This is a genomic window from Pseudomonas sp. BE134, from assembly GCF_031456105.1.
Taxonomy (GTDB): Bacteria; Pseudomonadota; Gammaproteobacteria; order Pseudomonadales; family Pseudomonadaceae; genus Aquipseudomonas.
The window spans coordinates 115,344-173,014 of the sequence record NZ_JAVDUA010000011.1; the positions used below are offsets into that span (position 1 = coordinate 115,344).

Consider the following 57,671-nt stretch of genomic DNA (forward strand, 5'->3'; position numbering starts at 1 on the left):
GACGCTCAAGGCCAACCAACTGAAACCGGTGGTCAGCGATGCGCTGAACAAATGTCGCCAGAGTCTGGCGATGGTCGATCCGGCGGCCCATCAGTACGACGGTCGCGCAGTGTCGGTGGGGATGTCGGATGATTTCGAGATCGCTTATGGCCGCCGACTGATCGAGGAAATCGCCCGAACAGCACCGAAGCTGAGGCTGATCTTCCGGCAAACCCACAGCCAGATCGTCGCCGATGCACTGATGGAGCGAAGCATTGATCTGGCGATCACCGCCGGTGGATTTGCCGAGCGGTTACTCAGCCGTCAGGTGTTGGGAGAAGGCGGGTATTTATGTCTGGTGGATCGCAGCAGCCTGACCGAAGGGCAACACGTCATCAGCCTCGACGAGTTCGTCGCGCGCGAGCACATTTTGGTATCGTCCGGCGGTTTTATCGGCATCACCGACGAAGGGCTGGCAGCGCTGGGGCTGAGTCGCCGGGTGTGTGCGTCGACCACGCACTTTGCCGCGTTACCGCACTTGCTCAAGGGCAGTCAGGCGGTGGCGACCATTCCGGCGCATGCCGCGCAAAGCATCGCTGCGCTCAGTGGGCTGGCGCTGCTGCCCTGCCCTTTGGCCTTGCCGCGCTACCCGATCGAACTGGGCTGGCGCACCAGCACACAGCTCGATCCGGTGGTACTGAAAGTGCGCGAAGCGATTGTCGCGTGTTTTGCCTGAGGCCCGGCCTTACTTGTTGGCCGCCATCAGGCGATTGACTTCACTGCGCACCATGTTGGCGAACTCCGGCGGCGACATCGCGTCGAGCTCGGCACGGACCCATTCAGCCCATTTGCCTTTGCGCTTGGCGCGCTCACCGAACAAGCGCGCCGCCTCGCCCTTGGATTTGCCCAGGTTGCTTTGCCAGAGGTCGAACAGACGGGATTTTTCATCTTCAAGCGCAGCGCGCTCGGCGAGAGGTTTGTCGGCCAGATTGAAGCTCATGGGAAATTCCTGCTGCGTAAAATAGGCAACATCTTACACTGTAGGACGAAACGTCTGACTCAGGAATTTTCTACCCAACGGGGTCAACGCGAAAATTCGCTGCAACTTTTTCGTCGGGGCTAGACTCCATTGTTCACTGCCTGATTACCTGCAAGGAGTACCACCATGGCTCGGAAAACCGCTGCACAAATCGCCGAAGACCAATCCAAGGAACTGGCGTTCAGCGAGCTGGCAACGCTGATCGAAGAGTCGGAAAAACTGCTGACCCGCAGCGCCGCGCTGGTCGGTGAGGAAGCAGAGACCCTGCGCGAGCAAATCGCCCTGAAACTCCAGCAGGCTCGGGATTCGGTCAACCGTGTGCGTGACCGTACCCATCCTGTCTTCGATGCCACCGAAACCTACATTGGTGGGCATCCATGGCAAACCGTGGCCATTTCCGCCGGATTTGGTCTGGTGGTCGGGTTGTTGCTCGGTCGGCGTTAAACAGCACCGCATTACACAGCAAAAAGAAGGCGAGCCATGGGCTCGCCTTTCTCTTGCCTGCGTCACACGGATTTGTAGCAGCTGGCGAAGCCTGCGTCCGGCTGCGTAGCAGTCGTCAATCCCGTACACGCGGATTTTCTGAAACACCGCATCGCCTGACTTTACGACTGCTTCGCAGCCGGACGCAGGCTTCGCCAGCTGCTACAAAGTCCGCGTCGGCTCTACTGACCTGCATTGAGCCTCAGAGCCCCGCCAGTTCCCGCAGGTTCGCCAGCGTCTCGGCGTCGAGCGCAATACCTTGCGAACGGGACTTGGCCCGTTCTTTATGACGTCGATCACCCGGCAGGCGCTTGAGCCCCACGCCGTGCATCTGCCGAACCAGTTCCTGACTGCGCTCGGCAAAATTCTGCCCGGCAGCCTTGCTCGGGTCGATCACGATCAACAGTTGACCGGTCCAGGGCGTCTTGGCACCCGGGTGGTTCGACCAGTCAAACTCGAAGGAAAAATTGCCGCCGGTCAGCGCGGCCGCCAACAGTTCCACCATCATCGACAAGGCGGAACCCTTGTGCCCGCCAAACGGCAGCAGTGCGCCGCCTTCCAGAATCGCTTTCGGGTCCTGCGTCGGCTGGCCAAGGCTGTCCACGCCCATGCCTGCCGGCAAACACTCGCCCTTGCGTGCCGCGATCTGTACGTCGCCATGGGCGATGGCGCTGGTAGCCAGGTCGAACACAAGCGGCTCGCCGCCGGCCCGCGGGGCAGCAAAGGCGATCGGGTTGGTGCCAAACAACGGGCGATCGGCGCCGTGGGGCACCACGCAGGTCATGCTGTTGACCACGCTCAACGCCACCAGGCCTTCATAGGCAAACGGTTCGACGTCCGGCCACAAAGCGGCGAAATGGTGTGAGTTGCGAATCGCCAGCACTGCAATGCCGGCGCTGCGAGCCTTTTCCACCAACAGGGCGCGTGCAGCCGCCAGGGCCGGCTGCGCGAAACCATTGCCGGCATCGACCCGGACAAAACCCGAGGCAACATCTTCAACCACCGGCACGGCCTGGCCATTGACCCAGCCGCTGTTCAGCGTCGAGACATAACCGGGAATACGGAAAACGCCGTGGCTGTGAGCACCATCACGCTCGGCGCCAGCACAGTTGAGGGCCAGCGTCCGGGCGACTTCGGCAGAGGTGCCATGACGCAGAAAAATCTTTTCGAGCAATTGAACGAGCCCGTCGAAATCGAGCGTTTGAGTATTCGACCTGGCGGCCATTTCGGGCGATACGGTCATCTGAAGCTCCAATTTTATTTTTGAGTACGGGCAACAGCGTGAAGCGAGGCTGCAGGGCAACCTGAAAAGTCGCCGATTAAGCGCTGTTGTACCGGCGTCCTGTCAAGCCTCAAGCGCCAGTTTGGTTCAAGCAATATGTACCGCACATGAGCCTTCCAGCGGCCGTACTGTTTTTCCTCGACTTAACGACTGCGGTCAATCGATCGCAACACATCGAGGACAACCATGACTGCTTCCCCACTGCCGTATTTTTTTGACGAAGCACAACGCGCCGCCGGTGCCCGAGAACCCGGTGACCGCGAAAAAGCGCTCGGCTTTACGCTTGATGACCTGAAATGGATGAAGAACGTTTATCTGGCGACAAACACAGCCCGCACCACGCAAAAAGACCCCATGCATGTTTCGCAGCTGTCGCTGAGCATGCCAGGCACAGACGATGTTCCACTGGCCGGCACGTTCGCCATGAGCCGCCCCCTGGATGGAGAAGTCACGCTCTACACGCCATGGAAAGGCCTGATCAAGTTCGTGGACATGGATGACCTCAAAAGCAGACTCAAGGAGTGGCTGGCATCGGATACCGGCAAACGTGAGCTGTTGCGTTTTCTCTCCATCGGACAACGCTGCGCATTAGCTGCCACACCTGACATTTCCACGAAAGCAATCACGGGCGCGGTGTTCCAGGACCAGCAGCTCACCCTTGAAAGCAATCAGACGCAGAACATCCAGTCGATGATGGCCGAACTGCTCAAGATGCCGACATTGCAATCGATGTTGAACGACACGCTGAAAAACGCCCTGCACAAGCCGTTTCCGGGCCTCGACCAGCGCCTTACGCGACTCAAGAGTTTTGTCAGGACTATTTCAGCCTTTGACGGCGACGACTACCAGCACACGATTTCCTCGCTTCCACTGGGGGATGCACTTCTCCACTTTTACCTGACCAACCAGTGGCCCGCAGGCGATTCCAGGGTCTTTTCCCATCCCGGGCACAGCGTCAGCAGCGATGCGGATAACCTGGCGTGGGAAGGTGCTGTAAAAGAGATCGCCCAAAGCTTCACGCCGCACTTGCACAATCAACTCGATGTGTTCTGGAACACCGCCATGAGCAATGGATTGTCGCGTCGGGCGTTTTTCACCGAGGGCTTACGCGATACGTTCCACCTGAAGCTTTTGATCCAGCGCCAGGAAGGCGTCTTATCAGCGCCAGAATATATGAGGCTGATGAATGTCAGCCTCGCGCCCTCCGACGTCGCGCTGCGCGTGGAAAAGGTGCGAGTCACTGCACCCTTCAAGCATTTTGCCGAGCTGGCCTCGGCCTTGATGATCGGAGGCGCCGACACGCTGGGCTTTTTGTACACCCCGTCCCGAGGCATCGAAGCGACTGACGACCTGTCAGCCGTCAAAAAAATCGTGCTGCAGATGATGAAAAGCGAAGGGCATGAAGACACGCTGCTCAACTTCATGTCGCTGGATGAGCGCGCTACCTTTCTGGCCTTGCCACCGGAGGAGCGCTTGATTGAAGGCCGCCCGGTCACAGGTCCGGTATTTGAAGCAGTGATGGCCGATATTCTTGACAAGCAACGGGACAACCTCAGCCATGCCTTGAGCCGTTACCGTGAAAGCGAAGGCACACTGTCCGTCCATGCCTTGCTTGATAATGCGCTGGATGTCCGTGGACTGCTCGACGATCGACTACTGTCCACCGATGCCGCTGGCCGCTGGAGTACAAGGGTCGACCAGCGCAAGAGTGGGCAACCGGCGACTGTACGAGCCGAGTCAGCCAAAAAGGAACTGGCACTGCTCGATTCGGTTGAACAGGCACTCGATCAACTGAAAACACAGTATCCGGCCATCCCCGCAGGCCTCAGCACCTTCGAGCAAATACAAAGCCTCGTCAGTTCATCCGTGGCTAACCTGCAATCGAGTTTTACCCATACCTTGTCAACCGCATTGCGCAGTGAATTGAAGCTACGCACGGTCACACGCACTCTGGATTCGACGGCGCAGGCGATCATCAAAACCGTGCTCGATAGCCCGGTACACTTACAGCGTGCCGCCTTGAACGGTTTTCTCCCGGACGTGTTTGCCCTCGCCTTGAAGGCCACTGATTTGGCAGACCCGTTGCAGTTGGCCAGTTGTTTTGTGTTGACTGAACGAGGCGGCCTGGACCCCCTGCACTCGGGCAAGACGATTTTGTGGACGCCTGCATCGGGATTTGAAGCCTTCGGGACACTGTCACGATTACTGGCCGTGCTCGATCATCGCCTCAAGCACGACGTTCTGCGTTTAACACTTATGGAGAACCTTGGCCGTAGCGAACGATTGCCGGGTAGAAGTTATGCGCTGGCGCCCCTGCAACGGATACACGGGAATTTTTTCGATCATCTTCAAAAACCCTATGTCCATCTTGACCAGACATGCATCACCCGTGCGCTGGCGACACCGGTCTCTCCCTCGCTGCTGGCGGACCTTCTGAATCTGGTGTCATTACGGGCCCCGCTGACGGGATTACGCACCGCAACGGACATTGCCCAGTCCCTGACGACTCAGGAAACATTGCCGGCATGGCTGACCAAGGCGTCCATCAAAGATCTGATACTGCATGGCGAACTGATTCAGCAATACCTCAACAACGTCAATGACGACCAGGATTACTTGACGGGCATACGGTCGTTGCAGCGTACGGCTCACGTCGAACTTGAAAAAAAACTCAAGGCAGACGACTTCAACATCGACCCGGACAAGGTTCTGATCCAGATCAGCGCACGCCCGACGTCGCCGGCCCGTACTGAAACCCTTACCGACTTTGCATTGACCCCTTTCAAGGATCTGGATCAGGCCCGGTTCACACTGCAATCACTTGATAACAACGCAATTCCCGAAGCTATGGACGAAGGCTACATCAAAGTCCTGATACGAAACCTGAAACCGGGCGAGCACCAGCAGAAAATACTGAGCGAAGCCCTTGCAGACACCCCCGCCAACGCAGCTCGAAGAACCCGGTTTTACCGACAATTGCCTTGGCAACTGATGCATTACGCCCACACGGAAAAGCTGCAGGAACGCCTGAGCGAAACGGGATTTGATCTGATCCGGCAAATCATGGACATGCCCGACGCTATCGCCCGTGCGGCAGTCGACGGCGCCCACGCCATGATTCGCCCGCTTGAGTTCCTGGGGGTCAAGAGCGCACAGACGATCACAGTTTCCGGTGTTTACTTGATCGGCTCAAACACTGATAGCGCAGGGCCGCAAGTCCTGCTTGCGCCACACAGCCCACGTCACGGGATCAAGGAATATGAAAACGAAGCGCAACTGTTGACGGAGTTGAAAGCGCGGGGACCGCTGCTCGACTGGGTACTCACAAACCTGCCCGAGGCCGACCGGCACCTGCTGAATCACCGAATGGCGAACACCAATAACCGCACGACCCGAGCAGCAACGGCGTCGTCCGACAAGCGGGTCAGCGAAGTCACACTAGCGTCCAATCCGATCAGAGGGCACCTGTTCGGTCAGTTGTTCAATGACAACGCCGCGCTATTGGTTCGATTGCTGGGTTGTCAGTCCGACGACAAAAAACACAGTGAATGGGAGATCATCAAACATGTGCTGGGCGAAGACCTCCACGAAGCCTGCTCATTTTTCATGGGTAAACTCGCCTACCCTATTACGGTCTGGCGCAGTTACCGCCACATCAAGCAATCCGCCGAGGACCTTCAGACGCGTAAATGGGGGGCCGCACTCAGAGAATTCATCAACGGCATTGCTCAACTCGCTACGTTACGACGATCTCTGGGCAATCAAACGCAGCTGACTTCGCCACAGGTCGATGTCCCGCAGACTCCCGCCCGCCGATTCAACTGGCATGACGTCGACGTCACCGCTCCCGAACGCACCCAGCTAAGCCGCCCTGAAAGCATCCACGTGGATCTGGGTTCACTGACATCAGACTCGACGCTCGGGCTCTACACCCACTCCACAACCAGGAAGCACTACGCAGCAGTTGAAGGAAAAGTGTTTCCGGTCGTCAAGCACGGCGCCCGCTGGCGCATTGCAGGCACCAAAAACCGTGGGCCTGTGCTGCGCCAAAACCAGGCGAAACAATGGGTCCTGAACCGGGGCGCCGCGGTACCCCACTTCAGCCTGGTCAATCGATTGGATACCGCACTAGCGGTGTGGGGAGGCATGAACATCGACGCCAGTGGCATGCCGAGGATCCGTCGACTGTTTCCGCAAAAGGCCCGTCTGATCGACGAGGCGCTAGACCAGGCCACCACCTATGCCTGGAACAGTTTCCGAAACCTGCAATTGCTCAAGACTTCCGACGACATGAACACCCCGGTGCATCAGCTCATCGCCGACTTCTTGGGTGTATCGCAAGTATTGCCCGCACATGTCGAGCAGCTTGAAAAAGTCGTGACAGAGATTTTTACAGCCTTGCTGGACCCAACGCTGAGAAAGTCCGATTCCGATCGTTTAGTGGTCGGCAGGGTGATTGCCGGCGCGGAGCATACTTTTGCCTTTATCATTCCCTCGGACACGAAGAAAAAAATTCACCTGGCCGAAAAATTCTTCGCGCCCAACTTCGAAAACTACCGTCAGCACCTGAGCGACGCGCAATTCCCTATTGGCGCCCATAGCCGAGCGATGACGATTCTTCACGAGCTTGCACACCTTGTTTGCAAAGCCGAAGACATTGCCTACCTCGACCCCGGCCGGCCATTCGCTGATCTGATTGGTACGTCCAGCCCGCTTGCCGAAACCCTCAAAAAAGAGTTAACGACGGTTCAAAGTACCGCACTGTCCCTCAAGACCCCCTATACCCAGCTGTTCATGGTTGAGGACCCTGATACCGGAGAATGGGAGGATTTGGGTAATACAACTCATGAGGATACGGAACGGGTGAAAGAGCATATCTTGACGTTGACCGGCGCAGAAAACCTGAGCGGCGCCCGCCACTCGTTCAAGAAAGACCCCATGATCAGGCTGAAGGTACAGCTCGGGAACGCCGATAGCATTGCCTGGTTGATCGGTCATCTGGGACGCCAACTGTACGTCAGCACCCCCTGATTGCAAAAATAACCAATGTTTGATGGTTAATTGCCATGACGGCAGTTCTCGCAGGCTTCCCCGCAAGGTTAGAATGCCGGAAATCAGGATGAGTCAATGACCGACAACTCTCTATCGCCAGCCGAATTTGACGCGATCACCGATGCCGCAGCGCATTGGTGCATGCGTCTGCATGCTGTCGACTGTACCGCCGAAGAACGTGTCGCCTTCGAACAATGGCGCGACGCTCATCCGCTGCATGCATTCGAATACGAGGCCATGCTGGAGATTTGGGAGGTCGCAGGGGCGCTGCCGCGTCCTGAAGCGGTCGAACCCATTGCGCGTTTCAAACCGGCTTCATCCTGGCGCAGTCTCGGCATTGCCGCCGCCGTTTGTGCGGTGGCATTGCCACTCGCGGCTTTCAGCGGTTGGAACATGGGCTGGCTGCCGAATTCGTATCAGCACTTTGAAGCCAGCGACACGGCCCGTCAGGTCACCCTGAGCGACGGCAGTCGGGTAGAACTGAACCTTGGCAGTGAGCTGACGTTCCGCAACTACAAGGATCAGCGGCGCGTAACGCTGAAAAAAGGCGAAGCGTTCTTCAGCGTCAGCCATGACATGGTTCACCCTTTTATAGTCAGGGCCGCAGACGGAAGGATTCGCGTCACCGGGACCCAATTCAATGTCTGGATGTACGAAGACCAGGTCCGCGTGAATCTGATCGAAGGCTCGGTACTGGTCACCAGCAATGACGACCTTCCCGGCGATGGCTTACGTCTCGGCCCTGCCATGCAGGCGCGTTTCAAACACGGCGACTTCACACCACAAATCAGTCAGACCTATGCCAATGACAATTCGCTGGCCTGGCGCAGTGGCAAACTGGTGCTCGATAACCTGTCACTGGCCGATGCCTTGCCGTTGATCAATCGTTATCTGAGCAAACCGGTGATGGTGGCCGATCACAGCACCGGCCAGATCCGCCTCGGCGGTATCTACAACATCAAGGAACTCAACAGCCTGGTGGCCTCCCTGCCCAAGGTGCTGCCGGTTTACCTGACCCGCAACAAGGACGGCAATCCGGTCCTCAATTCAATTCCGACCCAAACGCCTAAAAGCTGAAGGCCGCTCCCCTTGCAGGCAGCGGCCTTCATGTCGGCTTCAGGGGACTTTGCTGTTACTGCGCAGCCACCTTTCCTGCCTTTTTATCCTGCTCACGGATCGTCTGTGCCTGGTAGTGCGGGTCTGACGTGATCTGCTGCTCAGTGAAGGGCAGCACACTGAGTTGCTTGTTCGAAAACGCCTGTGTCTGGTCCCGCGAATACTTCGAACCCGGATCGCTGGACAACGAAAACGCCAGTAAACCCTGAGCTTGCGGCCCCTTGTCATCGAAAGTCACTATCTGCAAATAGCTGGTGCCACTGACCACCTCTCGCTTGCCGTCTGTTCTCGGTACGCTTTGAATGGCGTTGTACACGCCCAGTGTGCCCGGGCCACCATGAATCGGTGTTTGCTGGCCGCCGCTGCTGACCACCTGAATATCACCCCAGCGCGCGTCAGGTTTCAAACCCTGGGCGTTCACTTGCTCTGCTGAATCAAGCATCGCGTCGCGAAGGGCCTTGGCGACATCCGCTTGATCAATGGCCAGACCACGCGGGGTGTTTTGTGGATCGTTGGGATCAAAGGCCACACGCCAGATGTTGGAAATCTCCTGCAACGGCTCCATGACATTCTGGAAGTGCACAAACCCCAGACCGCTGTCCAGATTCGCCCGACGGTCCCACGCCTTGAGGCTGGCACACACGGGTTTCAACGCCACGGCATCGGCCCCCAGGTCACCGGCACAGAACTGCAACAGATCCGGCATGACCTGAGCGGCCAGATACACCTCGTCGTCCATCACCATCCGCTGCAAATCCACCGCCGTCAAAGGCCCGGCCTTGTTGAGTGTGCCCAATCGAGCCAGTGCAAAACGCGAGCGCAAGCCCAGCGGTTGGCCCTCTTGGCTGATCAGCGGCGAGAACCCGGTGAGCGGTTGCGTCGGGTTAGCCATCCAGGCGGAATCATTGGAGTGCTGCACAAAATCCTTGCGCAACAACTGCGGCAGCTTGTCGGCGGCATAGATACCTTTTTGTGCAGCCTGCGGGTCAATGTCCCAGGCACACGCACGGTTGGAACCGTCGAGCAGGATCATCTCGAAGCCGGCCCGTGGATCGCTGCACCTGGCCAGTTTCTCGGCGCTGACGTTGGGCACCACCGACAGGTTCATGTACAGCGTTTGCCCCTGATCATCCACGGCCAGGGTGTTAACCCACGGGATACCTTGAAGGGTGTGCACCGAGGCTTGCAAATCCTTGAGGCTGCTTGCCTGGTTCATCGCATACCACTGCTGCAAGACCCGGTCGTTGCCCAGGTTGGCATCGCGCAGGCTGTAGGCGTACCGATGGTCCCAATCCAGTTTTCCCGGCCATTGCACGATCGGACCAAATTCCGAGCTGTACGCCACATGCTCAACCTGAGTGATCCGACCATCGGCTTGCTTCACGTTTACCGTCAGGGTCTGTTTCTTCATCGGCAAGGACTGGCCGTCGAGTAGATAGCGGGTCGAGTCCTTGGGATCAAGTTGCAGTCGATACAGCGTGAAGTGTTTGGACGAATCCACGGTGTGGGTCCAGGCCAGGTGCTGGTTGAAGCCGATGTTGATCACCGGCAACCCGGGCAATGCGGCACCCATCACATCCAGCTTGCCGGGGATCGTCAGGTGCATCTGATAGAAGCGCATCCCGCCAACCCAGGGGAAATGCGGATTGGCCAGCAACATCCCGCGACCATTGAACGAACGCTCGCTGCCGATGGCCACCGCGTTACTGCCGCGATCCAGTGCAAACCGTTGCAGACGCGACGCGGCCAGCTGGAAGGACGGCGATTCATCGGTCACCTGCGTGACGGCATTGGGTGGTGTGGCCCCGGCCAGCGCTTCGGCAAACTGCCCTACTCCGCCTTCGACCAGCAGACGACGGGTCAACCGGACCAGGTCCTGGGCGCTGATCTCGCGCACCCACGCCCCCTGACACTGCGCTGGCAAACCCTGTTCGCGACGTTCCGCCAGCGAACGGTTGTAGCCGGCGACATAACCCTCCATCAGTTGCTGTACTTCAGGCGTTTGCGCCTGCCAGAAACCGGCGACGGCTTCGGGGGTATTCAGCCAGGTGAAAAACAGGTCGCTGACCAGGTTTTCGCGCGCTTCGACCGTCCGCTGATCCGGACCGAAATACCGTGAACGCTCGCCATTGACCGTGACAATTTCATTGGCCAGCAAACACAGGTTGTCCTGAGCGTAAACGTACCCGATGCCATAACCGAGCCCTCGCTCGTTGTCGGCACGAATGTGTGGCACGCCAAAACCGGTGCGGCGAATATCAGCGCTCGCCTGCTCCGGTTGACTGCGCGCATTGGCTGCAAGACTCAGCCCCACCAACAAACCCGCCAGGCTTAACCTGGTTAATTGCCTGGAAATAATCACGCTCGCTCCTGATCGAAAAGACAAACACCCTGCCCTCTCACTGAAACGAAACAAAAAAACAAAAATTTAGGCTCGCAAAGACAGTCCAGATGGCCTAAATGACATGACACTCACATGGAGTCGACAAATTTTCTACATCCTGGCCTTCATTATTTGACGCGCTCGTTCGTCTAAATGATTTGAGAGCACCCATCACATTTTCTGGCCGGCTCGGAAAAAGGAGTTATTGCATGTACAACTCGCAACTGCCAATGGACGGTAGCAACGCGCCAACGAGCCCTGCCGTGGGTTCCGTCATTTTCGAACAGCGCAGCGGTAATGAACGCATCCGATTGCTGCTCAAAAGCTTTGGCCTGCGCACCAGCCTGGTTCGCCTCAAAGTCATTGATGCCTTGCTGGCCGCCGCTGAAAGCGAACGCAGCCTTGGCGTGCGCGGCGTGCACAGCCAGTTGCTGGACCTGGGTATACCCCTGTCCTTTCTCAGTGTTCGGGAAGTGTTGAAACGTTTGTGCAGCGAAGGCGTGATCATGCTCAATCCAGACAAAAGCTACAGCCTGCATCCGCACGCTGTAGCCATGCTCCATCGCGAGTGATCAGCTCAACGGGGCGTCGCTCAAGGCTTGACCTTGCGACGCATCATGCCGTTGATCACCACTACCACGACCGCCACACCGATGGCGATGTACTGAAACAGCTTCTCGCTGATGACACCTTCGTTTTGCAGATACGAAAGGCCGAACATGATCCCCAGCACGACCAGGGAGATCAGAATCGAGTATTTCAAACGTTGCGATTGAGTCATTGCGAGTTCCTGAACCTGAAAAAATATCCGCTTTGTATCTGAATGCATGCCAGCCCCCCACCATTGCGTGGGGATGGCGCGCTGCAAACGGGGTGTCATGGTACAGCGGGTGAAGAGATTTGGCTTCATCGCGGCATTGACCATGAGGATTTTGAAGTGTTTCGTCGAATCACACCGCTGATTCTTCCGCACGCCTGAAAAACGCCCGCCCTGTGCGGGCATTTTTCGCACATCTCAATTAATTATTCCATTCCTGCCGCCACACCTCGAAACATAGGGCAATTTATTGAAGCTTTGAGTCTCAATCGTTCAATGGAGCTCTTGCTCTTCGATGAATACTCTTACCGCGCCACAACAACTTAATTAATAAACACGCGCAAAATACAGGGATGTCATGAATAAGCCATTAATCAACATAAGCCCACATCACTTGCTCGGCTTTTGCCTCGCAATAACATTATTCGAACTCCTGACTTACATGGCCAGCGACATGATCATGCCGGCGATGTTGACTGTCACTGATGAACTGAATGCCAGTGCGCGGCACGTTCCTTTTGCCTTCAACCTGTATTTGGCGGGGGGCATACTTTTACAATGGCTTATCGGTCCACTCTCCGATCACTTCGGCCGCCGCAAGATGTTACTCCTCGGTTGTGCGTTATTTGCCGTGGCCAGTAGCGCGGCCTTCAGTGCGAAAAACATTTATATGTTCAACGTATTACGTCTGATACAGGGCATGGGACTGGGGTTTGTTATTGCCGTCAGCTACCCGGCCTTGCAAGAAGTGTTCTGCGAAGCCGACGCGGTAAAAATCATGGCGCTGCTGGGGAACGTTGCCCTGCTTTCTCCCCTTCTTGGGCCATTGCTTGGCAGCCTGTTGCTGGAGTGGCTGAGCTGGCGGGAGCTGTTTTTACTGCTGGGTATCGGCGCCTTGATGGTCTGGGCAGGGCTTTACATGTTCATGCCGGAAACCGTGGGGACGTTGCGCCATGACGGTCAGCGCCTGATGGCGGTACCGTTTGAATGGCGCGGCACCGTATGCCGTTACACCGCGTTGATCACCAACCCGCGATTCCTGAGCGCCACCGTCGCGCTGGGGGTGATGAGCCTGCCATTGATTGCCTGGATCGGGCTGGCGCCGTTGTTACTGATGCAAAACCTGGGGTTTTCTGCGCTTGAGTACGGCCTGTGGCAAATCCCGGTGTTTGCCGCTGTCATTGTTGGCAACCTGATACTCAACCGACTGATTGCCAACACTGAGCTGCCACAACTGGTTCGATACGCGCTCTGGCCGTTATGCGGTGGGCTTATTGCGTTGGTCACCCTCAGTGTCTGCAGCATTTCGACACCTTTGCTGATCGCATGCCTTGGGCTTTACGCCGTCGGCCTTGGCATGAGCAATGCCGCGTTGTACCGCCTTGCGTTGTTTACAAGCGATGACAGCAAGGGGCTGGTCTCGGCCATGATCGGCATGATCTCGATCGTTGTCATGGGTGGCGGCGGTTCGATTCTCGCGGCTGCCGGTGCCGGCAACAGCCATGAATCCTTCTCCCTGATGACGGGTATTGCAGGGCTCTTGTGCCTGCTTCCCTTGCGCTTTTTTCTGCGACACAAGCCTGCCGCGCTTGCCGTCTGATCCCTGAGCAGAGGTCCTTTGATGATCCACTTACCCCACACTGATGCGCTTTGCGCGTTAGCGAAACCCTATTGCCTGGATTCGGTACCCGACGGCCTGTTCGATCGGGCGATGCGCGAAATCAGCCTGTTCCATTTGCAGCACACGCCGGGCTATGAACCCTGGCTGCACGCCAATGGGCTTGATGCCAAGGCGCTGGAGGCGATGGATGACTGGTCAAGACTGCCGCCGATTTTCGCCCATTATTTCAAGCGTCGTCTGTTGTCGAGTCCTTCGGGCGAAGGTGCTCTGGAGCTGACATCGTCTGGCACCAGCGGTCAGAAAAGTCGGATGCGCTATGACACGCGCAGCATGGCCGCCGCGCAAGGCATGGTCAGCCACATTTTCCGGCACTTCGGCTGGGACACCCCCAACAGCCCCTGCAACTACCTGCTGCTGAGCTATGAACCCGAAGCGGCCATTAGCCTGGGGACCGCCTACACCGATCAGTTTCTGTGCAGTTATGCGCCGGTGAATCGAGTCGCCTACGGGCTGCGCCTGACCGGCAAAGGCCACGCCTTCGACCTGTTTGGGGTTGTCCGCGCCTTGCAGGAATTCGCCGAAGAAGACTTGCCCGTGCGCATTCTCGGATTTCCAGCGTTTCTGTCCCAGGTGTTACAGCACATGGACGACACGAGCCTTGCAGACCTCAAGCTGCCGGCCGAGTCATTGGTGTTTCTCGGAGGCGGCTGGAAAACCCAGGCGGCACAAGAGATTCCGCTGTCGCAGTTGTATCAACGCATCCACCGTCAATTGGGGATCGCGCTGTCGCGCTGCCGGGATGGCTATGGTGCCGTGGAGCATGCCGTGCCTTACATCCAGTGTGCTCAACAGCACTTTCATGTGCCGATTTATTCGAAGATTTTCGTACGCAATCCCGCCGATTTCAGCGTCCAGCCCTATGGCCGGCGTGGCTTGCTGGAGTTCGTCTCCCCGTACATTTCTTCAAGCCCGGCGCATGCCGTGGTGATGGGTGACCTGGCGACACTGCACCCCGGCGCCACCTGCGGGTGCGGCCTGGCAACCGACTGGTTTGAACTGCATGGACGCGCCGGAACCACCGCCAGCCGAAGCTGCGCGATGGCCGCGTCCGAACTGATTGAAGGGGCATGACATGTACTTGATCAATGGCCAACTGCGCGACGATGTCACGCTTGAGGCAACCCTTGAAGGGCTGCATCAACAACTGCCACGGCTGCTGAATGCACCGATCGACAGCGATACCGTGATCGAAACCGCCGCGCGCTTTGCTGTGCAATTGCAGGCAAACAGACTCGATCTACCGCTCGATGATGAACAACGCCAGGGGCTGATCGACTTTTGCCAACGCAGCACACTCAGCACCAAGCTTGAGCGAGAGCTGGGCGTGCAACCCCGCTCGCTACGGCGTATCGACTACCAGCAAGCACGCTTTGAAAGCTGGCACCCGCTGGGACTGGTTGTGCATGTGACGCCCGGCAATGCGCCGTTGCTGGCGTTCTGCGCGGTCGTTGAAAGCCTGCTGGCCGGCAACGTCAACTGGCTTCGCCCCAGCTCCAGCGATGAAGGATTGACCGCGCGGTTACTCGCGGCCCTCGTGCAGTGCGACACCAGCGAGACGCTGGCCGATTTCATTGCAGTGCTGCCTGTCAGAACAGCACAGATCCCTCAACTCTGCGCTCACGCCGATGGCGTATCGGCCTGGGGCGGCGAACAGGCGCTTAAAGTCATTCGTCAGCACATCCCGGCCGGATGTCGGTGGATCGATTGGGGCCACCGAATCAGTTTCGCCTATCTGTCGCCGGAGGCGGCCACAATGTCAACGCTTGATGCGTTGGTGGATGAGGTCTGCAGTCTGGACCAACAAGCCTGCTCCAGCCCGCAATGGTTGCTGGTCGACAGTGACGATCCGGCGGTTTTGCAAGACCTGGGGGAGCGACTGGCCGAGTCGTTCAAACGCCGCGCCAACCAGTGGCCGGCGCTGGCCCCAAGCGATCAGGAAGCCTCGGAAATCACCACCCGCAGCGCCATGGCGCGACTGGATCAGTGCTTTGCGAACGAGGCCGGCCAGGTCTGGACCGGCGCCGGATGGCGAATTATCTGGGAGCACCATCAAACACTGGCGCCGTCTCCGCTATTTCGTACTCTGCTGCTCAAACCCGTACCACACCCCCTGATCGCCCAGACACTCCTGCCGTGGCGTAACGTGCTGCAAAGCTGCGCGTTGATCTGTTCGGCGACACAAACGCCGCAATTGGTGCGCACCCTGGTCAACGCGGGAGTCACGCGCATTGCGCCCTGCGGGTCAATTCATGACGGCTACGCCGGTGAGCCGCATGACGGTGTTTACGCATTGGCGCGCCTGAGTCGCCGCCTCTCGGTGAGTCTGGCGCCGAATGCGGTGGCTGGCCGGGCAACCCTCGACGCGCTACCCGCCGCGCCTGATACACGCCTGGCGCCGATCATGGATAAAACCGCCTTCATGACCCAGCCCATCAGGGCCGCGGCACAGCTGTATTTTCGTTCGGGTGGAAGCAGCGGCACGCCAGCGCTGGCGGGGTTCAGTTATCGCGACTTCCAACGGAAGATGCGCGCGGCGGCCGACGGCCTGTTCGCCGCCGGCCTCGACCCTGCGACAGACCGGGTGATGAACCTGTTTTACGGCGGCAGCTTGTACGGCGGGTTTTCCAGTTTTACCAAGGTACTTGAGCAGATGGGAATGACCCATTTCCCGATGGGGGCACCGCCCAATGACGACTTCAGCGAAATAGCCCAAATGATCGCGGACCACCGCGTCACTGTGCTGATCGGCATGCCGAGTACCCTGCACCGCCTGTTCTTCAACGAGCAGGAACGCCTTCGCACGTACGGCGGCATCGGCAAAGTGTTCCTCGGCGGCGAGCACCCGGCCCAGGCCAGCCTGCGCCTGATGGAAAGCTGTGGGGTATCGCAGATTCGCTCGGCGATCTATGGCTCGGTAGACGCCGGCCCTCTGGGGCATGCCTGCGCAGCGACGGCCAACGGGGAGTTTCATTTGATGTGCGATACCCAGCATCTGGAAATCGTACAAATGGACCAGGATGTGCCGGTTCAGGCTGATGAAGTCGGTCGTTTGCTGTTCACTTCCCGGGCACGGCAAGGCCAGGACGTGCGCCGGTATGACGTGGGCGATACCGGTCGCTGGGTTCCCGGCCCCTGCCCCTGTGGACTCGGCTCGCCGCGATTCGAATTGCTGCAACGCCACGGCAAGCTGCTGCGGGTAGGCACGGAATTCATTTCTCCATCAGCGCTACAGGAGAGTGTCGGCAGTCCGATTCAGCTGCTTCTGGACCATGCGCCGAACGGTTTGGAACGGCTGCGGGTTTTCGTCAGTTCAGACAGTGGCAACGTTCGCCAATCCCTGTTGACCGATAAAGCCTTGTCTAGCGCCGTGAACAATGGCTTTTTAACGGTGGAAGTTCACCCGTGCGCGGAATCCGATTTCAAAAGAAATGCACACAGCGGTAAAACCCCATTGGTTATCGATCACCGAGTACAAATAGTCCGCTAATCAGATACACCTCGTCTTTTAACCGCGACATGCCTGATAAAAAAGAGAATCCCGTGAGTACCCTTTATTCGCTTGAACAATTTTTGCCTTATATAAGGCAACACTCGAACTTCTATCGCAAACAGCTGCAACACTTTCCGGCACAAGGTACCACTTTAAAAGATCTACCCATCACCAGCGTGATTGATTATTGGACAGACAGTAACGACTTGAATCATTGGCCGGTACTGACGGGGCAAATCGATAACGGGTTGGTATTTAAAACCGGCGGATCGACCAGCCACGGAAAGCTCAGTGTTTATACGTGCAATGAATGGCTCACACTCGTGAGTACATTCGGCGACAGTGTTGCTTCTCAATTGGAGGATGGTGACCGTGTCGCCAATCTGTTTTTTTCCGGCGATCTTTACGCCAGCTTTGTGTTCATTCATGACTCACTGGCGCACGTCAAAAAGCCCATCTGTGAGTTCCCGTTCACCGGCAATGTCGACATGGACGTGTTGGCCGATGCGATTGATCAGCACCGGATCAACGTGCTGGTTGGCGTACCGGCGCAGTTGTTGCGATTCGCCGCCTACCTGCACCAGCATCAGCGCGTGCTGCTGGAAGTTGAAACGTTGCTGTACGGCGGCGAAAGCCTGTTTCCCGCGCAAATAGTCATTCTCCAGACGGTGTTTCCCAATGTGCGCATTGCCTCCATCGGCTACGCCAGTGTTGATGCCGGCCTGATCGGCGCCAGCAGTCGTGATTGCGCCCTGGGTGAGCACCGGGCGTTTGAACCCTACACGTTGCTGGAAATCGTCGATGAGCTCACCGGCGAAGTCATAGAAGACTGTGATCGCACGGGTTTGCTGGTCGTCACCAACCTGACTCGCCGGCTCATGCCGCTGCTGCGTTATCCAGTGGGCGACCGCGCTTGCTGGCGTGAACCGAGCACCGCACCGAAGCGCAAATTCGCGCTCAAGGGACGCGGCGCCCACAGCCAGCGGGTGCGGGTGGGTTCACTGTCGTTACTGATCGACGAAGTCCTGCCGATCGTGCAACGCATCGCTCACAGCGATCAATGGCAGTTGTTGATCGAGCAAGAGGGGCACAAAGACATTGTGAGCGTGAAGTGGGTGCCTGACACGCCATCAACCGCCACCGTCCACGTCTGCACTGCGCTGTATGAAGCGCTGGCCATGCACTATCCCGGCATTGGGCAACTGAATCGAGAGGGGCTGCTGGAGTTGCGCGTGTTGTCCTGCGCGGCCACCGATTTGCAACTTCACCCGCGATCCGGCAAGCAGATGCGCGTCCTGGACTTGCGTGTGTATGACACGCCTTCAATGGAGCGTGCGTGATGTCGAACCTAGTTTATCGTCGCTACCAGCCGGGTGATGCCCACGCTGTGAGCCAATTGTTTCGCGTGGTCTACGGGGATCATTACGTTCAACCGGATGTTTATCTGCCGAACATGATCAGCCAGCACAATGCCGATGGCCGCTGGACATCGATGCTGGCAGTAGACGGCCAACGCGTTCTTGGGCATGCCGCGTTGTGCAAGGACCCGCTGGCGGATACCCCGGAACTGGCCCTCAGCGTTGTCCATCCTGCCGCACAAAGGCAAAGTATCGCGACGAACCTGAGTCGGGAGTTGCTGATGCAGGCGGGTTCGCTGGGGTTCAACAGTGTCTTGATCAAACAGGTCACCCACCATCCCTACACACAACGCATGGCGCAAAGCATTGGCTTTCACAGCACGGGATTGCTCCCCGACTACGTACCGTCGCCTTTCTGCGAGTCGCTGCCGGAAACCATCGTGATCGGTTGTCAGGTGGCCCAAGGCACTTCGCGCGCGCTGCCTGACATTCAGTGGCCCGAGAGTTGCCGCAGCTTGATGCAGCGCTTGAGCACTGTGTTCGGGACTTCTCGGACCGAGTCATCGCCGCTCTCGATACCGGTACACATCCGGCAGCACCATCATCGTTATGCCATCGTCGTTCACCGCTTGAACGAGCGACTGCTGGACCAGCTCTCGGGGTTACCCGGTCGTTGGCTGATCTCGGTCAAACTCGCATTGTCGCGGCACTTTGCCGAAGACTTGCACCGTCTGACAGGGTGCGGCTTCACCTTCACCGGGTTGATGCCTGCGCACCGCAATTGTGGATGGTTCGCCCTGTTTCATCGGGGCGCGCAGCGGCGCAGCCTCAACCTGCATTGCCCTGACATGCAACAGTTGCACGATGACGTGCAGCGCAACATCAGGGCACTGGACAGCACTCGATCAGCCGCTTGAATCCTTTGTGAAGTCATGAAGTTGCTCGACCGCTAGCCACAGCGCCTGGCCCGTTCTCCGACCTGAATGGGCCAACGGACCCGCTATGGCAGAGCGCGTTGTGGCGAGGGGGCTTGTAAAATTTAGAAACAACCTCCTCCCTCGCCCTAAGCTAAACGGGTCAGAATGCCCATTTTTAATCGCCACCCGAATCGAGATCCCCCATGCGAACCCACCTGCGTCTGGCCGCCCTGAGCGCCCTTCTCATTTCCTCCCTGGCCCAGGCCGCCGACCTGATCCCCATCGAAGTCCACCGCGACGCCAACTGCGGTTGCTGCAAAAAATGGATCAGCCACCTCGAAGCCAATGGCTTCAAGGTAGACGACCGTGTCGAAACCAACATGAGCGAATTCAAGCAACAGCACGGCGTGCCGCCGCGTCTGGCTTCGTGCCATACCGCCGTGATCAACGGCAAGTTTGTCGAAGGTCATGTCCCGGCAGACCAGGTGTTGGCCCTGAGCAAACGTGACGACCTGCTCGGTGTTGCCGCGCCGGGCATGCCCATGGGCTCGCCTGGGATGGAAATGGACGGCATGAGCGATGCCTACCAAGTGATCGGCCTGAAAAAAGACGGCACTGATGTGGTAGTGGCGGACTACCCCGCCCATTGATGTTCGGTGCTTACTTCGGGCTGTTCTTCGCCGCGTTCGGTGCGGCGACGTTGTTGCCGTTGCAGTCCGAAGCGGTGCTGGTGGGGTTGTTGCTCAGCGACGAGTATTGGCTCTGGTCGCTGCTGGCCGTTGCCACGCTGGGCAACGTGCTCGGTTCGCTGGTGAACTGGTGGCTGGGACGCGGCCTCGAACGGTTTCGCGACCGGCGCTGGTTTCCGGTCAGCCCAAGTCATTTGGAACAAGCGCGAAAGCATTATCAGCGCTATGGCCATTGGTCTTTACTACTGAGTTGGGTGCCGATCATCGGCGACCCGCTGACGCTGGTGGCCGGCGTCATGCGCGAACCCTTGGGACGATTCCTGCTGATCGTGACCCTGGCCAAGGGTGCTCGTTATGGCGTGCTGGCCATGGTCACGCTGGGCTGGATGGGTTGAACGATCATGCACGGCGATTGCCTGTGTTTAATGCCGCCCTAATCATGCCGATCCAGCATCGGCCGGTTTCCTACGGAGTTCATCTATGCCCCTTGCCTTCTCCCGCTGGTTGCCCAGCCTTTTGCTGACCGCCGCTCTGCCCTTCGTCGCCCACGCCGAAGGGCCGGAATATGGCCCTGAACTACAGGGCTTCGAATACCCCTACACCGTCAAACACTTTGCCTTTGATTCCCAGGGTAAATCCCTGCAAATGGGTTACATGGACGTCGCCGCCCATGGCAAGGCCAACGGCCGCAGCGTCGTGCTGATGCATGGCAAGAATTTCTGCGCCGCGACCTGGGAAAGCTCGATCAAAGCCCTCAGCGAGGCCGGTTATCGAGTCATCGCCCCGGACCAAATCGGTTTCTGCACCTCCAGCAAGCCTGACCACTATCAGTACAGCTTCCAGCAACTGGCGACCAACACCCAGCAGCTGCTCAAGGCCCTCGGCATTCAGAAGGCCAGCATTCTCGGTCACTCCACCGGCGGCATGCTCGCCACCCGGTACGCGTTGCAATACCCCGAGCAAGTCGAACAACTGGCGCTGGTCAATCCCATTGGCCTGGAAGACTGGAAAGCCCTCGGCGTGCCCTACCGCACCGTCGATCAATGGTACGAGCGCGAACTCAAACTCAACGCCGACGGCATCCGCACCTATGAACGCAACACCTATTACGGTGGTCGCTGGAAGCCGGAATTCGAGCGTTGGGTCGACATGTTGGCCGGTCTGAACAAAGGCCCGGGGCATACGCAAGTCGCGTGGAACTCGGCGCTGATCTACGACATGATCTTCACCCAACCGGTGTATTACGAATTCAAAGACCTGAAGATGCCTACGCTGTTGCTGATCGGAACGTCCGATACCACAGCGATCGGCAGTGACATTGCCTCGCCCGAGGTCAAGGGCAAACTCGGTCATTACAACGTGCTGGGCAAGGACGTGGCAAAACTGATTCCGCAGTCGACCCTGGTCGAATTCCCCGGCATGGGCCACGCGCCGCAAATGGAAGAACCGGCGCAATTCCACAAGGCCTTGCTTGAATGGCTGAACAAAACCAACCCGGTTCATTGATGAGGTAAGGCTGATGGCGGTGCAGATTGCGGTGATCGATGACTGGCAGGACGTCGCGCGCGACGTGGTGGACTGGTCGGCGCTGGACAGCATTGGCGAGGTGAGTTTTGTGCACGACTACCCGGCCGACAATGAAACCCTGGCCAAGCGTCTGGGCAGCTTTGAGGTGATCTGCGTGATGCGTGAACGCACCCGGTTCGATGAGGACCTGTTGCGCCGGTTGCCAAACCTCAAGCTGCTGGTCACCGGCGGCATGCGCAACGCCGCGCTGGACTTCAAAGCGGCCGCTGCGTTGGGGATTCAAGTCTGCGGCACCGACAGCTACAAACACGCTGCGCCGGAACTGACCTGGGCGCTGATCATGGCCGCCACCCGCAACCTCGTCGTCGAAGCCAACGCCTTGCGCGCCGGCCAATGGCAGCAAGGCCTCGGTGGTGACTTGCAGGGCAAAACGTTGGCGATCCTCGGGCTGGGCAGCATCGGCAAGCGCGTCGCGCAATTCGGGCAAGTGTTCGGCATGCGGGTGATTGCCTGGAGCGAAAACCTCACCGCCGTAACGGCTGCCGAAGTCGGCGTGACCTACGTCAGCAAGCAGGAACTGTTCGAACAAGCCGACGTGCTGTCGGTGCATCTTGTGCTCAGTGAGCGCAGCCGTGGCTTGGTCGACGCCCAGGCGCTGGGCTGGATGAAACCCACCGCGCTGCTGGTCAATACCGCCCGTGGGCCGATTGTGGATGAGGCGGCGCTGATCAAGGCGTTGCAAAAGAATCGCTTGGCCGGGGCGGCCCTGGATGTGTTTGAAGTGGAGCCGTTGCCTGAACATCATCCGTTCAGGACGCTGGAGAATGTGCTCGCGACGCCGCATGTCGGGTACGTGAGCCAGCAGAACTACCAGCTGTTTTTTTCGCAGATGGTCGAGGATATTCAGGCGTGGTCAGCGGGAAAACCGATTCGGGTTCTGTCCTGATACCGAGTCATCGTTCTTCGCGGCGTTCCGACGAAGAGGCCCGACCAAACTCCACAAACCCTGCGGCCAACTGCACCCGCAGCTACAACCACAACTGTGGCGAGGGAGGCCCCGCACCGTCCCGCTGGGTTGCGCAGCAGCCCCAAAACTATTGAACGCGGTGTGCCTGACGAAACGAGTTGTCAGTGATCGGGGCCGCTTCGCGGCCCAGCGGGACGGTGCGGCGTTCCGACAAGCTCCCTCGCCACAGGTACTTCGTCAGGACTGCGGATCGACGTTATCCAGCATCCGGTTCACCGCCAGTTCCCCCAACATCACGGAGTGTTGAATCCCCAGCAGGGTGTGGCGCTGTGTACCATCCAACTGCCCCGCGAAATCGCTCAACATCACACTCGCTGACGCCAAAGTCTCACAGGCGTTGACCAGCAGGGTTTCGTTATCGGTGTCGGGTCCGACGAAGTAGATGGTGCTGGGTTTACGTGGGGTGTCTTTGGGAATAACCGGCTTGAGGTAGTAATCGAGGGCGCGGTCGGCGGCGTTGTTGAGTTTTTTGGACTCGGCGGTTTCGTAGGGGGAAACGTCGTCGGTTTCTGGTGGGTTGGGTGTGATTTTGAACATGGTGAAGCTCCTTATACCTGATGGAGCCACTAGAACCTGTCGCTAAACAAGTAAGGGTGGCGGCTGTACGCAGGTTAGCGAACCGAGAGGTATAAGACCCGGCAGACCCGAGGGTCTCCCGCGCACAGCCGCCATATCGACACTGCAGACGTTCGCCTGCAACAAGACTGAAGTGTTGCGCTTATACCTGGTCGGGTCGCTAAACCCGATCGCTGATTGGCAGCGATGCGGGAACGATAAAGATCAGGGTCTAAGCGCACAAGCCGGCGGATTCTGGCGCAGTCGTAGGCAACGACGCAAGGATGTGTAGCCTGAGAGAGTGTTTGGAGATGTATTTTAAACATCTCTGTTTAATTGCTCATTCAGCTGCCATTGACGAAAAACCGGGCCGGTAAATAAATGCGTCCCCTTTTTCCCGGTGTAAACCATCTCGACTCGGTCGCCGATATGGATGCGGCTGTCCTCGGTCTTGACGAACACCGACAGCGGCTTGCTGCCCAGTTTCTCCAGTTCGATGAGGCTTGAATCGTCACCGGGATAGTCATCGAGATTTTCCAGAAGAATCGGCGCTGGCAAGCGTTTTCCAGCCAGGTCAACGTCAACGATGTGCCGGGCTGACCAGGGCGCGTCGGTATCAGGGCCGTTTCCGACCTGGTCGGTAACGGTGAACGAAAATACAAACCGAGGATGGTCTTTGGCAGCCTCCAGGTCCGCTCGTGTGACCGTGAAGCACACCGTCACCGGGGTGTCCGAACCTTGCGCCGGAGCTTGACTTGGGGTCACGGTATGGAAGACGTCATAACCGTTGCAGTTCAGTCGAATGAGGTCGTAAGCCCGGCAATACGGATAACGCACGCATACCTGAACACCGGCCACGGGAAAGTCTGGGCCGACGCCGTTTTTGATCGCATCGGGCAGGAGCAATTCCAGACGGGAATGTTCATGCGGTGGCCCCCGGAGTCATGTCCTGATTGCCCGGCCGGATGTCGTTGTACAGGATTTCCAGCGGTGGTTTGGAGGTGCCTTTGTTTTCACTGTTACGAATCACGGTGTACGTCATCAGGTTAACGATTTTCGGATCCAGTCCATGACGTTTCGGAAGATATATCACTGTGTCGGAAGACTCGGTTTCAGTAGACGCCCAGGCATCGTTCAGTACTACTCCATTCACGTATATCCGGATGGTATCGTTCGGCGCCTGACCCAGGTACGCAGTCACCAATACCAATGCGCCCATTGGCGGCAGGTCCATCTAATGGTGGGGGCACCGCAGTGCGCGCCTACCACGGGTATTGTGCTGCCGAGCAACTTGGGCGGAAACAACTGCAGCACGGTGTTATCGGACGAAGTATCAACAGGCGGATGGTTGGATTCGGCGGTCATGCAAACGCTCCTGCATCGGACATGGCTGGCCTGGTTGCGGCGCAACGGTTGGAGCGATCACACACGGATTGGCAGTGGGCTGACTACTGTCAAATCTGACAGTAGCGACAAGCGGTCAAGCCCTTGAACGGTGGGAGGATCTGGAAAACGTGCTGGCGATACCCCATGTCGGGCATGTATGTCGGCAGAACTACCCGCTGTTCTTTTCGCAGAGGGTCGAAGATATTCAAGCGTGGTCGGCGGGAAAACCGATTCGGGTTTTCACTTAAGACCGAGTCAATTTCATCGCGAGCAGGCTCGCTCCCACAGGGTGTACACGAACCCGGAGCTGGCTTGCCAGCGAAGGGGCAATAAGAACCAACATAAAAAAATCAAAGTGAACGCACCGCAACAGTGCAACCCCAGCTCCTGACCCGCCCATTTTTGTGACTTACCAGTCCCGTTTTGACCTTCCTACAAAAATAAACCTGCACTTCGTCGGTGCGGTCACCCCTTCGTCACGTGGTTCTTTTACCCTGAAAACCGATTGTCGAACAATTTCACCACTTGACCCGCCCCGCTCTAGGATCTGGCCTAGACTCATTTTGCGAGGTAAAACCGGTTGGTCATCTGGCTGTAAAAAACTCGAAACTTTCGGTCCTGGCCATGGGTCAGGGTAAAGGTAGGGCCAACGCGACTGGTGCATTCCTTGCAACGGCCCTTCCACCCATCCGCTTTACCGCATTGGGCAGTGTTTGCTACCGATGCGTGCGCGTTTGCGCCCGGCCACAGGATTTGGCCACACCGTTTGTGCCGGACCTAAGCATTAGATCAACACCACGGGAGATTCACATGATAAGTGCGGCTTTAGATATTCAGGGGGAGCGTGCTCATCAGCAGGTCGGCGAATCGAGCGTCGTCAATGCACCGAGCACACAGTCGATCAGCGTCCCTGGCACCAAGACGCTGACACCGGCTGCCAGTCAGAATCCGAATCGAAAGAAAGTGTTGTTTGTCACCTCCGAGATTGCCGATCTGGTCAAGACCGGCGGTCTGGGCGACGTTTCCGCCGCGCTGCCACGGGCCATGTCACACCTGCACGATGTGCGGGTCCTCATCCCCGGTTACCCGCAAGTGCTGCACAGCGAAAACCCGATCCACATCATTGGTGAACTGGGTGGGCACGCCGCACTGCCGCCCTGCAAGATCGGGCGCATGGACATGCCGGACGGTCTGGTTATTTATGTGTTGATCTGCCCTGAACTCTACGAGCGCGAAGGTTCGCCTTACGGCGCCAACAATGGCCGCGACTGGCCAGACAACCACATTCGTTTCGCCCGCCTGGGTCTCGCCGCCGCGGATATCGCCGCTAATCTCGCACAAATTCACTGGTGCCCGGATCTGGTGCACGCCCATGACTGGCCCGCGGGCCTGGCGCCTGCCTACATGCACTGGCGTGGGCAGCGCACTCCGACCCTGTTCACCATCCATAACCTGGCCTACCAGGGCGTGACCAGCCTCGGCTCGTGCCCCGAGCTGGGGATTCCTACGCACGCCCTGCAACAGGAAGGCATGGAGTTCTACGGCAAGATGTCGTTTCTCAAGGCCGGCATGGCCTATTCGAGCCACATCACCACCGTCAGCGCCACCTACGCCCAGGAAATCACCACGCCAGCCTTCGGCTGTGGCCTCGACGGCTTTCTCGCCGCCAAGACCCAGCAAGGTCTGCTCAGCGGCATTCCCAACGGCATCGATGAAAGCTGGGACGCGGCCACGGATTCGCACCTGTTCTGCCCCTTCAGCATCGGTGACTGGGACGGTAAAGCCGTCAACGCCGCGCATGTACGCGAGCTGTTCGGCCTGGCTGATTCAGAAGGTCCGCTGTTTGCCGTGGTTTCACGTCTGGTCTATCAAAAGGGCCTGGACCTGACCGAAGCGGTCTCCGAATACATCGTCAAATCCGGCGGTCAGATTGCAATCATTGGCCGTGGCGAGCCGGAAGAAGAACAAGCCATGCGTGAACTGGCCCTGCGTTTTCCAGGGCAGATCGGCGTGCGCATCGGCTTCAACGAAACCGACGCCCGACGCATGTTCGCCGGTAGCGATTTCCTGCTGATGCCGTCTCGTTATGAACCCTGCGGCCTGAGCCAGATGTACGCCCAGCGCTTCGGTTCGCTCCCAGTGGCACGCAATACCGGTGGCCTGGCCGACACCATTGAAAACGGCGTGACCGGTTTCCTCTTCGATGAATCCACCGTCGATAGCTACCAGGAAGCACTGAGCCGGGCGTTCAAGGTGTTCGCCTTCCCCGACCTGCTCCATGCCATGCGGTGTCGGGCCATGGCCGCACCGTTCAACTGGTGCAAGGCGGTGGAACCCTACGCTGAACTCTATGAACAGCTTGTGGCCAAGGCCCTGGGTAAATCGGGCCGACAGTAAGAGGTTTTCAACGATGCCGTTACGGACCCTTGAGACCTGGCCCCACGGCGCAATCATGCTGGACGCAGAGCACACGCGTTTTGCCTTGTGGGCGCCTGATGCGTTTTACGTCAGTGTCGAACTGGAAAATGGACAATCCTTGCCGTTGCTGCCTCAGGCAGATGGCTGGTTCGTGATCAAGACCCGCTGCCCGGCGGGCACCCGTTACCGCTACAACATCGATGGCAAGCTGGAGGTGCCGGACCCGGCCTCCCGCGCGCAAGCCGGCGATATCGGCAGTCACAGTGTGGTGGTCGATCCGCTAGCCTTTCGATGGCAACACAACACCTGGCACGGTCGGCCATGGAACGAGGCGATCATCTACGAGCTGCACGTCGGTGTGCTCGGCGGTTTCAGTGCTGTCGAGCAACACCTGTCGCGCCTTGTCGAACTCGGCATCACCGCGATTGAGCTGATGCCGCTGGCGCAGTTCCCCGGTGAGCGCAATTGGGGTTACGACGGCGTCTTGCCGTATGCACCCCAGGCTTCCTATGGTTCGCCCGAACAACTCAAACACCTGATCGACACCGCCCATGGCCTGGGCCTGGCGGTGATTCTCGACGTGGTTTACAACCACTTCGGCCCGGATGGCAATTACCTGCACCACTACGCCAAGGGCTTTTTCCGCGAAGACAGACACACGCCGTGGGGGGCGGCCATCGACTTCCGGCAACGCGAGGTGCGGGATTTCTTCATCGACAATGCGTTGATGTGGCTGCTGGAATATCGCTTTGACGGTTTGCGCCTGGACGCGGTGCACGCCATTGAAAGCCCGGACTTCCTTGAAGAATTGGCCCAACGGATCCGCCAGCAAACCGAACCCGCACGCCATGTGTGGCTGATGGTGGAAAACGAACACAATGAAGCCAAGTTGCTGCAACAAGGCTTCGATGCGCAGTGGAACGATGATGGTCACAACGCCCTGCATGTGTTGCTGACTGGCGAAACCGACGCCTACTACGCCGATTACGCCGAACAGCCCACCGAACAACTCGCTCGCTGCCTGAGCCAGGGTTTTGTGTTTCAGGGCCATATCACTCGCCACGGCACACCGCGAGGTGAGCCCAGTGGTCATTTGCCGCCGACAGCGTTCGTGCTGTTTCTGCAAAACCATGACCAGATCGGCAACCGCGCACTGGGCGAACGCCTGCATCAACTGACCCACCCTGATGCGCTCTATGCGGCCACCGCATTACTGCTGATGTCGCCGATGATCCCGCTGATGTTCATGGGGGACGAATTCGCCGCGCAGGCTCCGTTTCTGTTTTTCACCAGCCACCACGGTGAACTCGCAGAATTGGTGCGCGAAGGTCGACGCAACGAGTTCGCGGCGTTCAGTGCCTTCGCCGATCCGCACAAGCGTGAACGGATTCCCGACCCGAATGCACCTCAGACCTTTGAAGCGTCGCAACCGAAGCGCAGCGCCAGCGCACTGCCGGCCATTCATGATCTGTATCGCCGCCTGTTACAGCTGCGCCACGAGCACCTCATCCCGCGTCTGCCCGGCACCCAGGCACTGGGCGCGGATGTGCTCGGGCACGGCGCGCTGAGCGCACGCTGGCGGTTGGGCGATGGCAGCGAACTGCGCATTGACCTGAACCTCAGCGACGTGCCCGTGGTCCACACCCCTGAGGCCGACACCCGCGTGCTGTTCGAACACCCGCCCCACTCAGCCGGCCTGTTGCGTCAGGGCAAACTTGCCCCGTATTGCGCGCTAGTCAGCCTCACCGCTGCAGCCCCTTTGCTACCCCCGCATGGAGAGCGCCCATGAGCGATGCGCAACTTGAAATACTGGCCAGCCGCGCAGGCTTGGCCGTCGACTGGATCGACGCCAATGGTCGCGCACAGAAAGTCGGCCCCTCGGTGTTACGCGCCGTGCTCACGGGCCTCGGCCACCCGGCCGGCAGTGCCCAGGAAATCGACGCGAGCCTGCTGGAGCTGCAAGCCGTCCAGCAGACTCACCGCCTGCCGCCGCTGATGACGGTCGACTTCGGTGCCGGTCTCGATCTGGCACGTTACTTCGAGCCTGAAACCCCTTGCGACATTCATCTCGAAGACGGCTCGCGGATCTACCTGAAGCTCGATGCCCAGGCGGTGCTGCCCGGGCTGATTCCGGTCGGCTACCAGCACGTCAGCATCAATGGCCAATCCTTCACCCTCGCGGTGGCGCCCGAGCGCTGCTACAGCGTGGGCGACGCCGTGGACAATCCGATTCCGCGTACTTGGGGCCTGAGCGTGCAGCTGTACGCTCTGCGACGTACCGGCGATGGTGGTTTCGGCGATACCCAGGCACTGGAAGACCTCGCGCGGGTGGCAGGCGAACGCGGCGCCGAAGCGCTGGCGATCAGTCCGTTGCACGCGATGTTTGGCAGCGATACGCAGCGCTACAGTCCTTACTCGCCCTCCAGCCGTTTGTTTCTCAACAGCCTGTACGCCGCGCCCGGCGCCATCCTCGGTGAGCGGGCGATGCGCACGGCGATTGACGCCACGGGGCTGGCCGCAGAACTGCAACAACTCGAAGAACGCCCGCTGATCGACTGGCCCGTGGCCGCGCACGCCAAACATCGCATTTTGCTGTCGTTGTACGAAGGCTTTGTCCAGGGCGAACACCCCTTGCACGAAGACTTCAGCAGCTTCCGCCATGCCTCGGGCGAAGCGCTGGAAAACCACTGCCGCTTCGAAGCCCTGCAGGAAGCCCGCGCCGCCCGGGGTGAAAGCCTCGACTGGCGCGAATGGCCCGAACAATGGCGCGACCCGCGCAGCGTCGCCCTGGCCGAATTCGCAGAAGAGAACGCTACACGCATCGGCTTTTTCGCCTTCTGCCAATGGTTGATCACCCGCTGCCTTGAGCGTGCGCAAACCGCCGCCCGCAGCGCCGGCATGAGCATCGGGCTGATCGCCGACCTCGCCGTCGGTGCCGACGGTGGCGGCAGTCAGGCCTGGAGCCGCCAGGACGAACTACTCGCCTCGCTGACGGTGGGTGCGCCGCCGGACATTCTCAACCGCACCGGCCAGGGCTGGGGCATTTCCGCGTTTTCGCCTGAAGGTCTGGTGCGCAACGGGTTTCGCGCGTTTATCGAAATGCTCCGCGCCAATTTCGCCCACGCCGGCGGCCTGCGGATCGACCACATCATGGGCCTGCAACGGCTGTGGGTGATTCCCAATGGCGCGTCTCCCCGGGATGGCGCCTACCTTTACTACCCGGTCGACGACTTGCTGCGTTTGCTGTCGCTCGAATCCCATCGGCATCAAGCGATAGTGCTCGGCGAAGACCTCGGTACCGTGCCTGATGGCCTGCGCGAAAAGCTCATCGCTCGTTCGATCCTCGGCATGCGTGTGCTGCTGTTTGAACAGGACAACGCCCACTTCAAGCCCATCCTCGACTGGCCAGACAACGCGCTGGCAACCACCAGCACCCATGACTTGCCGACGCTCAATGGCTGGTGGCATGGGCGCGACATCGACTGGAACGCCCGGCTCAGCCTGATAGACGCCAGCGGCGAAATCGAGTGGCGCCAACACCGCGAGCGCGAACGTGAAGGCCTGCGCCGGGTGTTGAGCGAAGACCCGCAGAACTTTCGCGAGGAGTCCCACGAAACCGATCAAGTGCTCGACGCCAGCATCCGGTTCCTCGGGCATACCCGCGCGCCCCTGGTCTTGCTGCCACTGGAAGATGCCTTGGGCATCGAACAGCAGGCCAACCTGCCCGGCACCATCGACACCCACCCCAACTGGTCACGACGCCTGCCCGGTGACAGCGAAGCCCTGCTCGATGACCCGGACGCGGCCCGACGCCTGGAACTGCTCGCCTGCGCGCGGCTTCAGGCGGGCGAGCGTGACCAATGACGGCGCCGTTTATTCAACCGCTGCGGGCGACCCTGCGGCTGCAATTTCATAAAGGCTTCACGCTGGATCAAGCAGTGCCATTGGTGCCGTATTTTGCCCGTCTGGGCATCAGCCACGTTTATGCCTCGCCGCTGCTGGCCGCCCGCGCCGGGTCCATGCATGGCTACGACGTGGTGGACCCGACCACGGTCAACCCCGAACTGGGTGGCGAAGCCGCGCTGCGACGTTTGGTCAGCGCCCTGCGCGAGCAGCGGATGGGGTTGATCCTCGACATCGTGTCCAACCACATGGCCGTCGGTGGTGCTGATAATCCCTGGTGGCTGGACTTGCTGGAATGGGGGCGATTGAGCCCGTTCGGCGAGTTTTTTGACATTCAGTGGCACTCGCCGGACCCCTTGATGGAAGGTCAGTTATTGCTGCCATTCCTGGGCAGCGACTACGGCATCGCCTTGCAGGACGGCACCTTGCCCTTGCGCTTCGATGCGCAGGGCGGCAGCTTTTACGTGCAGCATTACGATCACCGCTTCCCGATCTGCCCGATGAATTATGGCGAACTGCTGCCCACCGGTGGTGAACCGCTGAAATCGCTGGCGGAACGCTTCACGACCCTGAGCTACCAGACTGACGCCCACAGTCTGGCGCTGCCGCTGAAAGCCGAACTGCACGAACTGGCCAGCGATCCCGTGATACACCAGTCCATCGAGCAGCATCTGGGCACTTATGACTCGCTCACCCTCGACGGTTTCCAACGCTTGCATAATCTGCTTGAACGCCAGAGTTACCGGCTGGCGAGTTGGCGCACGGCAGCGGATGACATCAACTGGCGGCGCTTTTTCGATGTCAACGAACTGGGCGGTTTGCGCGTCGAACGACCGGCCGTGTTCGAGGCCACCCACGCGAAAATCTTCGAACTGGTCGAGCAAGGGCTGGTGGACGGTTTGCGCATCGATCATATCGACGGCCTCGCCGATCCCCGTGGCTACTGCCGCAAATTGCGACGCCGGGTCGATAGCCTGTCACCGGACCGACACCTGCCGATCTACGTCGAGAAGATCCTTGGCGAAGGCGAAACCCTGCACCGCGACTGGTCGGTGGATGGCACCACCGGATACGAATTCATGAACCAGGTGTCGCTGCTGCAACACGACCCGCAAGGCGCCCAGACCTTGGGCGAACGTTGGCAGCACTGCAGCGAACGTCCTGCCGATTTCCGCCAGGAAGCGCAACTGGCACGTCAGCAAATCCTCAACGGCTCCTTGGCCGGCGATTTCGAAAGCGTGGCCCAGGCCTTGCTGCAAGTGGCCCGGGACAACCTGATGAGCCGCGACCTGACGCTCGGTGCAATCCGCCGGGCGTTGCAGGAATTGATCGTGCACTTCCCCGTTTACCGCACGTACATCAGCCCTCGTGGCCGTTCGACTGAAGACGATGTGTTTTTCCAGCAGGCGTTGGACGGTGCGCGGCAAACACTGAGCGAAGCCGATTGGCCGGTGCTCGACTGTCTGGCCGGCTGGCTCGGCGGCGAGCCCTGGCGCAAACGTCCGGTGGGTCGCCAGCGCAAGATGCTCAAGCATGCCTGCGTGCGCTTTCAGCAACTGACCTCACCGGCCGCCGCCAAAGCGGTTGAAGACACCGCGTTCTATCGCTCGGCGGTGTTGCTGTCGCGCAATGACGTCGGCTTCAGCACCGAACAGTTCAGCGCCCCGCTGTCGGACTTCCATGCCGTCTGTGCCAAACGCCTGGCCGAATTCCCGGACAACCTGCTGGCCACCGCCACCCACGACCACAAACGCGGCGAAGACACCCGTGCCCGTTTGGCCGTATTGAGTGAACGCAGCGCCTGGTACGCCGAGCAAGTCCCGCTCTGGAGAACCCTCGCCGAACCGCTGAGGGACGACGACCACATGCCGACGGCGGGTGATGAGTTAATCCTGTACCAGGCGATTCTCGGCAGTTGGTCGCTGACCCTGCATGGCGACGATCAGCCTGCGCTTGAGGACTACGCCAAACGCCTCTGGCGGTGGCAACAAAAAGCCCTGCGCGAAGCCAAGCTGCAAAGCAGTTGGAGCGCACCGAACGAACCCTATGAACACGCCATGCAGGTGTTTATCGAACGTCTGTTTCTGGCCCCCGAAGGTGAGCCGTTACGCGCAGCCCTCGACCAAGCGGTTCAGGCCATCGCCGCACCCGGCGCCCTCAATGGATTGGCGCAAACCTTGCTGCGCATGACCGTGCCGGGGGTGCCGGACCTCTATCAGGGCAACGACTTCTGGGACTTCAGCCTGGTGGATCCGGACAACCGCCGGCCGGTGGATTACGCCAGTCGTCAACGGGCCCTTCAAGCCACACCGGACGTGCCCGAGCTGTTGGCGAACTGGCGTGACGGGCGCATCAAGCAGACGCTGATCGCCGAGGTACTGAACCTGCGGGCCGAGCATGCCGACCTGTTTTCGCGAGGGTCGTATCAAGCCCTTGAAGTGCTCGGCAGCCAGGCACATCGAGTGCTGGCTTTTGCTCGCTCGCTTGAAGGCAAGCGCGCCATCGTGATCGTGCCGATACGCTGCGCCGATCTGCTGAAAAACAGTGCTGAACCAAGGATGGATGCGCTGCAGTGGGGCGATACGCGGGTCAAATTGCCGTTCGCCGCCTCTGACGAAAATTTGAAGGGACTTTTTTCCAGCGTTGCAGTCACAAAACACAGGGAGCTGAACATCGGCGCCGCGCTGGAGGTTGTCCCGGTCAATCTCTTTATCCAACTCTTTACCCAAGCTTGAGTTCAGTTCAGGAGCATTGCGATGAGTACCGACGATAAACGCGTTCGCGAATTTGCCTATCAGATCTGGGAATCTGAAGGGAAGCCGGAGGGCCAGGAAGCCCGGCACTGGGAAATGGCTCGCAAGTTGGCCGAAGCAGAAGCCCTGGCACCGAAAAAATCAACGAAAGCGACCGCCGCGAAATCTGCGGCCGGCAAGGCCAATGGTGCACTGGACGGGAATGCCAGCGAAACCAAACCCAAGGTCAAAGCCAAGGCCAAGCCTGCTGCGGCGTCGAAAGTGATCCCACCGGGGGAAAAAGCCGTCGAGAAAAAGCCTCGCGCGGCGAAAAAGCCACCGATCACCTGACGTTCTAAACGATAGATATCGATCAATGACGTGGCGAGCCCGCTCGCCACTGGGGCCGCGTTCGTCCTCGAAAAAACCTTGATCCCCACATGCAGGAGCACGTATGACCACGCCAAAAAAAGCCGCGCCAGAGCCTCACGCCGAGGCATCGCGAATTCGTGAAGGCTTGCCCTTCCCGCTGGGCGCAACCAGGGATGGCCTTGGGGTCAACTTCGCCTTGTTTTCCGCCAACGCCACCAAGGTGGAACTGTGCATCTTCGATGACGCCGGCGAGGTGGAACTGGAGCGCATCGAACTGCCGGAATACACCGACGAGATCTACCACGGCTACTTGCCCGACGCCCATCCAGGCCTGATCTACGGCTATCGCGTCTATGGCCCGTACGACCCGGCCAACGGTCATCGCTTCAACCACAACAAATTGTTGATCGACCCCTACGCCAAGCAATTGGTCGGTGAGTTGAAATGGTCCGAAGCGCTGTTCGGCTACACCATCGGTCACCCCGATGCCGACCTCAGTTTCGATGAACGCGACAGCGCGCCCTTCGTGCCCAAATGCAAAGTCATCGACCCGGCGCACACCTGGGGCCACGACCATCGCGTCAGCGTGCCGTGGGACAAAACGATCATCTACGAGACCCACGTGCGCGGCATCAGCATGCGTCACCCTTCTGTGCCCGAGAATGTTCGCGGCACGTTCGCCGGGTTAATGGTGGACGACGTGCTGGAACACATCCGCAAACTCGGGGTGTCGTCGGTTGAATTGCTGCCGATCCACGCGTTCGTCAATGACCAGCACTTGTTGCACAAGGGCATGACCAATTATTGGGGCTACAACAGCATCGCGTTCTTTGCCCCGGACCCGCGCTACCTGGCCAGCGGCAAGATCGCCGAGTTCAAGGAAATGGTCGCGCACCTGCACGAAGCCAATCTGGAAGTGATCCTCGACGTGGTCTACAACCACACGGCCGAGGGCAATGAACAAGGACCGACCTTGTCCATGCGCGGCATCGACAACGTCTCGTACTACCGTTTGATGCCCGAGGACAAACGTTTCTACATCAACGATTCCGGGACCGGCAACACCCTGGATTTGAGCCACCCTTGCGTGTTGCAAATGGTCACCGACTCCTTGCGCTACTGGGCGTCGGAAATGCACGTCGACGGTTTCCGCTTCGACCTGGCGACCATTCTCGGTCGTTACCACGACGGCTTTGATGAGCGTCACAGCTTCCTCGTGGCTTGCCGCCAGGACCCGGTGCTGCGTCAGGTGAAGATGATTGCCGAACCGTGGGACTGCGGTCCCGGCGGTTATCAGGTCGGTAACTTCCCGCCAGGCTGGGTGGAGTGGAACGACAAATTCCGCGACACCGTGCGCGCGTTCTGGAAAGGTGACGACGGCCAACTTGCCGATTTCGCCAGCCGCATGACCGCCTCCGGCGAGATGTTCAACCAGCGTGGCCGACGCCCTTATGCGTCGTTGAATTTCATCACGGCTCACGACGGTTTCACCCTCAACGACCTAGTGTCGTACAACGACAAGCACAACGAAGCCAACGACGAGAACAATCAGGACGGCAGTAATAACAACCTGTCCTGGAACCACGGCGTCGAAGGCCCGACCGACGATCCCGAAATCAACGAGTTGCGCCAGCGACAAATGCGCAACTTCTTCGCCACGCTGCTGCTGTCCCAAGGCACGCCGATGCTGGTGGCCGGCGACGAATTCGCCCGCACTCAGGAAGGCAACAACAACGCCTATTGCCAGGACAGCGAGATCGGTTGGGTCAATTGGGACTTGAGCGAAGACGGCAAGGCCCTGCTCAAGTTCGTCAAACGCCTGATCAAGCTGCGTCTGACTTACCCGATCCTGCGTCGCGGGCGTTTCGTGGTGGGCAATTACAACGAGGACATCGGCGTCAAGGACGTGACCTGGCTCGCGCCGGACGGCACTGAAATGTCCCAGGAGCAATGGGGCGAGGGCCACGGTCGCTGCCTTGGCATCTTGCTCGACGGCCGCGCCCAGGAAACCGGCATCCGCCGTAAAGGCGCGGACGCAACGCTGTTGCTGGTGGTCAACGCGCACCACGACATCGTCAACTTCACCTTGCCGCAAGTGCCCGATGGCGGACACTGGACCTGCATGATCGACACCAATGAACCGTCGATTCGCGGCCAGGAACGCTTCGAATTCGATCACGAATATTCGGTGACCGGCCGATCATTGCTGCTGTTCGAATTACAGCATGAGGAAGACGAGTGAAATGGACCTTCAGGCGTTTCTCATTCACCAGCCAGCAGATTACCCAGACACCCAGGCGCTAGGGCGCTGCCTTCGAGCACTGGCGGAGGCCGGGCTGGATCAGCTTCCACAGCCGGGAAGTGGCCGAACACTGGAGCGCTTCCAGCGCCTGGCCGAGGTCGGCGGGCATGATTTGGGTCTGTGCAAATTGTACGAAGGCCACACCGATGCGCTGGCCATCATGGCGCAACTCGGCGGCTCACCCATGCTCGGTAGCACTTGGGGCATGTGGGCTGCCGAACCTGCGAATGCGCGGGTGCGGGTCACTCAGCAAGGGGCTCGGGTTACGCTGGACGGGCGCAAAGCCTGGTGTTCGGGCGCGGCGGTGTTGAGCCATGCGCTGCTCACCACGTGGGATGAACAGGATCGTCAGCAATTGGTTGCGGTGGTCCTGGATCAACCCGGTGTCAGGGTGACGAATCAAGGCTGGCAAGCGGTCGGCATGGGCGCCACTGGCAGCGTTGATGTCCTGTTCGACAGCGCTGAAGCTCAAGTCATTGGCCTTCCCGGCGATTACTTGCAACGACCGGGTTTCTGGCAAGGCGGAATCGGCATTGCCGCCTGCTGGTACGGCGCGGCTCGCAGCCTGGCCGAACGCCTGCGCAGTCACTGCGCGCAGCATGAAGAACCGCATGCCCTCGCCCACCTCGGCGCGGTCGACCGTGCGCTGCACGCTGCGGCGCAGGTGTTGCGTGCCAGCGCCGAGTCCATCGATGGTTCGCCGCAAGACAACGCCCAATTGCTCGCCCGTCGGGCCCGGGCGGTGGTTGAACAGGCCGCCGAACAGGTGATCCTGCACGTCGGCCACGCCCTCGGTGCCGGGCCTTATTGCAGGGATCGGCAGTTCGCTCGACTGATGGCCGACCTGCCGGTGTTCCTGCGCCAAAGCCATGCCGAACGGGATCTCGCCGCGCTCGGCAAACAGGTCATCAACGGGACATGGACATTATGAAAACCAACCCGATCGTGGGCCAGGGCACACCACTGCGCCTGTGGCAAACCTCCCGTCATCTGGCGCAACTGCCGCAGATCGATATCCTCAGTCTTGTGCCCGAAGGCGCGCGCGCGGTGATCATCGCCCCGCACCCGGATGACGAAGTGCTGGGCTGCGGTGGTTTCCTGCAATTGCTTGCAGCGGCAGGCCGGGCGTTGCAACTGATTTCAGTCACAGATGGCAGCGCCAGTCATCCCGGCTCAAAACGCTGGCCCGTGGAGCGTTTGAGCGCCGTGCGGCCACAAGAATCGGTGGAAGCCTTACGCCGGCTCGGTTTGCCGCTGCACCGTTTGAAATGGCTGCGCGGTGGTTTCAGTGATAGCAACGTCGCCGCGCGCGAAACCGAATTGTGCGCGCTCATCGAACATCACCTGCGCCCCACCGATGTGGTGTTTACAACGTGGCGCGAAGACGGTCATTGCGACCATGAAGCCGTGGGGCGAGCCAGCGCCGTTGCCGCGAAGCGCATCGGCGCGACTCTGCATGAACTGCCCGTGTGGACCTGGCATTGGGCAACACCGGAAGACACTATGGTGCCATGGCACCGGGCACGTAAAATCTGCCTGACCCCGCCGCTGATCGCACGCAAACGCCACGCGATCCACGCCTTCGCCAGCCAATTGGAAGGGGATCCGCAGATCGGCTTGCCACCCGTGCTGGCGCCCTATGTGCTGGACCGATTGCTGCAGCCGTTCGAGGTGATTTTTCTATGAGCGTCGAAGATCGCTACTTCGATGGGATGTTTGCCGGCACCGATGATCCGTGGGCGTTTCGTCAACGCTGGTACGAACAGCGAAAACGCGCAATCACCCTCGCCGCCCTGCCGCGCCCGCATTACAGGGCAATCTTTGAGCCCGGCTGCGCCAACGGTGAACTGAGCTTTGAACTGGCCAGCCGCTGCGACCGCCTGCTGTGTTGCGACACCGCCGCCGCAGCCGCTGCGTTGGCGCGCACCCGCCTCGGCCCCTTCGACCACGCCGAAATCCGTCACGCTCGCATGCCTGCCGATTGGCCGCAGGAAAAGTTCGATTTGATCGTGCTCAGCGAAATCGGCTATTACCTCGATGCCGATGACCTGAAACACCTGGTCCAACGGGCCGAACAATCACTCACCGCGGACGGCCAACTGCTGGCCTGCCACTGGCGCCCACCCATTGAAGGCTGTCCGTTGAACGCTCGGCAGGTGCACGACTTGCTCCACGAGCACTTGACGCTGGCGCGCCTGGCCCTTCACCAGGAAGCGGATTTCCTGCTGGAGGTCTGGAGTCGAGAACCTCGCTCTGTCGCGGCACTTGAGGGCCTGCGATGATTGGCATGCTGCACGCGGTGGTTTCAGCGTCTATTTACGGGATTTGGTACCAACTGGTTAAAAAAATGAAAGCGTCACGCGACGAATAGCGATACTTGAGCAATACTCTGTTCGCGACAATCCAAGGTACGGAGCGTTGGACTTTGCTATTAAACAAAACAAGGACGTAGGCCCGATGAAAACCGTCTCCCTCATCGAAAGCAGCCAGCCAGCCCAAATCTGGAACAGCGCGCTGCAACTGGACAACATCCCGGTCATCAACACCCAGTCCCTGATCCCCGCCGGCGCACGCGCCGTGGTGATCTCACCGCATCCCGGCGATGAAGTGGTCAGCTGTGGCGGCCTGCTGCAACTACTCTCCAGCCTCGGTCATCCGCTGCAATTGATCTCGGTCACCGATGGCAGTGCCAGCCAGCCAGGCTCACAACAATGGTCAGAGAAGCGTCTGAGCGTGTTTCGCGGCCAGGAAAGCGTCGAGGCCCTGCGTCGGCTTGGCTTGCCGATGCACAGCCTGAAATGGATTCGCGGTGGCTTCACTGACTTCGCCCTGGCCGAACATGAGACACAACTGACCCAATTCATCTCCCGTTACTTGCGCCCTGGTGATGTGGTGTTCAGCACCTGGCGCGAAGACGGCACGCCCGATCACGATACCGTCGGCCGTGCCAGCGCCCTGGCTGCGAGCAAGGTCGGTGCGGCGTTCCATGAAGTGCCTATCTGGGCCTGGCACTGGCCGGCTCGCGACCAGGGGCTGATGCCCTGGCACCGTGCACGCAAAGTGCGTCTCGACACCTGGACCGTCGCGCGCAAAAGCCACGCCACCCACGCTTACGCCAGCCAGCTCGACGGCGAACCGGCCCTCGGCATCGCCCCCCTGCTGCCCCGAGTGCTCCTGGATCGCATGCGATTGCCCTACGAAATAGTCTTCATCTGAGGGCATGGCTCTGTAGCAGCTGTCGAGCCTGCGAGGCCGCGTCCGGCCGCGCAGCGGTCGTAAAATCAGGCGACACGGTGTTTCAGGTAAACCGAGTGCACAGGGTTTACGACCGCTGCGCAGCCGGACGCAGCCTCGCAGGCTCGGCAGCTGCTACAAAATTGTGATGGCTGTGAACTGCACGCCGCAGCATCAGTCGCATGCATACGCAGTCCAGATTCAGAGGCGCACACGTGACCAACGATTCCGAGCAACAGGCCATGCTCGATCCGACCCCGAAGACACAGCGCCTGAAGGTGCTGACGGTCAACACTCACAAGGGTTTTACCGCCCTCAACCGGCGTTTCATCCTCCCGGAGCTGCGCGAGGCCGTGCGCAGTACGTCGGCGGATCTGGTGTTCCTCCAGGAAGTGGTGGGAGAACACGATCGGCATTCTTCCCGCTACTACAACTGGCCGCAGACCTCGCAATACGAATTTCTCGCCGACAGCATGTGGAGCGATTTCGCCTATGGGCGCAATGCGGTCTACCCCGATGGCCACCACGGCAATGCGCTGCTGTCGAAGTACCCGATCCGCGAGTTTCGTAACCTTGACGTGTCGATCACCGGCCCCGAACGCCGTGGGTTACTGCACTGCGTGCTGGAGGTGCCGGGGCACGCTGAAGTCCATGCGATTTGTGTGCACCTGAGCCTGCTCGAAAGTCATCGCCAGCTGCAGCTACAGTTGCTCTGCCAACTGCTCGAATCCCTGCCCGACGATGCCCCGGTGATCATCGCCGGCGATTTCAACGATTGGCAGTTGCAAGGCAACGCCGCCCTCGCCCGTCGCGATGACCTGCATGAAGCGTTCGAACGCCATAACGGGCGCCCGGCCAAAACCTATCCCGCCCGCTTTCCCTTGCTGCGCCTGGACCGGATCTACCTGCGCAACGCCAGCAGCCATGAACCGCGAATACTCAGTCATAAACCCTGGACGCACTTGTCGGATCATTTGCCGTTGGCAGTCGAAGTGCACCTCTAGCAGCTAAGTAAAAAAAGGATCTGGATAGCGGTTTTTTTGACGTATCGCCGAATAAACAAAGCCTTACGTCGCGTCGTAAATCAGTCACTTTCAACACCTGAAATACCCCTACCATCTATCGCACGTTTTCTTGACGCGCTGTCAGCGTTCCTCTTAGCTAAACTTTACTACCCCCGAAGTAACATCAGGGGACACCCCCAGACACCCGCCAAATACGGGCGCCCAAAGGCGTGCCCCTAATCCATTCGGTCGCCCCTCACTCGGGGTAGGAGAGACGCCACAGCGAGAGACTCCATGCGATTACAAGGTAGACCTCCATGAAAACGTCATTCACCCAACATGAGATAAAAGTCACTTTTTGCACTGTTACCGGCTCCATCTTGTTGTGCTCGACCCTGGAGACCCAGGCGGGGCCGACGGAAGAAGAAATCGCTCCATGGTATCGCCAGGATGTCCCGGCCTTCACCTTGCCACCCACGAGTATCACCGCCCCCTACCCCGGCCATTTTGGTGCTGCCTCCGATACAACCAGCTCACACCTGACCATTGAAGACGAAGCGCCTTCAGCCTGGGATCAGGTGTACGGTAAAGCGTCGCGACAAGCGCAGACCGATTATCTGTCACTGGGATCTTCGATCCCTGGCACTACAGAATTCAAAGGCCCGGCAATCCTCACCTTGCAGAGCGGTAGCGGGCATACCCAAAAGGTCGGGCTGATCGGCGGCACCATCCACTTACAAGACAATGGCAACGGCTTGCTGGCCCATCCAGCCTTGGCCGACCCCGATCAAGACACTCTCAACCTTCAAGGCCAGAGCCTCGGCGCTTACTGGAGCCTGACCGGCCCTCAAGGCTGGCATGTGGATTTGACCGCCAGCGGTGGCCGGGTCAATGGCTTCAGCCGTAACGACCAGGGCGCGCGGCAGGCCACTGAAGGCACGGCGATGACATTGTCGGTGGAAGGCGGTTTCCCGATTGGCCTGAGCGAGAACTGGGTGGTCGAACCCCAGGCGCAGTTGATCAATCAGCGCATTTCGCTGGATACGCCGTATGCCGGTTCTGGGAATGCATCATCGAGTGAGCTGACGTCCTGGAGCGGCCGAGTCGGCGCCCGATTGAAAGGCAGTTACGACATCAATGGCCTGGGCGTCGAACCCTACGTGCGAACCAACTTGTGGCACACCGTGAACACCGGCGGCACCGTGACCCTCGATCAGGTCGACAAGATCAGCAGCAGTCGTAAATCGTCGACGGTCGAAGTGGGTCTGGGGTTGGTGGCCAGAGTTACGCCCACCGTGAGTTTGTACGTCAGCGCGGATTACAGCAGTGATGTGGATGACAATGATTTGAATGGGTTGATTGGGAGTTTGGGGGTGCGGATGCGGTGGTGAGGATTTCAGTTCACTGAATGCGCTGTCTTGACTGGCCTCTTCGCGAGCAAGCCCGCTCCTACATTCGACCGCATTCTCATGTAAGAACTCGGTTAAATGTGGGAGCGGGCTTGCTCGCGAAGGCAGCGACACGGTTTCGGATCAGCCCTCCGGCCGCAAGATCAACACCGCCAGCGGTGGCAGGTTCAGCACCAGCGACAGCGCCTGCCCATGGCTCGGTGCCTCTTCGGTCAATGCCCCGCCACTGTTGCCATAGTTGGAACCGGCATACATGGCCGCATCGCTGTTGATCACCTCGGTCCAGCGCCCGGCAAATGGCACGCCGACGCGATACCCCTCACGCGGCACCGGGGTGAAGTTGGCCACGACCAGGACCGGCCGCCCCTCCTTGCTCCAGCGCAGCCACGCGTAAACGCTGTTGATCGCATCGTCGCCGATCAGCCACTGGAAGCCTTGCGGGGCATCGTCCTGTTCGTGCAGCGCCGGTTCTTCGCGGTACAGCCGATTGAGGTCACCGACCAGTTTTTGCACCCCTTTGTGCTCGGAGTATTGCAGCAAGTACCAGTCCAGTTGCTGATCGTGGTTCCATTCGCGCCACTGACCGAATTCGCAGCCCATGAACAACAGCTTCTTGCCCGGGTGCGTCCACATAAAACTCAGGTAAGCGCGCAAATTGGCAAACTTCTGCCAGCGGTCGCCGGGCATCTTGTCGATCAGCGAATGCTTGCCGTGCACCACTTCATCGTGGGAAATCGGCAGGATGAAACGCTCGGACCAGGCGTACACCAGGCCAAAACTCAGTTCGTTGTGGTGATGGGCGCGGTACACCGGATCCTGCTGGATGTAATGCAGCGAATCGTGCATCCAGCCCATGTTCCATTTGTAGGCAAAACCCAATCCGCCCTGTTGCGTGCTCTGGCTGACTCCCGGCCATGCCGTGGACTCTTCGGCGATGACCAGCGCACCGGGCGCCTCCAGCGCGACCACGTCGTTGAGGTGGCGCAAAAAGTCGATGGCTTCGAGGTTTTCCCGACCGCCATGACGGTTTGGCACCCATTCGCCGGCCTTGCGCGAATAATCGCGATAGAGCATCGACGCCACGGCATCGACGCGCAGGCCATCGACATGGAAATGCTTGAGCCAGTGCAGCCCCGACGCCAGCATGTAACCGTGCACTTCGGTGCGGCCCAGGTTGTAGATCAGCGTGTCCCAGTCCTGATGAAAACCTTCCAGCGGGTTGCCATATTCGTACAGCGCCGTGCCGTCGAATTGCGCCAGTCCGTGGGTATCGGTCGGAAAATGCGCCGGCACCCAATCGAGAATCACACCGATTTCCGCCTGGTGGCAGGCGTTGACGAAGGCGGCAAAATCATCCGGTGAACCGTAACGGGCGCTCGGGGCAAATTGCGACAGCAGCTGATAACCCCACGAGCCACCGAACGGGTGTTCCATGATCGGCATCAGTTCGATGTGGGTGAAACCCAAATCCTTCACATAGGGAATCAGCCGTTCACCCAACTCGTGCCAGGTGTACTGGCGGGCGACTTCGCCAAGATCGTCCAGCTCACATTGCCACGAGCCGGCGTGCAATTCGTAGATCGACAGCGGCGCGGTGGCTCGCTGACGTTCGCCACGGGATTGCATCCACGCCTGATCCTGCCAGTCGATGGTCAGCGGTGAGGCGACTTTGGAGGCAGTGTCCGGAGGCAAGGTGGTGGCCAGCGCCATCGGGTCAGCCTTGAGCGGCAAAATACCGTGGGTACCGAGGATTTCGTATTTATACGCCTCACCCGCTTGCATGCGCGGGATGAACAGTTCCCAGACCCCGGTCGGATGGCGCAAACGCATCGGATGGCGGCGACCGTCCCAATTGTTGAAATCACCGACTACCGATACGCGCTTGGCGTTGGGCGCCCACACGGCGAAACGCACGCCGTCCACACCCTCGACCGTTTTCAGCTGCGCACCGAGGCAACTGCTGAGGTCGCGGTGATTGCCTTCGGCGAACAGGTACAAGTCCATTTCGCCGAGCAGCGGGCCAAAGCTGTAGGGGTCTTCGCTGATTTGTTCGCCGCCGGCCCACCGGGTGCGCAGCAGATAGGGCTGGGCCCGATCGAAGTGCCCGACAAACAGCCCCGGTGTCTGGGTGACTTCCAGATTGCCGAGTTCTTCCCCGGAGTCCTTGGCCAACACCTGTACGCTCAACGCGTCAGGCAAATAAGCTCGAATGAATTGCCCGTCGGCGCCATCGCCATGGGGCCCCAGAATTGCAAAAGGGTCGTGATGTTCGGCGCGCACCAACGCGTCGATATCCCGCGCTCTGGGCAGCAGCGCCTCTTTAGCGTGACCCTGTTCCTTGTTCGAGAAACTCATGACTACTCTCCACCAAGATCGGAAAAGGGTTTAAGCCCACTCAATAATCCATACAAGCCGTGCAGGGGCACCGGCAGCCAAGTGGGTCGATTTTCGGCCTCATACGCCACTTCATAGGCCGCCTTCTCCAGACCGAACAACGCTAGCGCGGCATCCTCGCCTTCCGGATCTTGCCACGCATGAGCAAGACTAGCTGCCGCTAGCCGATAAGCGTCAACAAATGCCTGTTTTGCTTCAATAAGGTAGCGCTCGGCAACCCGTTCGCGGGCAGCCTGGGCCTCGGCCGTGTTGTCGACGTTATGCACATTGATCGTCATCGCGGCGGCGTAATCGAAAGAACGCAACACCCCGCTGACGTCCTTGTACGGGCTGTGCTTGCCCCGTCGTTCGTGCAAAGGCCGCGCCGGCTCGCCCTCGAAATCGATCAGGTAGGCATCGCCCTTGATCACCAACACCTGGCCCAGGTGCAAGTCGCCGTGGACACGGATGCGCAAACCTCCCGCCGCTTTCTTGCCGAGTTCCTGCACATGACTGAGGATGGTTTTTTTCTGGTCCAGCAGACGACTGACCAAAGCGTTATCCGCAGGGCTCAGTTGGTTTTGGTGCTGCTTGAGCAACTTCAGTGCGTGCTCCAGCTGCGCCGCCACGTCCTTGGCCGAGGCCTGTGCCTCTTTCTGCGTGGTGACCTGCGGGGCGAAGTCCGGGTCTTTGCTCGGAGCGGCCAGCACTTGATGCATTTCCCCCAGACGCTGGCCCAGCATGCCGGCAAAATCCTTCAACTCACCGAGTGCGTTGTAGTGCTGTTCCTGTTCGGACATGGCATCGGCCATCTCGTCTCGCAGCGCGCGTTCGAGGTTGTTCTGGGTCCATTCCCAGGCATCGCCCTGATTGCTCAAATAGCCTTGAGCGATCATCAACAAGGTGTCTTCGCCGTGCTCATCGCGGCGCACCACCGAGCCCAATAGCGGGGAAATATTGCGGAAGCCGGCATTAGTCAGGCAGGCACTCATTTCCAGTTCCGGGTGTACGCCCGAGGCGAGTTTGCGGATCAGTTTGAGCACCAGGCTGTTGCCGATCACCACCGAACTGTTGGATTGCTCGGCGGACAGGTAACGCACAGGCGACTCTTGCGTCAGCCCTAGTTTTGCCAGTTCTGCCGTGGGCTCAAAACGGATTTCACCTGCGCTCGACGGCAACACGGTGTTGTTCTGCATGCCTTGCAATACGGCATGGATAAAGGGTTCGAGGCTGAAGGCATCGGTGATCAAACCTACCTGACGTCCACGGCGCACCCGCGACAAGGCCAATTGCTGAGGCAACGCTGCGCCGACCTGATCTTCGGGAATAAAGCCGAATGGCAGCTGATAGCGGTGGGTCTGGCCTGCGCTGGTGACTTCAATCTCGCTCAACAGCACTGGGTGCAGCGGATCGCCGAAACGCACGCCGTAGGCCAGGTTGACCTGTTCGATGGCCGCGTCCTTGCCGGCGAACCAGCGGCGATTCTGCAACCAGCTCGGCAGAATGCCCTGCTCCAGCGTGCCACGGGACGGCGTTTCGAGCAGTTCTTCCATGCGTTGTTTCAACACCAGCGTGGTGAAGTCCGGCAGGCTTTGCGCCGGTTCCACGTGCCAGGCTGGCATCTGGTTTTCCGCTGCGAGTCCGAACCAATAGAAGCCGTAAGGCGCCAGGGTCAGGAGGAAATTCAACTGGCCAATCGGTGGGAAAGCGTTACCACCGAGCATCTCCACCGGCACCATGCCGACGTACGCCGACAGGTCGAGTTCCGCCGCTTGTGCGCTGCGCGAGACGTTGGCCACGCACAGGATGATTTCGTGCTTGCCATCGGCCCCGGTGAATTCACGGGTGTAAGCCAGAATTCGCCGGTTGCTCGGCGAGAGCATTTTCAGTGTGCCGCGCCCGAACGCCTTGGACTGTTTGCGCACGGCCAGCATGCGCCGGGTCCAGTTGAGCAGCGAATGCGGATCACCCGCCTGGGTCTCGACGTTGACCGACAGGTAACCGTATTGCGGGTCCATGATCGGTGGCAGCACCAGGCTGGCCGGGTCGGCGCGCGAGAACCCGCCGTTACGGTCAATCGACCACTGCATCGGCGTGCGCACGCCATCTCGGTCACCGAGGTAGATGTTGTCGCCCATGCCGATTTCATCGCCGTAATACAGGGTCGGCGTGCCAGGCATCGACAGCAGCAAACTGTTGAGCAGCTCCACCCGACGCCGATCACGCTCTACCAGGGGCGCCAGTCGGCGGCGAATGCCCAGGTTGATCCGCGCTCGACGGTCCGCCGCGTAGTAATTCCACAGGTAGTCGCGTTCCTTGTCGGTGACCATTTCCAGGGTCAGTTCATCGTGATTGCGCAGGAAAATCGCCCACTGACAATTGGCCGGGATCTCCGGGGTCTGGCGCAGGATGTCGGTGATCGGGAAGCGATCCTCCTGGGCCAACGCCATGTACATGCGCGGCATCAACGGAAAGTGAAAAGCCATGTGGCACTCGTCGCCGTTCAAGCCCTTTTTGTCGGTGTCACCAAAGTACAGTTGCGTGTCTTCCGGCCATTGATTGGCTTCGGCCAACAGCATGCGGTCGGGGTAATTGGCGTCGATCTCGGCGCGGATCTGCTTGAGGACGTCATGGGTCTCGGGAAGGTTTTCGTTGTTGGTACCGTCCCGTTCGATCAGGTACGGGATGGCGTCCAGCCGCAAACCGTCGATGCCCATGTCGAGCCAGTAGCGCATCACCGAGAGCACGGCTTTCATGACCTGTGGGTTATCGAAGTTCAGGTCCGGCTGGTGGGAGTAGAAACGGTGCCAGAAGTACTGGCCGGCCACCGGGTCCCAGGTCCAGTTGGATTTTTCGGTGTCGAGAAAGATGATGCGCGTACCGTCGTACTTTTGATCGTCATCGGACCAGACGTAGAAGTCCCGCGCCGCCGAACCGGGTTTGGCCTTGCGCGCGCGCTGGAACCAGGCGTGTTGGTCCGAAGTGTGATTGATGACCAGTTCGGTGATCACCCGCAGGCCACGCTTGTGCGCCTCGGCAATGAAGCGCTTGGCGTCGGCCATCGTGCCGTAGTCGGCGTGCACGCCACGGTACTCGGCGATGTCGTAACCGTCGTCACGGCGTGGCGAGGGATAGAACGGCAACAGCCAGATGGTATTGACGCCGAGGTCGGCGATGTAGTCGAGCTTGGCGATCAAGCCGGGAAAGTCGCCGATCCCGTCATTGTTGGAGTCGAAAAACGATTTGACGTGAACCTGATAGATCACCGCGTCCTTGTACCAGAGCGGGTCCTTGATGAAGGTGGCTGCCTTGGGTTTCTTCGCCATTTGAAACTCCTGTTGATGATCGTTCCCACTCTCTGCGTGGGAATGCCTCTACGGACGCTCCGCGTTCGGCTCTGGAGGGGACGCGGAGCGTCCCGGGCTGCATTCCCACGCAGAGCGTGGGGACGATCGTGTTAAACAGTAATCCGCCAGATCCCGAACGGTTGATACGCCGGATCAATGCGCATGAACTGATACTTGCCATACCAGGTCCAGCGGTGGCCGTTCATCAAGTCTTCGCCCTGGGTGCTGGCGTCGTCGGGCAAGCCCATTTCCCATAACGGCAATTCGAAATTGGCTTCCTGGACGTTATGCGGATCGAGGCTGACAGCCACCAGAATGAAGTTGCTGCCGTCCGCGCTGCGTTTGCCGAAGTACAGAATGTTGTCGTTCCACGCGTTGTAGACCTTCAAGCCCAAGTGCGTGTGCAGGGCCGGGTTCTGCCGGCGGATGCGGTTGAGCTGGGCGATCTCGGCAATGATGTTGCCCGGCGCGTTGAAGTCCCGTGGGCGGATTTCGTACTTCTCGGAGTCGAGGTATTCCTCTTTGCCCGGGATCGGCGCCGATTCACACAGTTCAAAGCCCGAGTACATACCCCACAGCCCAGAGCCCATGGTCGCCAGCGCCGCGCGAATCAAAAAGCCCGCGCGCCCGGACTCATGCAGGAAGGCCGGATTGATGTCCGGGGTGTTGACGAAGAAGTTCGGCCGGTAGCATTCGCGCCACGGCGACTCATTGAGCTCGGTGAAATACGTCGCCAGCTCATGCTTGGTGTTGCGCCAGGTGAAATAGGTGTAGCTCTGCGAATATCCGACCTTGCCCAGCCGCGCCATCATCGCCGGGGTGGTAAAGGCTTCGGCGAGGAAGATCACCTCCGGGTACAGCGCTCGCACATCGGCAATCAGCCACTGCCAGAACGGCAGGGGTTTGGTGTGCGGGTTGTCGACGCGAAAGATCTTCACGCCCTCTTCGACCCAACCGACCACGATGTCGCGCAACTCGACCCACAGGCTCGGAATGGCCTCGGTCGCATAGAAGTCGACGTTGACGATGTCCTGGTATTTTTTCGGCGGGTTCTCGGCGTATTTGATCGTGCCGTCCGGCCGCCAGTTGAACCAGCCCGGGTGCTGTCGCAGCCAGGGATGGTCCTGGGAACACTGAATGGCAAAGTCGAGGGCGATTTCAATCCCGTAGTCCGCCGCCGTCGCGACCAGCCGGCGAAAATCTTCGCGGGTGCCAAGCTGCGAGTGAATCGCCTCATGCCCGCCCTCTTCGCTGCCAATCGCATAGGGGCTGCCGGGATCGTCGGGGCCGGCAGTCAGGGAATTGTTCGGGCCTTTGCGGAAACTGCGGCCGATGGGGTGGATCGGCGGAAAATACAGGACGTCGAACCCCATGTCCTGAATCATCGGCAACCGCGCGTGCACATCATTGAAGGTGCCGTGACGGGCCGGATCATCGGTGATCGAGCGCGGAAACAGTTCATACCAACTGGCGAACTGCGCCAGCTCCCGCTCGACATCCAACGGGTATTCCGGGCTCAGGCTCACAAAAGCGTGGTGATCGACCTGCGCCATCAGCTCGGCGCTACGTTGGTGCAGAAACAGGGCCACCTGCTCGTTTTCGAGCAGGCCGGACAACTCATGGTGCAGCGCCGTCAGTTGTTCACTCAACGCCCCTTCGCTGCGCTCGGCCGCCTGCTGGACCTGAGTGCGTCCTTCCTGCAATTCCAGACTGACGGGGACACGCGCGGCGTGCTTCTTCTCCAGCTCGTAACAGAAGCTGGCGAACTGATCGATCCAGGCTTCGATGCAGAACAGATAGCGGCCCTGACTTTCTACACGGAACTGGCCTTGCCAACCGTTATTGCCCAGGTCCGCCATGACTTCGCTTTGCCAGACGCCGTCACCTTCGGACCGCCAGCGCACCCGCACAGCCAGCTTGTCATGGCCGTCGGCAAACACTTTGCTGGTCACCACCACGTCCTGACCTACGACGGATTTGACGGCGAACTGTCCGCCATCAAGGGTCGGCTGGGTGTTTTCAATTGCGATTCGCGGTAGCAGTAACGCCTGCGACAGCGGCATGTGAGGGTTGTAATTGAGCTCTGTCGGTTTTGCGGCAGTCATCGAGCATCTCTCCTTTACGCCCCATGGACGCTCTTGTACCGGGTGTTCCCTGGATAGATTCACTTAGGTTGGGAGCCACCGGGCGGGCTAAAAGTTCAGAGGGAATTGCTCAAGCGGTCGCGGGGAATCAATTCCCGCATCAGTAGGTCAATTCACTTAAGCACGACTTACGCCATGTGCCACTGGAGGCTTGATAATGAGTATTCCAATCCCTGCCGAAACGCCTGATCCAAACATCGACAGCCCGGTCATTCCACCGACCGAGCCGCAACCCGTGCCCGAGCAAGACCCGCCGGGCACCCAACCACCACCCCGGGAAGAACCGCCGAGCACGATGCCGCCGGTGATTGTGAAGCTGTAGTGTTGGCAGCGCCTTATTTGTCTCCCACGCCTAGCGTGGGAGCACCAAAGCGAACAATGGAAGAAGCAAAAGATAGCGCTGGTTCTCTTCTGTTTCGTGATAGTCCTTTGGATAAACATAAACCAACCATTCGTCGGAAACCCTGACGTATGACCAGATAACAGCGCCCCAAAAAAACCAAAACGTGCAATCCCGAACACAAAAAACCAAACCTTTAACGTCACTTACCTAAAAGTAATTTATTTACAAGATGGAGTTAAATTCATCAAGGCACGAATAATCATGACCTGCCGCGAGAAAACCCTGTATCCATTACCTCAGTCGAGAAAATTTTAAATCATTCAAAGATCGCAAAGTAAGACAACCTTATCACCGTTTTTTTATCGTGTGATTTTAAGCGCTGCATCAGCCTACCAACCAAGCAGGGTGATTAATTCTATCTGCGCCCCGTGCCAGGAACCTTTTCAGGACAAACCTAACGTCATCTGCTGAAGTTAACGACGGAGATTTTCATATCATTCGCGCATGCCCTGCAGAGAAATTTGCGCGTTTTTTGAAAGCCCAGCCCCCTCAATACTCTTTATTTTAATAGCCCTGCCAATAAATTGACAAACACAGCATGCCTAAAGTTTACGTCCACCAAACAATTAACAGCCAGATAAAACACGAATCGAAAGAATCGCTAACTCGACTAAGTCAGAATCTGCAAAACCTGCAGAACAAAGGCGACATACTCAAATTGAAGGGCCACGACTTAACAACCACACCCGAAGGATTAAAACACTTGGTCAACCAGAGTCGCTACCGAACAGAGGAGCAAGGGGCAAGTCATTATTTCGGCGGCACCAGAGAAAAAATTTCAATTGGCGACGCACTATACCTTGTAAAAGAAGCGTTGAAACCTCAACAAAATCAATCCAGCCTCAAACAAGGCATTTCCGCTCTACCTGCCACTCCTCCAGCAGCCCCGCAAATTCGCCTGGCCCCAATCAGTTTCGATGAAAAAATCTCCGAGCTATTTTTAGCTCATACGGAAAAAAAACCAACGCCTGAACAAATATGCGTACTTAATGATCTGTGCACCGGGCTATCCATCCTGAAAATTCGTGGCATTTCAGCACTTATTCCTTCCGCGGCCCATGCTCTCAACGAATCAACTAAAATTTCAGATTACTCACTATGTGAAAATCTGGGATGCTCCGAATCATTCACAGAACTTCCATGGCAACTCGATAACGAGCTTGTCAAACTGCTAATATCAACACTCCCTGAATGCTCTCCACCTGAAGGACGAGCTGCAGTCGAAGTTCTCAATACAATCCCAGCCACGACCAAAGCCATAATGCTTCGCTCATGTACTTTCTGTATGGCAGACTTGACACCAGCAAATTTAAAAAACGCAAACCTTGACAATATAAACTTAAGCCACTCCAACATTGAACACCACGAAAATCCACCCCAGCATCATTTGCAATGCAGCGGCAGCACATGGAAGAATTCAACGCTATTGAACACAAGCATCAACGACAGTGACTTTTCCGGAGCAAAGCTAATAGACATCGAACTATGTTCAATTGACTCTCAGCGTGTAAATTATACCGACGCCAAGTTAACTGGAGCAAACCTAGACAGGGTCAACTTCTCAGGCAGCGATTTTTCACGAGCCGACCTGAGTAGCATTCGTATTAACCACGTAAATTTTTCCAACACCGATCTGACTGGCACAACAATTTCATTGGCTCCAGATTTTTTGGATGAGGTGGTCAGGGAGATTGACCATCACATCAATCACCTTGGCCACTACAATGAAGGCCTGCTTTTATCAATCAATAGCATTAATCCAAGGCACGAAGAACAAAGAAACGCCTTAATGAGATCAGTGATTGAAAGGCTGCTCCCTCTGGAGGGTGATTTACCTGTCGGAAGCAGGAACTCACTGGCGGATGTATTACTGAAAGAGCCCTCCTATACCAAGGACCCGGTCATCGCCCGGTTTATTCAAACTCAATTGCTGCCGCATTGGATGGAAAGCAAAAACCAAGAGCTCCTTCGTCCGGACGAAGTAGATCTGGCCACAGTGTTTAACCTGCTCAACGCCAGTGCGCCGGATGCTGATTGGTCAGAGCACCGATACCAGGTAGCCGTCAATCAATTGCTCTTATCCGCGAACCTGGCGTCGAATCGGGCAAACCTGCATCAATCCGCCGAGCAACTACGCACCACCTATCTGAACACACCATCGATCAAGGAGGCGGCCTCGGCATGTGACGCAATAGAAGAAAACTTGTCCAAAGTGACCTATATCTTTACTTCCGGTAATGGTGAGCAAGTGTTGGCCCTTGAGCCCGAGCTATTCGAAAAGATCGTGTTCACTCACCACAAGGTCATCCCTTGGAATAGCGCTTACCTCTTCACGCGCAACGCTGAGACCGAGTCGTTTGAACCCGCCGATTTCGGTAACCTGAAGGAAGTCTATGCCATACAACCGTTCCTGAACGCGCGCTATGCGGCAGTTACACGGGGTGAAATCGGGAAAAATCTGGTCAGTCGCGTACTGGGCAACTCCCCCCATTCAGCCACGTTCCTGGAAGCATTTGAACGTAACACTGTCAAGAACAAGCTAGTGACTCCCCAACAACAGGATGAGCTCTACGATGCCTTTGCTGCCCATTGGCAGGTAGCCCAAGGCGATGTACATAATCCACAACACGAGTCCAGGCACTTGCGACCTGAGCACCAGGAGCAACTGTGCCAAGCCGTCGTCGGTCTCGGACTTCAAGATACCGGCCCCAATCGCGCCGCCCTGATGCTGTGCCTGTCGAGTATGTTTACACGCTACAGCTCCAGCGCTTTGTTCGGTACCGAGACTGAGTCCCCTCCCGCCGTGCGACTCTACGCGTCTGCGCTGCTGAACGAAGCCCGAACACTGGATCCTTCACTGATCGATGATGCCACAGCGAACGATTGGCAATCCCGACTCTTGGGTATCGGTAGAGCGTTCTCCTGCACGGAGATACTGAGTAGCATGATGAACACTTACATAAAAAGACAGGCTCGGACAAACAGCGAGCTTGAAGAAATGTCACTGGAACTCTATCCGGCTGCGTGGCGCTGACAGACAAGCCTTTAGTAAACACCCTGTTTTCTACAAATTTCGCTCAATGAGTCGCGAATCTCGCGACTCTCGCGCCCTGCACCGCTGCGCGGCGGTGCTGCCATCGCCGTACATTTGGAACTGCTTGCACGGAGCAGCCAAAGAGGGAGTAGCAGTGTTAGTTTCATCCCACAACACCGAACAAATTGTGTACAACTGTGATCGTTTTTATATGTTTAACAACCATAATTTCAAACAGTTTACTCACGGCGATAAGTATATCGATTACTTGGGTGCAGAAAATCTGGATGACGCTTTTATCCGTGCATCTGGCAACTTCTAATTGTCCAGTTTGTCCTTCTCGAAAACCCGCACGATTCTGGGCATCACACTGAAAATAGCCAACGCCAGCAGCGTACTGACCACGGCCGTCGCCTCCCGCCCCAGCCCGGCCGACACGCCAATGGCGGCGGTCATCCATAACCCGGCGGCGGTGGTCAGGCCTTTGACGTGGGCCTCATCGCCGTCGGCATTTTTCAGAATAGTCCCCGCGCCGAGGAAACCGATCCCGGCGATGACGCCCTGCACCACCCGGCTCATGGCGTCGGCTTGAGCACCGGACATCTGCGGCACCAGCACGAACAGTGCCGCCCCCAACGCCACCAGCATGTGGGTGCGGACCCCGGCGGCTTTGCCCTTTTGCTCGCGCTCGAAACCGAGGATGCCACCCAGCACCGCCGCCATCAGCAGGCGCACGGTAATGCGCGTCAATTGGGAAGCATCACCGATGTCGGCGAACTCCGATTGCAGCGTCACCCAGACCTCATACCACCAGGCGTTCATGCTGTTGTCCTTATGCGTGTTGTTAAAGGATGGACCGCGCCGACCATTAATCGGTTGCACCGAACGATGGCCGTCGATTGCGCCCTAAGGTTTACGTACTCGCCAAAAAAAAGGACCTCATCATGACTGTGCGCATCGAAAACGAGACCTGCTTTTTCATCACCGAAAACGGCGAAGAAATTCGCCTGTGCCCCGACGTCACCATCTTCACCGACGCCGAAAAAGCCATGTCGGCGGTAGAACTCGATGGCCAGCGTATCTACATCACTGAAGCAGAAGCGGATGCATTGACCGTAGCAGGCGCGGTGGACGGTCGCCGGCATTTGAAGGCGACGGACAGTGGTTCGGTCATTTGACTGACACTGCTCAATCACACCTGCGCAGGCGTGCCACAGGCGTTTGCGTACTGTCAGAGCAGGTGCTTCAAGTTGTCGCAGGCGGCGGATCAACGTTCATCTGATCCGCTTTTTATTGCAATACCTGAGTCTGTTATGCAAACAGATCGACGCTCATAGTGCGCTGGCCTGATGGAGGCTGATGAGCGACAGACCATGAGCGATAGAATCCCCGTCCGATTAGTTGAAAGCACCCCAGCGGTACAGACTTTTGAGCCTTCGCGTCCAAAGATGAAGGCCAAGTCCAGCGACAACCTGATCCACACCCGCAGCTTCACCGGCCTGTTCCGCACCTTGCGTTTGAGCGGAGCGGGATTTCTGTTTTTGCTGTTCTTCGGCACGGTGTGGCTGAATTGGGGCGACCGCCAGGCGGTGCTCTGGGACCTTTCCGAAAGTAAATTCCACATCTTCGGCGCGACCTTCTGGCCGCAGGACTTCATCCTGCTGTCGGCGCTGTTGATCATCGCCGCGTTCGGCCTGTTTGCGATCACCGTGTTCGCAGGCAGAGTCTGGTGCGGTTACACCTGCCCGCAGAGTTCCTGGACATGGATCTTCATGTGGTGCGAGAAGATCACCGAAGGCGAGCGCAACCAGCGAATCAAGCTCCAAGCCGCGCCCTGGGGCTTGAATAAATGGCTGCGACGCTCGGCCAAACACACGTTATGGCTGGCGATCAGCCTGTTGACCGGCCTGACCTTCGTCGGCTATTTCACCCCGATCCGGCCACTGGCCGAAGAGCTGCTGACCTGGCAAATGGGCGGCGTCAGTCTGTTCTGGGTGCTGTTCTTTACCGGCGCCACGTACATCAACGCCGGCTGGCTGCGCGAGGCGGTGTGCATGCACATGTGCCCCTATGCACGTTTCCAGAGCGTGATGCTCGACAAAGACACCCTGACCATTTCCTACGACGCGGCCCGTGGCGAAAACCGTGGCGCGCGCAAACGCGAAGTAAAGCCGGCGGAAGTCGGCCTGGGTGATTGCATCGACTGTCAGCTGTGCGTGCAGGTCTGCCCGACCGGCATCGACATCCGCGACGGCTTGCAAATGGAGTGCATCGGCTGCGCCGCGTGCATCGACGCCTGTGATTCGATCATGGACAAAATGGGCTATGCCCGTGGGCTGATCAGCTACACCTCGGAGCATCAATTGCAGGGTGGCAAGACGCACCTGCTGCGGCCACGGCTGATCGGTTACACCGCTGTGTTGCTGCTGATGATCGGTGCCCTCGCCCTCGCACTGGTAGAGCGCCCCATGGTGTCGCTGGACGTGAGCAAGGACCGTGGCCTCTTCCGGGAGAACAGTCTGGGCCAGATCGAAAACATCTACAGCCTCAAGGTCATCAACAAAACCCAGCTGCGCCAGGACTATCGTTTGAGCCTGGTGGAGGGCGACGGCTTCCAGTTGCAAGGCAAGACACAGCTGAGCCTGGCCCCCGGTGAGATTGTCGATGTGCCGCTGTCGGTGGCGATGACCACGGAACGGCCGAGCAGCAGCTCGCAGACCATCACGTTCAGGATTGTCGACAGCGATGAGCCTGAGATTTACAGCGAGGCCAAGAGCCGGTTTGTTGCGCCGATGAATCGCTGATCCCTTAGACTGCAGTGGCGCCATTCGCGAGCAGGCTCGCTCCCAAAAGGACACCGCAATACCTGTGGGAGCGAGCCTGCTCGCGAAGAAGTCACCTCGATTTTTCTGACTGAAATCAAATCCAGGCACTCGATGAAACGCTACGAAAAATTCGCCGACGACATCGCTGAACTGATCCGCTCCGGCGTCCTCGGGCCCGGCCAGCGCGTGCCATCGGTGCGCTACGCCAGTCAGACCTATGGCGTGAGCCCGTCCACGGTGTTTCAGGCCTACTACCTGCTCGAACGCCGCGGCCTGATCCGCGCCCGGCCGCGCTCCGGCTACTTCGTCAACGTGCATGCGCCGAGCCCGTTTTCGGAGCCGGTGATCAGCAGCCAGGTCAATGAATCCACTGAAGTCGACGTTAGCGAACTGGTGTTTTCGGTGCTCGACTCGATCAAGGACCCGAACACCGTCCCGTTCGGCTCGGCTTTCCCCAGCCCGATCCTGTTCCCGTTGCAGCGCCTGTCGCGCTCGCTGGCCAGCGCGACCCGGGACATGGACCCGCGCATGGTCGTCACCGACCTGTCGCCGGGCAATCCGCAGTTGCGTCGGCAAATCGCCCTGCGCTACATGGTCGGTGGGCTGATGCTGTCGATGGAGGAGCTGTTGATCACCAACGGCGCCTTGGAGGCCTTGAACCTGTGCCTGCAAGCGGTCACGCAACCCGGGGATCTGGTGGCCATTGAAGCGCCCGCGTTTTACGCCTGCCTGCAAATTCTGGAACGGCTGAAACTCAAGGCCGTGGAAATCCCGGTGCACCCTCGGGATGGCATTGACCTGGGAGTGCTGGCCCAGACGCTGGAGCGTCACCCGATCAACGTCGTTTGGTGCATGACCAGTTTCCAGAACCCGATGGGTGCAACCATGCCCGAGGCAAAGAAGCAGGCACTGGTGGAATTGCTGCGCCACCATCAAGTGCCGCTGATCGAAGACGACGTCTACGCCGAGCTGTATTACGGTCAACAGGCGCCGAAACCGGCCAAAGCGTTTGATACCGAAGGGTTGGTGATGCACTGCGGTTCGTTCGCCAAGAGCCTGGCCCCTGGTTATCGCATCGGCTGGGTCGCTGCCGGACGTTACGCGCAGAAGATCGAACGCCTGAAACTCATGACCTCACTCTGCGCCTCGATGCCGGCGCAAGCGGCCATCGCCGATTACCTGCAACACGGCGGTTACGACCGCCACCTGCGCAAACTGCGTTACGCCCTCGAAGAACAACAAAGCGCCATGCTCGCGGCCATCGCCCGCTATTTCCCGGCACAGACCCGCGTCAGCCAACCGGCCGGCGGCTACTTTTTGTGGCTGGAACTGCCCGCGCAGATGGATTCGCTGAAGCTGTTCCAGATGGCGTTGGCCCAAGGTATCAGCA

At 58.8% G+C, this 57,671-nt stretch carries 42 protein-coding genes and 1 pseudogene (2 of these 43 cut by a window edge); 32 read left to right on the top strand and 11 right to left on the bottom strand.

The annotated features are described in order from the left end of the window. Nucleotides 1–715, top strand: the 3' portion of a protein-coding gene (locus tag J2Y56_RS11675) for a LysR family transcriptional regulator (protein WP_007947644.1). Its footprint begins 194 nt before the window's first position; the window shows 715 of its 909 coding nt (coding positions 195–909); the start codon falls outside the window, past its left edge; it ends in the stop codon at nucleotides 713–715. 9 nt (nucleotides 716–724) lie between these two features. On the opposite strand, the gene J2Y56_RS11680 is transcribed toward J2Y56_RS11675, so the two are convergent. Further along, complete coding sequence (locus J2Y56_RS11680; protein WP_007947642.1) at nucleotides 725–979, bottom strand: hypothetical protein; 255 nt, start codon at nucleotides 977–979, stop codon at nucleotides 725–727. A gap of 165 nt (nucleotides 980–1,144) precedes the next feature. On the opposite strand from J2Y56_RS11680, the gene J2Y56_RS11685 reads away from it, so the two are divergent. After that, the gene (locus tag J2Y56_RS11685) at nucleotides 1,145–1,462 is read left to right on the top strand and encodes a DUF883 family protein (RefSeq protein WP_310350239.1); all 318 of its coding nucleotides are present in this window, start codon (nucleotides 1,145–1,147) and stop codon (nucleotides 1,460–1,462) included. 241 nt (nucleotides 1,463–1,703) lie between these two features. Here J2Y56_RS11685 and J2Y56_RS11690 read toward each other — a convergent pair whose 3' ends face one another. Beyond that, nucleotides 1,704–2,744, bottom strand: coding sequence for an Ldh family oxidoreductase (locus J2Y56_RS11690; RefSeq protein ID WP_310350241.1), 1,041 nt, complete (start codon nucleotides 2,742–2,744; stop codon nucleotides 1,704–1,706). A 225-nt stretch (nucleotides 2,745–2,969) separates the two neighbouring features. Here J2Y56_RS11690 and J2Y56_RS11695 point away from each other — a divergent pair, with 225 nt between their 5' ends. Further along, nucleotides 2,970–7,814: a dermonecrotic toxin domain-containing protein gene (locus J2Y56_RS11695; protein ID WP_310350244.1), complete on the top strand. Its 4,845-nt coding sequence runs from the start codon at nucleotides 2,970–2,972 to the stop codon at nucleotides 7,812–7,814. A gap of 96 nt (nucleotides 7,815–7,910) precedes the next feature. Further along, a complete protein-coding gene (locus tag J2Y56_RS11700) occupies nucleotides 7,911–8,912 on the top strand; it encodes a FecR family protein (protein WP_310350247.1) in 1,002 nt (333 codons plus the stop codon). A gap of 55 nt (nucleotides 8,913–8,967) precedes the next feature. Here J2Y56_RS11700 and J2Y56_RS11705 read toward each other — a convergent pair whose 3' ends face one another. Beyond that, a complete protein-coding gene (locus J2Y56_RS11705) occupies nucleotides 8,968–11,313 on the bottom strand; it encodes an acylase (protein WP_310350250.1) in 2,346 nt (781 codons plus the stop codon). 230 nt (nucleotides 11,314–11,543) lie between these two features. On the opposite strand from J2Y56_RS11705, the gene J2Y56_RS11710 reads away from it, so the two are divergent. Further along, nucleotides 11,544–11,906 (top strand): hypothetical protein, encoded by a 363-nt coding sequence (locus J2Y56_RS11710; protein ID WP_007947633.1) that lies wholly within the window; start codon nucleotides 11,544–11,546, stop codon nucleotides 11,904–11,906. A 20-nt stretch (nucleotides 11,907–11,926) separates the two neighbouring features. On the opposite strand, the gene J2Y56_RS11715 is transcribed toward J2Y56_RS11710, so the two are convergent. Next, nucleotides 11,927–12,115 (bottom strand): hypothetical protein, encoded by a 189-nt coding sequence (locus J2Y56_RS11715; protein WP_007947632.1) that lies wholly within the window; start codon nucleotides 12,113–12,115, stop codon nucleotides 11,927–11,929. Nucleotides 12,116–12,509: 394 nt separating this feature from the next. On the opposite strand from J2Y56_RS11715, the gene J2Y56_RS11720 reads away from it, so the two are divergent. From J2Y56_RS11720 to J2Y56_RS11760, 9 genes are all read left to right on the top strand, one after another. After that, nucleotides 12,510–13,751 (top strand): MFS transporter, encoded by a 1,242-nt coding sequence (locus tag J2Y56_RS11720; protein ID WP_310350255.1) that lies wholly within the window; start codon nucleotides 12,510–12,512, stop codon nucleotides 13,749–13,751. 21 nt (nucleotides 13,752–13,772) lie between these two features. After that, on the top strand, nucleotides 13,773–14,903 hold the full coding sequence (locus J2Y56_RS11725; protein WP_310334445.1) for an acyl-protein synthase: 1,131 nt from the start codon (nucleotides 13,773–13,775) through the stop codon (nucleotides 14,901–14,903). Nucleotide 14,904: 1 nt separating this feature from the next. Further along, nucleotides 14,905–17,319 carry an acyl-CoA reductase gene (locus J2Y56_RS11730; RefSeq protein ID WP_310350258.1) on the top strand — a complete coding sequence of 805 codons (2,415 nt, stop codon included), beginning with the start codon at nucleotides 14,905–14,907 and terminating at the stop codon, nucleotides 17,317–17,319. Nucleotides 17,320–17,372: 53 nt separating this feature from the next. Next, complete coding sequence (locus J2Y56_RS11735) at nucleotides 17,373–18,662, top strand: phenylacetate--CoA ligase family protein (RefSeq protein ID WP_310350261.1); 1,290 nt, start codon at nucleotides 17,373–17,375, stop codon at nucleotides 18,660–18,662. After that, on the top strand, nucleotides 18,662–19,597 hold the full coding sequence (locus J2Y56_RS11740; protein WP_310350263.1) for a GNAT family N-acetyltransferase: 936 nt from the start codon (nucleotides 18,662–18,664) through the stop codon (nucleotides 19,595–19,597). Before J2Y56_RS11735 ends, J2Y56_RS11740 begins: the two co-directional genes overlap by 1 nt. A gap of 203 nt (nucleotides 19,598–19,800) precedes the next feature. After that, entirely contained in the window at nucleotides 19,801–20,247 is a 447-nt protein-coding gene (locus J2Y56_RS11745) for a DUF411 domain-containing protein (RefSeq protein ID WP_007948615.1), read from the top strand. Further along, nucleotides 20,247–20,681 (top strand): YqaA family protein, encoded by a 435-nt coding sequence (locus tag J2Y56_RS11750; RefSeq protein ID WP_007948614.1) that lies wholly within the window; start codon nucleotides 20,247–20,249, stop codon nucleotides 20,679–20,681. Before J2Y56_RS11745 ends, J2Y56_RS11750 begins: the two co-directional genes overlap by 1 nt. Before the next feature lie 85 nt (nucleotides 20,682–20,766). Beyond that, complete coding sequence (locus J2Y56_RS11755) at nucleotides 20,767–21,792, top strand: alpha/beta hydrolase (protein ID WP_310350266.1); 1,026 nt, start codon at nucleotides 20,767–20,769, stop codon at nucleotides 21,790–21,792. A 13-nt stretch (nucleotides 21,793–21,805) separates the two neighbouring features. Further along, the gene (locus tag J2Y56_RS11760; protein ID WP_310350268.1) at nucleotides 21,806–22,759 is read left to right on the top strand and encodes a D-2-hydroxyacid dehydrogenase family protein; all 954 of its coding nucleotides are present in this window, start codon (nucleotides 21,806–21,808) and stop codon (nucleotides 22,757–22,759) included. Nucleotides 22,760–23,017: 258 nt separating this feature from the next. Here the strand turns inward: J2Y56_RS11760 and J2Y56_RS11765 are convergent, their stop codons facing one another. The 3 genes from J2Y56_RS11765 to J2Y56_RS11775 all read right to left on the bottom strand — a co-directional run bounded on the left by J2Y56_RS11765 (nucleotide 23,018) and on the right by J2Y56_RS11775 (nucleotide 24,614). Then, nucleotides 23,018–23,377: a DUF6124 family protein gene (locus J2Y56_RS11765; RefSeq protein WP_310350271.1), complete on the bottom strand. Its 360-nt coding sequence runs from the start codon at nucleotides 23,375–23,377 to the stop codon at nucleotides 23,018–23,020. Between the two features lie 336 nt (nucleotides 23,378–23,713). Continuing rightward, the gene (locus tag J2Y56_RS11770; protein WP_310350274.1) at nucleotides 23,714–24,301 is read right to left on the bottom strand and encodes a hypothetical protein; all 588 of its coding nucleotides are present in this window, start codon (nucleotides 24,299–24,301) and stop codon (nucleotides 23,714–23,716) included. Nucleotides 24,302–24,317: 16 nt separating this feature from the next. Then, complete coding sequence (locus J2Y56_RS11775) at nucleotides 24,318–24,614, bottom strand: hypothetical protein (RefSeq protein ID WP_310350277.1); 297 nt, start codon at nucleotides 24,612–24,614, stop codon at nucleotides 24,318–24,320. A gap of 286 nt (nucleotides 24,615–24,900) precedes the next feature. On the opposite strand from J2Y56_RS11775, the pseudogene J2Y56_RS11780 reads away from it, so the two are divergent. The 13 genes and pseudogenes from J2Y56_RS11780 to J2Y56_RS11840 form a co-directional block, all read left to right on the top strand. After that, nucleotides 24,901–25,029: pseudogene (locus J2Y56_RS11780) on the top strand (D-2-hydroxyacid dehydrogenase family protein); the annotation flags it as partial. Nucleotides 25,030–25,591: 562 nt separating this feature from the next. Further along, nucleotides 25,592–27,178 carry a glycogen synthase GlgA gene (gene glgA / locus J2Y56_RS11785; RefSeq protein WP_310350280.1) on the top strand — a complete coding sequence of 529 codons (1,587 nt, stop codon included), beginning with the start codon at nucleotides 25,592–25,594 and terminating at the stop codon, nucleotides 27,176–27,178. A gap of 13 nt (nucleotides 27,179–27,191) precedes the next feature. Then, complete coding sequence (treZ, locus tag J2Y56_RS11790; RefSeq protein ID WP_007948516.1) at nucleotides 27,192–28,988, top strand: malto-oligosyltrehalose trehalohydrolase; 1,797 nt, start codon at nucleotides 27,192–27,194, stop codon at nucleotides 28,986–28,988. Continuing rightward, the gene (gene malQ, locus J2Y56_RS11795) at nucleotides 28,985–31,063 is read left to right on the top strand and encodes a 4-alpha-glucanotransferase (protein WP_007948513.1); all 2,079 of its coding nucleotides are present in this window, start codon (nucleotides 28,985–28,987) and stop codon (nucleotides 31,061–31,063) included. Before treZ ends, malQ begins: the two co-directional genes overlap by 4 nt. Continuing rightward, nucleotides 31,060–33,837: a malto-oligosyltrehalose synthase gene (locus J2Y56_RS11800; RefSeq protein ID WP_310350284.1), complete on the top strand. Its 2,778-nt coding sequence runs from the start codon at nucleotides 31,060–31,062 to the stop codon at nucleotides 33,835–33,837. The genes malQ and J2Y56_RS11800 overlap by 4 nt, the downstream gene beginning before the upstream one ends. Nucleotides 33,838–33,858: 21 nt before the next feature. Next, entirely contained in the window at nucleotides 33,859–34,185 is a 327-nt protein-coding gene (locus J2Y56_RS11805) for a DUF2934 domain-containing protein (protein ID WP_007948511.1), read from the top strand. Between the two features lie 103 nt (nucleotides 34,186–34,288). After that, nucleotides 34,289–36,448 carry a glycogen debranching protein GlgX gene (gene glgX, locus J2Y56_RS11810; protein ID WP_310350288.1) on the top strand — a complete coding sequence of 720 codons (2,160 nt, stop codon included), beginning with the start codon at nucleotides 34,289–34,291 and terminating at the stop codon, nucleotides 36,446–36,448. Between the two features lies 1 nt (nucleotide 36,449). Then, complete coding sequence (locus J2Y56_RS11815) at nucleotides 36,450–37,439, top strand: acyl-CoA dehydrogenase family protein (protein ID WP_310350317.1); 990 nt, start codon at nucleotides 36,450–36,452, stop codon at nucleotides 37,437–37,439. Beyond that, nucleotides 37,436–38,194, top strand: coding sequence for a PIG-L family deacetylase (locus J2Y56_RS11820; RefSeq protein ID WP_310350290.1), 759 nt, complete (start codon nucleotides 37,436–37,438; stop codon nucleotides 38,192–38,194). The genes J2Y56_RS11815 and J2Y56_RS11820 overlap by 4 nt, the downstream gene beginning before the upstream one ends. Then, on the top strand, nucleotides 38,191–38,790 hold the full coding sequence (locus J2Y56_RS11825) for an SAM-dependent methyltransferase (RefSeq protein WP_150778519.1): 600 nt from the start codon (nucleotides 38,191–38,193) through the stop codon (nucleotides 38,788–38,790). Before J2Y56_RS11820 ends, J2Y56_RS11825 begins: the two co-directional genes overlap by 4 nt. 175 nt (nucleotides 38,791–38,965) lie before the next feature. After that, complete coding sequence (locus J2Y56_RS11830) at nucleotides 38,966–39,724, top strand: PIG-L family deacetylase (protein ID WP_310334426.1); 759 nt, start codon at nucleotides 38,966–38,968, stop codon at nucleotides 39,722–39,724. A 260-nt stretch (nucleotides 39,725–39,984) separates the two neighbouring features. Then, nucleotides 39,985–40,746: an endonuclease/exonuclease/phosphatase family protein gene (locus tag J2Y56_RS11835; RefSeq protein ID WP_405046853.1), complete on the top strand. Its 762-nt coding sequence runs from the start codon at nucleotides 39,985–39,987 to the stop codon at nucleotides 40,744–40,746. 317 nt (nucleotides 40,747–41,063) lie between these two features. Next, nucleotides 41,064–42,137 (top strand): autotransporter outer membrane beta-barrel domain-containing protein, encoded by a 1,074-nt coding sequence (locus J2Y56_RS11840; RefSeq protein ID WP_007948466.1) that lies wholly within the window; start codon nucleotides 41,064–41,066, stop codon nucleotides 42,135–42,137. Between the two features lie 141 nt (nucleotides 42,138–42,278). On the opposite strand, the gene glgB is transcribed toward J2Y56_RS11840, so the two are convergent. The 3 genes from glgB to J2Y56_RS11855 all read right to left on the bottom strand — a co-directional run bounded on the left by glgB (nucleotide 42,279) and on the right by J2Y56_RS11855 (nucleotide 49,980). Beyond that, nucleotides 42,279–44,510 (bottom strand): 1,4-alpha-glucan branching protein GlgB, encoded by a 2,232-nt coding sequence (gene glgB / locus J2Y56_RS11845; RefSeq protein ID WP_310350294.1) that lies wholly within the window; start codon nucleotides 44,508–44,510, stop codon nucleotides 42,279–42,281. Nucleotides 44,511–44,512: 2 nt separating this feature from the next. Then, a complete protein-coding gene (gene treS, locus J2Y56_RS11850; RefSeq protein ID WP_007948464.1) occupies nucleotides 44,513–47,854 on the bottom strand; it encodes a maltose alpha-D-glucosyltransferase in 3,342 nt (1,113 codons plus the stop codon). Between the two features lie 131 nt (nucleotides 47,855–47,985). Further along, nucleotides 47,986–49,980: an alpha-1,4-glucan--maltose-1-phosphate maltosyltransferase gene (locus J2Y56_RS11855; protein WP_007948463.1), complete on the bottom strand. Its 1,995-nt coding sequence runs from the start codon at nucleotides 49,978–49,980 to the stop codon at nucleotides 47,986–47,988. A gap of 196 nt (nucleotides 49,981–50,176) precedes the next feature. Here J2Y56_RS11855 and J2Y56_RS11860 point away from each other — a divergent pair, with 196 nt between their 5' ends. Next, nucleotides 50,177–50,341: a hypothetical protein gene (locus tag J2Y56_RS11860; protein ID WP_310334421.1), complete on the top strand. Its 165-nt coding sequence runs from the start codon at nucleotides 50,177–50,179 to the stop codon at nucleotides 50,339–50,341. A 619-nt stretch (nucleotides 50,342–50,960) separates the two neighbouring features. Beyond that, nucleotides 50,961–53,456, top strand: coding sequence for a pentapeptide repeat-containing protein (locus J2Y56_RS11865; RefSeq protein WP_310350300.1), 2,496 nt, complete (start codon nucleotides 50,961–50,963; stop codon nucleotides 53,454–53,456). Nucleotides 53,457–53,774: 318 nt separating this feature from the next. Here the strand turns inward: J2Y56_RS11865 and J2Y56_RS11870 are convergent, their stop codons facing one another. Then, nucleotides 53,775–54,278: an MgtC/SapB family protein gene (locus tag J2Y56_RS11870; RefSeq protein WP_310350303.1), complete on the bottom strand. Its 504-nt coding sequence runs from the start codon at nucleotides 54,276–54,278 to the stop codon at nucleotides 53,775–53,777. Nucleotides 54,279–54,400: 122 nt separating this feature from the next. On the opposite strand from J2Y56_RS11870, the gene J2Y56_RS11875 reads away from it, so the two are divergent. From J2Y56_RS11875 to mapR, 3 genes are all read left to right on the top strand, one after another. Continuing rightward, the gene (locus J2Y56_RS11875) at nucleotides 54,401–54,634 is read left to right on the top strand and encodes a DUF3203 family protein (protein WP_007948713.1); all 234 of its coding nucleotides are present in this window, start codon (nucleotides 54,401–54,403) and stop codon (nucleotides 54,632–54,634) included. Between the two features lie 195 nt (nucleotides 54,635–54,829). Then, nucleotides 54,830–56,260: a cytochrome c oxidase accessory protein CcoG gene (ccoG, locus tag J2Y56_RS11880; protein WP_310350307.1), complete on the top strand. Its 1,431-nt coding sequence runs from the start codon at nucleotides 54,830–54,832 to the stop codon at nucleotides 56,258–56,260. Nucleotides 56,261–56,392: 132 nt separating this feature from the next. Further along, nucleotides 56,393–57,671, top strand: partial view of a GntR family transcriptional regulator MpaR gene (gene mapR / locus J2Y56_RS11885; RefSeq protein ID WP_310350310.1) — the 5' portion only. Its footprint extends 131 nt past the window's final position; the window shows 1,279 of its 1,410 coding nt (coding positions 1–1,279); the start codon lies at nucleotides 56,393–56,395; its stop codon lies off the right edge, out of view.

Bases quoted from the DNA above. Each gene is read 5' to 3' on its own strand.
- J2Y56_RS11825 (WP_150778519.1), top strand. From the start codon at position 38,191: ATGAGCGTCGAAGATCGCTACTTCGATGGGATGTTTGCCGGCACCGAT.
- J2Y56_RS11865 (WP_310350300.1), top strand. From the start codon at position 50,961: ATGCCTAAAGTTTACGTCCACCAAACAATTAACAGCCAGATAAAACAC.
- J2Y56_RS11855 (WP_007948463.1), bottom strand. From the start codon at position 49,980: ATGACTGCCGCAAAACCGACAGAGCTCAATTACAACCCTCACATGCCG.
- J2Y56_RS11745 (WP_007948615.1), top strand. From the start codon at position 19,801: ATGCGAACCCACCTGCGTCTGGCCGCCCTGAGCGCCCTTCTCATTTCC.
- J2Y56_RS11800 (WP_310350284.1), top strand. From the start codon at position 31,060: ATGACGGCGCCGTTTATTCAACCGCTGCGGGCGACCCTGCGGCTGCAA.
- J2Y56_RS11820 (WP_310350290.1), top strand. From the start codon at position 37,436: ATGAAAACCAACCCGATCGTGGGCCAGGGCACACCACTGCGCCTGTGG.
- ccoG (WP_310350307.1), top strand. From the start codon at position 54,830: ATGAGCGATAGAATCCCCGTCCGATTAGTTGAAAGCACCCCAGCGGTA.
- J2Y56_RS11870 (WP_310350303.1), bottom strand. From the start codon at position 54,278: ATGAACGCCTGGTGGTATGAGGTCTGGGTGACGCTGCAATCGGAGTTC.
- J2Y56_RS11765 (WP_310350271.1), bottom strand. From the start codon at position 23,377: ATGTTCAAAATCACACCCAACCCACCAGAAACCGACGACGTTTCCCCC.
- J2Y56_RS11715 (WP_007947632.1), bottom strand. From the start codon at position 12,115: ATGACTCAATCGCAACGTTTGAAATACTCGATTCTGATCTCCCTGGTC.
- glgA (WP_310350280.1), top strand. From the start codon at position 25,592: ATGATAAGTGCGGCTTTAGATATTCAGGGGGAGCGTGCTCATCAGCAG.
- J2Y56_RS11730 (WP_310350258.1), top strand. From the start codon at position 14,905: ATGTACTTGATCAATGGCCAACTGCGCGACGATGTCACGCTTGAGGCA.
- J2Y56_RS11805 (WP_007948511.1), top strand. From the start codon at position 33,859: ATGAGTACCGACGATAAACGCGTTCGCGAATTTGCCTATCAGATCTGG.
- J2Y56_RS11760 (WP_310350268.1), top strand. From the start codon at position 21,806: ATGGCGGTGCAGATTGCGGTGATCGATGACTGGCAGGACGTCGCGCGC.
- J2Y56_RS11750 (WP_007948614.1), top strand. From the start codon at position 20,247: ATGTTCGGTGCTTACTTCGGGCTGTTCTTCGCCGCGTTCGGTGCGGCG.
- J2Y56_RS11710 (WP_007947633.1), top strand. From the start codon at position 11,544: ATGTACAACTCGCAACTGCCAATGGACGGTAGCAACGCGCCAACGAGC.
- J2Y56_RS11685 (WP_310350239.1), top strand. From the start codon at position 1,145: ATGGCTCGGAAAACCGCTGCACAAATCGCCGAAGACCAATCCAAGGAA.
- J2Y56_RS11700 (WP_310350247.1), top strand. From the start codon at position 7,911: ATGACCGACAACTCTCTATCGCCAGCCGAATTTGACGCGATCACCGAT.
- J2Y56_RS11815 (WP_310350317.1), top strand. From the start codon at position 36,450: ATGGACCTTCAGGCGTTTCTCATTCACCAGCCAGCAGATTACCCAGAC.
- J2Y56_RS11875 (WP_007948713.1), top strand. From the start codon at position 54,401: ATGACTGTGCGCATCGAAAACGAGACCTGCTTTTTCATCACCGAAAAC.
- J2Y56_RS11840 (WP_007948466.1), top strand. From the start codon at position 41,064: ATGAAAACGTCATTCACCCAACATGAGATAAAAGTCACTTTTTGCACT.
- J2Y56_RS11835 (WP_405046853.1), top strand. From the start codon at position 39,985: ATGCTCGATCCGACCCCGAAGACACAGCGCCTGAAGGTGCTGACGGTC.
- J2Y56_RS11680 (WP_007947642.1), bottom strand. From the start codon at position 979: ATGAGCTTCAATCTGGCCGACAAACCTCTCGCCGAGCGCGCTGCGCTT.
- J2Y56_RS11755 (WP_310350266.1), top strand. From the start codon at position 20,767: ATGCCCCTTGCCTTCTCCCGCTGGTTGCCCAGCCTTTTGCTGACCGCC.
- J2Y56_RS11830 (WP_310334426.1), top strand. From the start codon at position 38,966: ATGAAAACCGTCTCCCTCATCGAAAGCAGCCAGCCAGCCCAAATCTGG.
- J2Y56_RS11695 (WP_310350244.1), top strand. From the start codon at position 2,970: ATGACTGCTTCCCCACTGCCGTATTTTTTTGACGAAGCACAACGCGCC.
- J2Y56_RS11720 (WP_310350255.1), top strand. From the start codon at position 12,510: ATGAATAAGCCATTAATCAACATAAGCCCACATCACTTGCTCGGCTTT.
- J2Y56_RS11740 (WP_310350263.1), top strand. From the start codon at position 18,662: ATGTCGAACCTAGTTTATCGTCGCTACCAGCCGGGTGATGCCCACGCT.
- treZ (WP_007948516.1), top strand. From the start codon at position 27,192: ATGCCGTTACGGACCCTTGAGACCTGGCCCCACGGCGCAATCATGCTG.
- J2Y56_RS11860 (WP_310334421.1), top strand. From the start codon at position 50,177: ATGAGTATTCCAATCCCTGCCGAAACGCCTGATCCAAACATCGACAGC.
- glgX (WP_310350288.1), top strand. From the start codon at position 34,289: ATGACCACGCCAAAAAAAGCCGCGCCAGAGCCTCACGCCGAGGCATCG.
- J2Y56_RS11725 (WP_310334445.1), top strand. From the start codon at position 13,773: ATGATCCACTTACCCCACACTGATGCGCTTTGCGCGTTAGCGAAACCC.
- J2Y56_RS11775 (WP_310350277.1), bottom strand. From the start codon at position 24,614: ATGGGCGCATTGGTATTGGTGACTGCGTACCTGGGTCAGGCGCCGAAC.
- treS (WP_007948464.1), bottom strand. From the start codon at position 47,854: ATGGCGAAGAAACCCAAGGCAGCCACCTTCATCAAGGACCCGCTCTGG.
- malQ (WP_007948513.1), top strand. From the start codon at position 28,985: ATGAGCGATGCGCAACTTGAAATACTGGCCAGCCGCGCAGGCTTGGCC.
- J2Y56_RS11690 (WP_310350241.1), bottom strand. From the start codon at position 2,744: ATGACCGTATCGCCCGAAATGGCCGCCAGGTCGAATACTCAAACGCTC.
- glgB (WP_310350294.1), bottom strand. From the start codon at position 44,510: ATGAGTTTCTCGAACAAGGAACAGGGTCACGCTAAAGAGGCGCTGCTG.